We start from the raw sequence: 45754 nt of genomic DNA, 5'->3' as shown, positions 1-45754 counted from the left end.
TGACTATGCAGTGGATTTCGGTCATGGATCATACGGAAATTCACTTTTTCATTAAAGCTTTTCGGCGCATTAAAGTTAGGGTAATACCCTAATTTTTTAATAAATTTATTCGTGAGATAACTTTTGTCACTCATGATTAGCGCACGGAATTTTTTTAGAAAATATTCTGTTTTTTTTCATAAACAAACAACCATTCTTAATAAATTAAAATTTTATTAATTTTTTTATAATTGGAATTATATTAATCATTTTTTAAATGATGATTAAATGATAACGGTAATATTGCCGCTAATATTAAGAGTTCCTTAAGAATTTAACTTAATACAATGCTAGCTATTTGATATTTAATCAAAATATAACCAAAAATTAATCAATTGATTATATTTGCGTGCTGTATATAAATTGTTTAATTTACTTGGTTATTAATTTTAAATTAAATAAGCATTTCAAATGCTAGATTGCCTAGGTTAAATTAATTATAAATTAATCTGAGTCAATACCTGAAATCTTAAAAAATGAAAAATAATAAATAGATGATAGAATAGATAAACAATTAAATAGTTTATTACTAAACTATTTAGCTTAAGATGAGTAAATTGATGAGATCATCAAAATATGGATTGCCAAAATAATTTATGTGATAATCATCACACATAACTATCCTTTCAATTATTATTAATTTATGGTCATTCGCCCGCATCAACACTGGTTCTTTAGGTTGTTCGACTGGCACGGTTCCGTGCTGTCTAAAATCACCTTTAGATTATCGCTTAATATTATGATGTCCATTGTCGCTATTTTAATCTATCAATGGTACGAACAATTAGGGATCCATCTGACAATAGCCCCATTTAGCTTATTAGGGATAGCAATAGCTATCTTTTTGGGGTTCCGTAATAACGCCTGCTACAGCCGCTTAGTTGAAGCAAGAACGCTTTGGGGCGCAATATTAACCAACCAACGTAATATTTTAAGAAACATAAAAGGATTATTGCCGAATGATCCTGAAGCGCATCGCACATTTGCTAATTTGTTGATTGCGTTTAGTTGGAGCTTAAATCACGAACTTAGACGTACTAACCCAAATATAGATTTGTATCGTTTATTGCCGCGAGATGTTTTTTTAGATGTTATTAGAAGCCCTTTTCCCACCAGCCGAATTCTTATGCATATTGGTTTGAGTGTCGGGGCATTGCGAGATAACAATCTGATCAGCGATGTGCTGTTTCAGTCTATCAATAAAGATGTGAACGGGTTATCTGAAGTTTTAGGCGGCTGTGAACGTATTTCGAATACGCCGATCCCCTTCGCTTATACATTGATCCTGCAACGTACGGTCTATTTATTTTGTACATTATTACCGTTTGCGTTGGTGGGGGATTTACATTACATGACGCCTTTGGTTTCAGTATTTGTTTCCTATACGTTCTTGGCGTGGGATGCATTAGCGGAACAATTGGAAGACCCATTCGATGTGCTGGACAACAGCTTGCCACTGAATGCGTTATGTAACGGGCTTGAACGCAATGCTCTTGATATGATTGATGCTAAGCAGTTACCGCCACCACCGAAGCCAAATAAATACTTCAATTTATTATGATGTTAAGTCGCGGTCTTCATTATGTGATAGAGCATGATGAAAGCCGCGGCTGTTTATTAATGGCGCAGATACACATGAGGGGTTGCCGTTTCTGGATGCGGCTGTACCCCTAAATCCGCTTGATACCACTGGGTTAAATTCTCGGTAGTTAACACTTCTTGTGGTGTTCCAGCCACAACTAATTTCCCTTGATGAATAAGATACACTTTATCGGCATAGAGTGCGGTGAGGTTCAAATCATGCAACACACAACAAACGCCTAGCGGCCTTTCACGGGTAAGCTGATGCAATAGCCGCAAACTGTGCTGTTGATGGTATAAATCAAGGGCAGAAGTAGGCTCATCAAGGAATAAACAGGCTGGTGTTGGTTCCGGTTGCCATAATTGAGCTAACACTCGCGCAAGCTGAACACGCTGCTGTTCACCACCGGATAATTGGCGATAATCGTGATGGCGTAGTGGGGTGCAGTGGGTTTGCTCCATAGCAATATCAATGGCGCGTTGCTTATGTTCAGAACCATAAGGAGTTCTTCCCATCGCCACAACATCCTCAACACTGAACGCAAACTGTAAATGGCTATGCTGTTTCATCACGGCACGTTTTTTAGCGAGGCTTTGAGGTTCCCATTCAGGTAATGGGCGACCTTCTAGCTGGCACTCACCTTGAGAGGGGGAGGTGTAGCCTGTGAGCAATTTCAATAAACTGGATTTTCCCGCACCATTAGGACCAATAATCACCACCATTTGATTTTGCTGTATAGACAAACTGATATCATCGATTAATGTTCGATTATTAATACGATAACTGAGGTTTTTAGCATCGAGTAAATTGGGCATCGGTTAGATCCTTCCGGCAGGTTGGCGCAGTATTAGCCATAAAAAGTAAGGTCCGCCAATCAAACCCGTTAATAAGCCCACGGGGATTTCTGCGGGAACGGCTAAAGTGCGAGCAAGGGTATCGGCAACTAAGAGTAAGCAAGCACCCACAATGGCAGAACCAGGAATAAGCCAACGATGATCGGGTCCCAATGTCATACGTATTAAGTGAGGAACAACGAGCCCGATAAAGCCAATCACACCACTCATAGCAACGGCGCAGCCAATTAATAGGGCGCTTAGGAATAATAAAACAAACTTACTGCGTTCAACATTTATCCCTAAATAGTGTGCATCTTCATCCCCTAATTGCAGAATATTCAATGTATTGCCTTGCCAAAAGCAGAGTAAGCAAGTGGGGATAATCACACTGGCGGCAATCGCTAGCGATGTCCAATTCACATTGCCTAATGACCCCATCATCCACAAGCTAAATGTGCGTAACTGTTGGTCATTACTCATATAGCTCAGTACCCCAATTAGTGACATACATAGGGCATTGATGGCAATTCCTGCTAATAGCAGCCGTGCCAAATTGCCATTAGACATACGATTGAGGCTAAAAATGATCAGTGAAACCGCTAAGCTGCCAACGAATGCTGCGCCAAGATGGCCGTAATTGAGCATTAATGTGGGTAAGGAGAACGGTAAAATGATGAATGCTGCCACACACAATGCGGCACCACTGCTTACCCCTAATAAACTGGGGTCAGCGAGAGGGTTGCGAAATAACCCTTGCATCATCCCACCGGAAACCGCTAAAGCCAATCCCACTAAAATGGCGAGTAACACTCTTGGTAGACGAATGGTGAGCCAAATTTGCCAGTCAGGATCGGTGGATGGTGCAAACCAAAGCACTTTTAACGGTAAGTTAATTGCACCAGCGGTAGAGGCAGCCAAAGTGACTGCCCCCAGTAACACCAATAACATCAAAATTTTAAATAAAGGGTGCTTAAAACGGCTCATTCGCTTTTTTCTAACGCCTCTCTTAACTGCTGCATGACTTTGGGGGTGCTTAAGCTGAAGCTCAACATACCAGTATCATCCACGACTAAAAGAGCACGATTTTTTCCTGCAGGAGTGAGTGCTAACCCCGGTAATTCCCAAACTTTGTCAACGCCACCTAAGGATTTTACACCTTGCTCAGAGATCACGACGAGGTCTGGCTGGCTGTAAATAAGACCTTCTTGAGATAGCGGACGATAGCTAGAGAAGTTTTGCATGGCATTTTGTGCACCAACGGCCTTGATCATGCTATCGGCTGCCGTTTTTTGCCCAGCTGCCATCGGTTGTATTCCACCATGGCTCATTAAGAAAACCACTTTTTTATTCAGAGGGCTAGTGGGGATGGCGAGTAGCTCGGCATTAAATTGTTCGACTAACTTTTTTCCGTTCTCGGGTAATCCCACCGCATTGGCGATGGTGGTGATTTTTTCAGGAATGGCTTCTAATTTCGGTTTTCCTGTCACTTTAATCACTTTAACGCCGCTTTTTTCAATTTGGGTTAATGAAATTGAAGGTTGGGAAAGCTCACTGGCGAGCACCAACGTTGGACGCAAAGAGAGCACGCCTTCTGGGTTCAGTGTTCGCATATAGCCGACATCGGGTAACTTAGTTGCTTGCTCGGGATGTAAACTGCTACTGTCGCGCCCAACCAGACTATCTTGTGCGCCGAGCGCATAGACAATTTCAGTTACATCGCCACCGAGTGTCACTAAACGGTCAGCGCCATGGGCAACCAATGAGGTTGCCAGTGTGATTACCATTAGAAGCCATTGTTTCATCGTCAAATACCTGTGTTAGATTCTTGGCAGGGACATGACTTGCTGGCGCCAGTGTTCTTGCTCTGGCGTCCCTTCAGTGCGTTGTCCGTACATTTGTGCGATTTGATTGCCTTGGTCATCAAACACTTCCAGGCTTGTCACAAAACCATCTTCCGTTGGTTTACGAGTGACCCAACACTCTGCAACACCATTTTCAATCATATGCAGCGTGAAATCAGGGTTGAAAATATTCAGCCATTTGATGTCAGAACCTTCAGTTTGGTGTGGCATCAAGCGTTTGATTTTGCCTGTGAAAATTTGTACACATCCACGGTTACCTACGAAAATCATAATTTCGTTTTGATCAGCGAAAGCTGTATTAACCAGCTGATTGAATGAATCATTTGGCACCTGCCAAGCTAAATCATCACTGACAGCGCGGAACACTTGTTGACGGCTTAAGTTATTTTTCTTCAATAAGATGAAAAATTGGTGAACATCCGTCATATTGCGCCACTCTTGGTCAAGCTGTTGTTTTAGCTCATCGCTAATTGGCTGAGCGTGGTGTGGCTGCACTTTTTCAACGGATAATAGTGGGTTTTCGGTGGTTACGTATTTTTCGATAAGCGCATTCCATGCATCCATATCGGTTTCATCGGTGGTATACACTTTGTGCAGTGCATCGCCATGTTTATCAAAGAATTGGATACTATGACGTTCACCTCGTTTAGCCTCTTCAGAGAGCGTAAAAATGCTGTCCCAATGAGAGAAAAACATACGCAAATCCAGTGCGCGTGGATTAAGAATTAAACCGCCGTGAGGGCTAAATTTAGCATTCTCATAGCGCCCGACTTGCTCATGGACCACATACTCATTACGGGTAATAGCCTTGACTGGACCGACAGCCTCCAAAGCAGTTAATAACGTTGGCGCATCAATGCTCAGGCGTTTAGCCTTATCGCGCCCAACGCGGCTATGCAGTAATTCCCCTTCAGAAACATTCAGATAAGCAGCGAGGTCTCTCGCATACCTAGCTTTATTATCTGCTTTGGCTTGTTGATAACGTTCGAAAAGTGCTGAATTCACAGGTTTCTCCTTTATGTAGTGTGAATTACCAATATAGTGTGAATTACCATTGGAAGCTGACGAGCAGCTTAGCATTACGACCATCTTGGGGAATCCCCTGAGAGGAGTAATACTCTTTGTCAAAAGCATTTCCTAAAACAACACTGGTATCTAACCCTTTAAGACTTCCATCTCCTTGATAATTTAGATAGAAATCATGAACGGCGTAGCCCGGTTGTTGCTTCAATTTGGATGTTTTATCGAAATCGGTATGAGTAGTGAACTCACCTAACCAGCCCACAGAGAAACCGCTGTCTGCAACTGGAATGGAGAGGTTACTGGTGAGTGAATCCGGTTTAATGGATTCAATGGCTTTGCCTGTATATTCATTGACGCCGACGGTGTGGTTATAAGCTAGACCCCACGCAAAGTAGTCGGTGGTGTAATCCAATGACACATCCGTTCCCCAAATTTTGGCACGCTTGGTATTGATGGATGTGGTGTAGTTATTTTTCAGGTTAAAGCGGTCAAAATTGACATGAGTATCAATATAATCTTTGGCTTTTGTATCGAAATAGCTGGCTTTGAAGCGCAGGTTATCGCGAGCCATAAGTAAGTCATCAAAACGTAAACCAAAACCATATTCTGCAGTACGCGTGGACTCAGGTTTTAAGTCTGGATTAGGGCGCCAGTAGTTAGTCATTGGGCCTTGTTGGAAATGCAGGGAATCGTTGTACATTTCCATCATTGTTGGAGCACGGAAAGCTTCAGAGTATGACGCAAACAGCATTGACCAATCGGTTGGGGTGATGCTCACTGCCGCTTTTGATGACCATTGATCTTCTTTGACATCTTTATTGCCCTTGGCGGTGGACTTGTAGTTGTCATAGCGAGTTCCCAAAATGAAGGAAACAGGCAAATCTTTTAAGGTAATCTCATCCTGAATAAAGCCAGCCGCAAAGGTGATCTCTGCATCAGGGAACTGAGTGGTTCCAGCGTAAGGGGTCTGTTTTTGACGATACGCTTCAGTACCGTAGGTAAAGTTGTGTGCAGCGAGTGGTAACTCATAGATATCGGAGCGGTTATCCAATTTGATACCATACGTTTTTTGGCTGCGCCCTTCGTAGTTAGACTCTTTCCCTTTGGAGGTGATATTCACATCAGAGTAATACGGAGTCGCTTTTAAATTGAGCCATGAATTATCGTCTGGATTTAACTGATAGGTTGCTTGCAAGTCACGCTGACGCGTTGTGCGGTTAACCTTCTTATTATCGTTGCTGGTGGCGAGCTGTTGCGGGTCTTTTGGCTCATAAGCATCATTATTGTAATAACGAATTTGTCCCGACAGGGTTTGCGCATCATCCAGTTGCCATGTGCCTTTACCGAGCATATTGGCAATGGTTTCTTTGTTATCCATTTTCTCGCCGCCGCCAAGACGAACATCACCGCTTTCTTTCGTCACAAAGCTGAATAGCCCGTCAAAGTCATCGGTTTTACCAAAAGCGGAGCCGCCAAAGCCAAAGCTGTGATCCCCGGTAGCGCCTTGAGTGAAAACGCGGAAACCTTGGCTTTGACCTTCACGCAGTAAATCTTTCGCATTCACGGTTTCCCAAGCAATCACGCCACCCATCGCGCCGCTGCCATATAAAAGCGCTGATGGACCGCGAATGATTTCCACTTGTTTGATAAGCGCGGGATCAAGAAATGTTCCGTTAATGTGCCCAGTATCCGTACCTTGGCGAACGCCATCGACTAACGTCAAAATTCCACGACGGTCAAATCCGCGCATGCTGATATCTTGACCGTTAGTACGGCTAGTTCCTGTCAGTGCAATGCCCGGCACTTTCCGCAAAATATCGTTAGCATTATTGGCTGTTTTGGTTTCTGGTGAATCATTTTTAATGACGGTAACCATCATCGGCGTATTAAAGCTATCTCGCTCATTACCCGTGGCATACACCGTCATCACATCGTGGTGACTGTTAGTTAAATGGTTATTGTTAGTTGGAGATTTTTCAGTCTGTGCGGTTGCCATTAGAGGCAGCAAGGCACTCGCCAGCACAGATAAGCGTAATACTTGAGACATACAGGTGATACTCCCTAAAAATTGTTAACTCTTTGATGAGTGCGATGCACCGTTAAAAACTGACTTATCATCAGAGCGTTATGGCGTGTTTATAGGGTGTTGAGACAAAGACGCTTTCAACGGAATAGGGGAAAAGGGGTATTTGAACCCAACAAGTGATGATAGGGTTCGAAAGTTCGCCTTGAGGTTATCCAGATTTACAGCAGCAAAGCCCGTAATAAACACCATAAGAAACTGTGTCCTGATGTATAGAGTTAAGCTGGCTGCCTAGTATGACGACTTAGGTGGCTTGCGAGATATATTGTGTTTTTAAAGCTAATTGTATTTTTGAAACAAACAGTACTTTTAAAGCAAACTGCGTTGTGAAGACTAAAAACTATTTGGTCAGAATTAATTTACCTGTGCGAGTTTGGCGCAATTGATAAATTTCACCGCGGTGTTCAATGGCAATTTTGCCTGATGCACCTAATAATTTTTGGCTTTCAATAAGCCCATTTTTAGCAGCAAAATCAGTCAGTGAGGTTGATTTTGTGGTTTCTTCAATAATGTCAGAAAGTGGCTTGGTCATGTTGTTCACCACAGAAATTTTGTTGTCAATAAGAATGATATTGATAATTATTATCTTTAAAAGCATTGGCAATATCAAGTGATTTTCACAATTGATCAACAAACACTGTTTACCAACAAAAGAGCCGTATCGCGGATACGGGCTACCTTTATGATGTAAATGGGGATTTACCTAACTTTTGGAGGGGGATTGAGCCGATCCTGAAATTACTGAGATTTGTTAGTACATATTTGTTTTTAAAAGCTCGATACACTCTTGGGCGCCGCGTTTGAGTACTTGACCTTTTAAACAGACCACATGGACAGGAAGTACTAAGCCATTCGGGGTGTTTTTAAATTCTAAACGCTTGAGTAAACCTGCCTCTAAATCAGTTTTGATTAATGAAGCCGGTAAATTTCCCCAACCCATCCCTTTTTTAACTAATTCTAACGCCATCGTGAAGCTATCCGTACGCCAATAATGGCTAGAAACAATAGAGCGGAAATCACTGATAGGGTGGTGAGGGCTAGCGACAATAATCTGGCGTGTTTGAACAAGATCTTCGATATACAGCGCATTATTCGGTTTATTAGAGGGATAATCGGCGCTGATGGTCGCTGTTAATGATTCATAACCAATACATTCGAACTGTTCCTGAGCATTGACATATAACCCACCAAAAGCGATAGCCAATTGAACGCGCTCACTGTGCAATAGTGGCAAAATATCATCTTGAGGAGCGGTGATCAGCTCCACATGCATCAACGGATAACGTTGGCTCAGGGCGTGCAATGTATCAACTAACACATTGGGATTAACCCCTTCAGCGACCCCGATTGTGAGTGTACTCTCCACCCCCTGAGTGAGTTCTCGTGAGAAAACATTCAACTGACGTAAGTTATCCACAATATTTCGTGCATAGGGGGCGAGGGAAAGCGCTTGTTCCGTAGGTTTGGGTTCTCGCGTATGGCGCTCAAACAGCGAAAAACCAAGCTCTGCTTCAAGGTTGGCAATTGCCATGCTAATCGCGGAAGGGACTCGATGAAGTGCTCTTGCCGCTGCGGAAAAAGAGCCTTTATCGAGCACAGTTAAGAAAATCATCAGGTTTTCACTATTAAATGGCATCTTAGACCTTTCAGTTTTGTTGATAGTAGCTGACTTTTATTATCATTAATATTGATTTAATTTACCAGCCTTCGGCAAACAGAATATGAGATAAAAAATGCAAGGTATTAAACGTAAAGTGGTTTTTATTACGAGCTACGAAGTTATTGGCTGGATGATTTCATCGTTGGCACTGGCTTTTCTTTCGGGGAATTCCGCGGGAACCACAGGACCTTTAGCACTGGTGATCACCACGATTGCGGTGACATGGAATTTTATTTTCAATGTGGTATTTGAATATTGGGAATCAAAGCAGAAATCAAGAATTAGAACGTTTAGACGTCGTTTTGCTCATGCGGTGTTATTCCAGCTAACGCTGGTGGTATTTTTGATCCCATTGATTGCATGGTGGTTATCAATATCGCTCTGGCAGGCACTTATTTTAGATTTTGCCCTGATTATCTTTATCCCGATTTATACTTTTTTCTTTAACTGGGCATTTGACAAAATTTTTGGGTTACCAAAATCTGCATTGGCGCAAGAAAAAACCACTGCGTAGCGTGAAGGAGATGGCAATGAGGCCATCTCCTTGGTAACTAAGCTTATTTCACGCTAAAAATCTGGTGATACTTTTTAGGATTTAAACGCAAAAATAGCAGTAATGTCATCATAACTAGGACACAATGCAGCAACCAAACAGGGGTAAAACTGTGACTAAATTGCTGTAATGCTGCCGCAACCAAAGGTCCAAAAGCGGCGATGATAAAACCGCCTGCTTGCATTAAGGCAGTCAGGATCCCCGCGCTAGCAGGATGAGGGATATGATCTAAAGAGGTAATAATGGTTAAGGCGAAGCAGCCACCCAGTCCGCAGCCCAGCAGACCTACCCACAGCAACGGTAGTGTATTAGGAAACAGGATTAACCCGGCAAATCCCAATGCTTGGCTCACCAGCGTGACAGTGAGCCAAAAGCGACGGTCAATATTATGGGATGCTAATACCGGGATCATCAGTGCCGCAGCAGCTTGAAAAACGGTTAAAATCGCCACCAGAGAACCGCTTTCTGTAGCACTAAATCCTTGTTGTTGAAAGAAAGGTGCCAGCCATGTCACGGCAGTTGCATAACCCGCATTCACTAAACCAAATCCCGCCATTAATAGCCATGCTCTGGGCAGCTTAAGATAAGTTAATACACTCAGCTGAGCTGGCGTATTTTTCGTGTTCGAAGAGCGAATATTCATGAAGACGGCAATCAGGGCGATCAGTGCTGGAAATGCAAGCCATGCTAGCCCACTTTGCCAATTCCCTGAAAGGTGGGTAATTAGCGGTGTTAATTGCGCTCCCAGCGCGCCACCGACCATTAAGGTAGCTGAATATAATCCCGTCATGGCGGCCATTTTTTGTGGAAACGAAAATTTTATCAAACCGGGGAAAACCGCTTGAATATAAGCCGCTCCCATTCCACACAAAAATGCGGTCATTAACAGTGCGTTCGCATCAGAAACAAATAATCGGCAGAAAGAGCCTATCAGCAGCAGTAGCATCGCGAGGCTGATACCCCACTTATCACCTAATTTTTGATTTAATGCGGGGACGACCAAAGCTCCAAAACCCATGAGTAACATGGGGATCAGCGTTAACAGTGAAACGCTCTGGTAGCTCATTCCGGTGGTTTGAATGATATTTTCGATGACTGGCCCAGGTCCTGTCATAAAGGGGCGTAAATTAATACCGACAAGGGCAATCGTCAGAATCAAGCCAAAAGAGGCAGAAAGTGGTTTTTTCATGTTTACGCGTGATGCTGTTGCCACCAAGTTTGATACAGCATGGATTGCGTCTCATCCTTCGGTTTTAATTGGATAAATTGCAAACCACTTTGTTGGTCAGGAGAGACTCTTAATGCCTCAGCTATCGCCTCTGTTGATAATCCAAAAGGTTCAGCATCTTGGTTCGAATAGGCATAAACAACACGTTTAATGCCAGACATGCGGATCGCAGCAAGGCACATAGGGCAAGGCTGACCGCTAGCATAAACGGTGCAATCATCGAGTCTGACGCTATTTAGCACCTCTCCTGCTTGGCGTAATGCGAGTAATTCAGCGTGTGCGGTAGGGTCGTGTCGCTCCAACATTTGATTCACGCCAGTGGCAATAATTTGCTCATTTTTGACGACCACTGCACCAAATGGACGCCCACCTGCGGCAACATTGTCAGCGGCGAGGGTGATTGCATGTTGTAAAAATTGTTTATCGAGCATGGTTTGTGCTCCTGATTTATCGAGTATTCTAATAAGATTACTGATGAGTTGACATGGTGTCATTTCAGTAATGTCCATCAAATGCGTTGTTCCCTTCAATCTAATCAAAAACTGTGATATTTAAAAATTAAATAATTAAATCTCAGGTATTAAAAAAATGAATTCGTTGCTTAATTTTGTATTATTGAAAACATTCGTTACCGTCGCAGAAACGGGAAATTTTACGGTGGCTTCACAACAATTAAATTCAACGCAATCGACGTTAAGTCAGCAAGTTCAGCGATTAGAAAGTCTTATTGGACAGCCGTTGTTTGTAAGGGGGCATCGGATGTTAACCCTGACAGAAACAGGGGAAGTGTTGCTTGGATACGCGAAAAATATTCTGGCACTTAACGATACGTTTTTTATGAAAATAACAGGCAATGCGATTATTCAAACTCTGCGATTAGGGTTTCCTGAAGATTTGACGTCGGGATTAGTGACACCGACGTTGGCGGCATTTATGCAAGCGCATCCGAATGTCCGATTAGAGGTGACTAGCGGGTTGAGTCGCCAACTACAGCAACGCTATCAACATGGTGAGTTGGATTTGATCATTGTGAAACAACGAAAAGGGGAGTTTCATAGTGATTATCATTGGTCAGAGCCTCTTTGCTGGCTAGCGAGTCGCCAGCAACATGTTCTTCCCACAGATTCTGTTCCTCTGATTGTTTTTCCAGAGAATGGGCTGTATCGGAATGATATGTTTAGGTTACTAGATAATGAACAACGCCCTTGGCACATTACATACACTTGCACTAGCCTAGCGGGTATCCAAAGTGCGATTACCGACGGATTAGGCGTTAGCCTGTTACCCGTACGTGCGAAATTATCCCAGCATCGAATCTTGACAGTAGAAGAGGGTTTCCCTCCTGCCCAAGAGATGGAACTGGCGATGCATTTTCACAAAGAATCATCGGAGATGGTTTCGGTATTGGCGGAGCAGTTAGCTCATCAATTAGAACCGCGTTAATTGGCAATGGGCTTGAGCAAATCACTGTAAAGTTCCGTTAAGATCCCATTTGCCATAAACTCTTTTCTGATCCATTGGGTGACTAGCCCTGTCGCAGAGTGTTGAGTGGCTAATAACATGTGAGAATCCTGCCTTGGGTTTTGTATTTGCTTCGTGACTAACACACCGGTTTTTACATGTTCTTTAACCATATAGTCGGGTAGGAATCCGATCCCTTCACCTAAAATTTGGCACTGACATTTGGTGTTGAAATCAGGCACTTGAATCGCCTCTTGCCCGTGCAGTAGCCATCCAACACGTTTATTGATGGTATGCGCCGTATCTTCCACCATGATATTTGGGTAGAGGCGAAGCTGGCTTTCGGCAATTGGCTCAGGCATTAAGGCTAAAGGGTGGCTAGACGCTATGGCAAACTGCCAGTGTATGGCACCAATTTCTGTGTAATCAATCCCGCCGCCATCCATGAGTGTACCCGGCGCCCCAATCGCAATATCCGCATGGTTATTGATAATGGCATCCCAAACACCGTTATACACTTCTGTGGTCACAGTGATCTGGCAAGTACCAAATTGCTTTTTCAAGATTTGTAGCAACTTCGCCGTATGGTAAGGGGTGTAGATCAACTGATTGATACAGATGCGAACACGGGCTTCAATCCCTTGTTCAATGGAGTCGATACTTTTTTTGATGAGATGAAAATTATTCAGAAGGTCTGTAGCTTTGCGATAAAAATAGTATCCCGCTTCGGTCAGTTCAATATTACGGGTATCGCGAATAAACAGTGCGACATCTAAATAAGTTTCGATACGTTTTATGGTGTAGCTCACCGCGGAGGTGGTAATCCCAAGTTCTTCGGCTGCTTTACTGAAACTGGCAAATTTAGCCGCGGTGGTATAGGTCAATAAATTTTCTTCAGTAAAAATAGAGTTCATGTGTCGTGTCCCAAAGTGCGTGAAAATTAGCCTAAATAACGTTTTCTGTGAATACAATTCAATAGCTTAAAAAACAGGCTTTTTATCGATTGTTTTTAATAGCCCTCCTCGGGGATATTTATCTATTCTGTACAATAAATAGTATTTAATTTATGTCACTCAAAAAAGCAACTAATGAAACGCATGTTTACATTCAAACTAATTAATATTATTGAATTAAATGAAAAAATAGCCATTAGGGGATATCGAGTTCATAAACAAAAAAATCACAATATTAACAATTCCAAAACCTTTGATTTGATGGCTGTCACAAAATTGAAGAAAGAAAAAATTGGCAAAAAGATTAACAAAATTATTTGGTCAAATTGCATAGAAAATAGACAAAAAAACATCGGTAAAGGTCAGTGAAGGATGCTTTCACGCACAAAAATGCTCGATTGTTGAATTTAAATCAATAATAAGGTGGCAGATTGATGAATTAAATTTAAATGGATTCTATTTATTAATGGCAATTGTTATGCTCTAACCATGCTAAATAATCTTTAATTCATATTTAATTTGGCTATCAGGAAATTTAAATAGCTAAATGTGGAGAGCGTTATGACAGAAAACACACTCGTTCAAGATTTTCTTAAAGCAGCAGAACAAGGTCAATTAGCTATTTTAAAAAATTGCCTTGAAAAAGGTGTTGATATTAATAGTACCAATCGACAAGGTCGCACTGCTATTGTGAATGCCAGTTTAAATCAGCACTATGAGTGCGTTGATTTTCTTATTCATGCGGGTGCTGATATTAATAAACAAGACCAAACGTGTTTTAACCCATTTTTATTAAGTTGCCTAAATAATGATTTAACATTATTACGTTTAGTATTACCTGCTAATCCTAATTTAGATTTACTAACCCGTTTTGGTGGTGTTGGGATCACGCCAGCGAGTGAAAAAGGGCATGTGGAAATTGTGCGTGAATTACTGGAAAACACGGACATTAATGTTAATCACACCAACTTTGTCGGTTGGACTCCGTTGCTAGAAGCGATTGTGCTGAATGATGGTGGCGTAAAACAGCAGCAAATCGTAAAAATGCTGTTAGATCACGGTGCCAACCCACATATGACAGATAAATACGGTAAAAAGCCGTTAGAGCTGGCACAGGAAAAAGGCTATCACGAAATTGCTGAGTTACTGATTGCAGCGGGTGCGTAACCACCCATAAGGGGGATTGTGAACAGACACCAATCTCAGCGGCAAAGCATTTATGGGTTAACGGCTGATGCACATTTCTTGCATCTTTTGCATCAGCCATCATTAACAGGGAATATAGAGCAGGTTTTTAATAAAGCCATTAATTTTTCAATTGATAATCAACTTTATACCTTGCTTGGCTCGCAAACGGATAATGCTCCTAATAGCTGCCGAATTATTAATAAGGATTTTTCACCGTTAAATATCACTACGGGGGATTCTGTTTATATTTTAAATAATGAAATCCATATTGGTGAGAAATATACTATTTCATTTTTATTATGTAAGAAATGGAACCCACCAACGGTTTATTTTATTAATGAAAAATTAACAGAAGAAAAGTACCGTTATTTTCTTCAGTCTAAAATTAACGAAATTGATTCTATTTTAAATGATAAAACACACTCTCTGTTTAACTACCAAGGGGATAATTGTTTTTATCTTGAATCATCAAAAAAATTAAATGAATTACGCTCTAGCTTAATTAATTTATTAATCAATAAACGGTACCAAGCATTAACTCATATTGTGAGCCAGTTTGTTGGGTTAGGAATTGGGTTAACGCCTTCGGGAGATGATTATTTAGTGGGACTAATGGCTTTTTTGTTGTTGAAACATCACCCTGCGAATTCCTGCTATCCGAGCTTTTATCAAGGGATTTCGCAAAGCAAGGCGAATACAACACCCATCAGTGCCATCACGTTAGAAAAAGCATTAAACCAAGAGTATCGCGAAAATATGCATCAACTGATCCAATGTTTAGTTGATGGGCGAGAAACAAATATTTATCCACAAATTTTAGAGATTTTAAATATCGGGTCTAGTTCAGGTTGCGACATGCTATTTGGCATTCGTGATGCGCTGTTTCTGACTCATTATTTCGGAGAAACACATGTCGACTAAAGTGGTCATAAAAAAGAATACCTATTTTGATTCCGTGTCATTGATGTCTATTTCCACCAAAGCCAACCAACTTGAAAATGTTGAGCAAGCCTTTGTGGCAATGGCAACAGAAATGAATAAAGGCGTATTAAGAAACTTAGGTTTATTAACACCAGAATTAGAAGAAGCCAAAAACGGCGATTTAATGATAGTGATTAAAGGATCTAGCGATGAAGCCAATGATGCGACATTGATTGCTATCGAAGAGCTGTTTAATAAGAAAAATCAAGGCGGTGGGCAGCATGAAGCCAAATACGCCACAATCAACTCTGCAAAAACGCACATTCCTGATGCCAACTTAGCGGTTATTTCGGTTAATGGGCAATTTGCGGCTCGTGAAGCGCGTATTGCACTGGAAAATGATCTCAACGTGATGCTGTTCTCTGATAACGTCTCGATAGACGATGAGCTGGCACTGAAACAGTTGGCGAGCCAAAAAGGGTTATTGATGATGGGACCAGACTGCGGGACAGCGATCATCAATGGGACAGCCTTGTGTTTTGGTAACAATGTTCGTCGCGGTAGCATCGGAATTATTGGGGCATCCGGTACGGGGAGCCAAGAACTGAGCGTGCGAATCCATGAATTTGGTGCTGGAGTTTCTCAGCTAATCGGTACGGGTGGTCGTGACCTAAGTGAAAAAATTGGCGGCATCATGATGATTGATGCACTCAAAATGCTGGATGCGGATGATGAAACCCAAGTCATTGCACTCATTTCTAAGCCACCAGCACCAATGGTTGCCAAAAAAGTGTTAGAACAAGCTGAAAAATGCCATAAGCCAGTGGTGGTTTGTTTCTTAGGAAGTCAACCGTTACCGGATGATAAACCAGGCTTAACCTTTGCCCAAGGCACCAAAGAAGCTGCTCTGAAAGCGGTTTTACTGACAGGTATTCGTAAAGAAGATTTAGACCTTCATCCTCTCAACTTACCTTTAATTGATGAAGTTAGAGCGTTACTTAAACCGGAACAAAAATACATTCGTGGTCTTTTCTGTGGCGGGACATTGTGTGATGAAGCCATGTTTGCAGCGCTGGAAAAATACGATGACGTCTACAGCAATATTCAACCTAACCCTGACTACCGTCTGAAAGATATCAATAAAAGTGTCGCCCATACCTTCCTTGACTTTGGTGATGATGATTTTACCAATGGTAAGCCACACCCAATGATTGATCCAACAAACCGAATAGAGCGTTTACTGCAAGAAGCTCGTGACCCGGAAGTTGGTGTGATCATGATGGATTTCGTGCTTGGCTTTGGCTCTCATGAAGATCCGGTCGGCGTGATGATTGACGCTATCAAAACAGCAAAAGCGATAGCGAAACAAGAAGGACGTGAACTGGTGATCCTTGGCTATGTGCTGGGTACTGACCAAGATACGCCATCGATGGATGCACAGGTCAAGATGCTCACTGACGCAGGTGTGATTTGGGCGAGTAGCAGTACCAATACAGGTTTATTAGGACGTGAGTTTGTCTGGAAAGGGGAGAAAGCGTAATGACTTCATTATTTAAACAACCATTGAACGTTATCAATATCGGCATTGAGATGTTCAGTGATGATCTGAAAAAACAGCACGTTCCGGTGACTCAACTGAATTGGACTCCACCGGGGCAAGGTAACGTAGCCGTGATCCGTGCGCTTGACCAAATTGAAGGCAACGCAGCGTTACAAGAAAAAATCGCAGCGGCGAACGCACAAGCGCTTGAGCGCATTATTCAGTCCCAGCCAGTACTCGTGGGTTATGACCAAGCCATTAATGTGGTACCGGGCATGACGAAAAACACCATTCTACATGCCGGCCCGCCAGTGGCATGGAAAGATATGTGTGGTGCAATGAAAGGCGCAGTGACAGGTGCTTTAGTTTTTGAAGGATTGGCAAAAGACTTAGCGGATGCGGAACGTGTTGCAGCTTCGGGGGAAATTATCTTTTCCCCATGCCATGAACATGATTGCGTAGGGTCAATGGCGGGCGTGACATCGGCATCGATGTTTATGCACATTGTCGAAAACAAAACTTACGGCAACCGCGCATTCACTAACTTGAGTGAGCAGATGGCAAAAATCTTGCGCATGGGTGCCAATGACCAAAGCGTTATTGACCGCTTGAATTGGATGCGTGATGTGCTGGGTCCAATGCTGCGTGACGCCATGAAAATCGTCGGTGAAATCGACCTGCGCTTAATGTTGGCACAAGCGTTACATATGGGTGATGAATGCCATAACCGTAACAATGCGGGAACAACATTGCTGATCCAAGCGCTGACCACGGGAATTATTCAAACCAATTTTACGGTTGCACAGCAAAAAGAAGTGTTTGATTTCGTGGCAAGTAGTGACTATTTCTCGGGTCCTACATGGATGGCAATGTGTAAAGCCTCAATGGATGCGGCGCACGGCATTGAATACAGTACTGTCGTGACTACCATGGCACGTAATGGTTATGAGTTTGGTTTACGCATTAGCGGGTTACCGGGGCAGTGGTTTACAGGTCCTTCTCAGCAAGTTATTGGTCCAATGTTCGCGGGTTATAAACCGGAAGATTCAGGTTTAGATATTGGTGACTCGGCTATCACAGAAACTTACGGGATTGGTGGATTTGCGATGGCAACAGCACCGGCTATCGTGGCGCTCGTTGGGGGAACCGTTGAAGAAGCGGTGGATTTCTCTCGCCAAATGCGTGAAATCACCCTTGGTGAGAACCCGAACGTCACCATTCCATTGCTAGGTTTCATGGGAATTCCGACAGCGATTGATATCACGAAAGTTGCAGCTAGTGGCATTCTTCCGGTGATTAACACGGCGATTGCGCATAAAGATGCAGGTATTGGAATGATTGGGGCAGGGATTGTACATCCTCCGTTTGATTGCTTCGAAAAAGCGATGCTTTCTTACGCGAAACACTATGCATAGTGGTATTGAGCCCAAAACTCACTAAGCAAAAAATAATGCCCGGCTTCGGCCGGGCGATAAAAATAAAGCAACGCATTCCCTGAATTGTTCAGTGGCATAAGAGATAGACCGTCAACAACGTGCTGCTAAGGTGTGAGGGGAATGGGAGTAAGAATATGAGTCTATTAAATATTAAATGGAAACGTGGTGATTTGGCGGCCTATTTTGGTTTGATGACCAATAACCTCACGAACCTACTCACCATGATGGGCTTACTGATCTTTGTTGTCGGCATCCCAGCGGAAATTGTTTATGGTCGTATCGCGCCAGCGTTTGGTTTTGCTGTATTGCTTGCCAGTGTAAGTTACGCTTACTTTGGTCAGCAGATGATCAAGCAAACAGGACGAAATGACGTTACGGCACTACCATCAGGTCCAAGTGCGCCTTCTATCTTCACCGTGACCTTCTTAGTGATCATGCCGGTTTACCAAACCACCAAAGATCCTGAATTTGCTCTGCAAATTGCGTTGGTCTGGTGTTTTGTGGAATCAATGATTTTAGTGGGGGGCTCTTTCCTTGGTGAAACCATCCGTAAGATGATCCCGCGTACCGTATTATTATCGTGTTTATCGGGTCTCGGATTATTGTTACTGGCAATGAACCCGATGCTGCAAGCATTTGAAGCACCAACGGTATCGTTTATTGTCCTACTGTTAATTTTCATCAACTGGTTTGGTAAAAAGCCTATCTTTGCACGTATTCCTACAGGGTTGCTGCTGCTTATCGCGGGTTCTGCCTTAGCATGGATTTCGGGTTTACAAAGCCCAGAAGCGATTACGGCATCCATGGCGTCATTTGGTTTTAACCCGCCAAGCATCCATGTGGATAGCTTCTTCCAAGGTTTACCTCATGCACTGCCGTACTTAGCCTCAGCGGTACCTTTAGGTTTAGCGAACTACATCTTTGACCTTGAAAATATTGAAAGTGCTCACGCAGCGGGTGATGAATACAACACACGTAAAGTGATGCTGGCAAACGGTTTATCTTCAACCGTGGGTGTTGTGCTGGGTAATCCATTCCCTGTGACAGTGTATGTGGGTCATGCGGGTTGGAAAGCGATGGGCGCGAGTGTGGGTTATACCTTAGCATCCGGTATCACCATGTTTATCGTCCCGTTATTTGGTATTGGCGCATTTATGCTCGCAGTGATCCCAATGACGGCCATTGTCCCTATCTTAGTGTTTATCGGTGTAGTGACCGCTAACCAAGTGGTGCGAGAAACACCGAAAGTCGAAGTACCTGTGATTTTCATCTGTCTATTCCCATGGATTGCGAACTGGGCATTGACGATGGTTAACAGTGTCATGGGAGCGGCAGGTACGTCTGCAAGCGCGATTGGTACGGAAGTTCTGTTACATAAAGGCGTTTACTATCAAGGTCTGGTTCACTTAGGTAACGGTGCACCGTTGGCAAGTATGTTATGGGGCTGTATCGCTATCTTCGCTATCTTAAACAAGCCGTTACGTGGCGCGATTGCGGCGGCAGTGGGTGCAGTATTGGTCTTCTTTGGCATCATCCATTCTCCGGCTGTGGGTATTGCAACAGGTTCGGCATTGATGTTTGTCTACGCATACCTCATGATGGCGGCTTTGTTTGTTATCAAACACTTTTTAGATGGTCGCCAATCAGTGGAGCAGCAACAAGCTGAAAAAGCTGAAAAGCTTAGTAAATCAGCGTAATAAGCCAATCTTTATAGTGGGTGTACGCGATACACCCACTATCTGCTAAATATTCGGTATCAGGATCCTTAATCATGAAAGAACTCGTGGTTGTTGCCATCGGGGGCAACAGTATTATTAAAGATAACAGCAGCCAATCCATTGAAGCTCAAGAAAAAGCGGTTCAGGAAGTGGCTCAGCACATCAGCGATATGCTTAAAGGTAATTACAATATTGTGCTGACTCACGGCAATGGACCGCAGGTGGGGTTGGATTTACGTCGCGCTGAAATTGCTCATGTGACGGAAGGATTACCACTGACACCGCTGGCTAACTGTGTGGCGGATACTCAAGGGGGGATTGGCTATTTAGTCCAGCAAGCACTTACTAACGTATTAGCGAAACAGCAACATCGCCAAGCGGTAACGGTAGTGACACAAGTGGAAGTTGATAAAAATGACCCGAACTTTGCGGCTCCGACTAAGCCGATTGGCGCATTTTTCAGTAAAGAACAAGCTGATGTATTGCAGCAGGAAAACCCTGATTGGCACTTTGTTGAAGATTCAGGACGCGGATATCGCCGCGTGGTGGCATCCCCTGAACCTAAACGAGTCATTGAGTCAGCAGCAATTCGTACATTGACCGAACATGATTATGTGGTTGTTGCGGCTGGCGGCGGTGGGATCCCTGTTGTGAATAATGGGCAGGGCGGTTATCAAAGTGTGGATGCTGTTATTGATAAAGATTTATCGACTACGCTACTGGCGAAAGAGCTCAATGCGGACATTTTAATCATCACCACGGGCGTTGAAAAGGTGTGTATTCACTTTGGCAAACCGGAACAAAAAGCCCTTGGTGAAACTTCAACGACGGATATGAAACGCTATATGGCAGAGGGGCACTTCCCAGCAGGAAGCATGCTACCGAAAATCGAAGCCAGTTTATCGTTTATCGCTAATGGCGGTAAGCGCGTGATTATCACGACGCCTGAAGCTCTGCCAGCAGCATTACGTGGCGAGACGGGAACCCATATTATTCAAGGCTAAACCTCACTCGTTCGGCCTTATACGATAAGGTCGAACTCTCGATGATAAGGAGTTGCTATGAATACAGAACAGTTATCTGGTCGCAGAGAGTTTCTGACGACAAGCGCAAAAGTGGTGGCGGCTTGTACATTATTAGGTTCAGTATCTGCGGGGGCGGCGGTGCAAAGCGTACCGCAGTCTGGTGTTTCTCGTATCACAGATAAACATTATTATCTTGATGATGCGTTACTCGAAACAGGTTTTAATTTCCGTGATAGTACGGTAATGGGGACACAAACTGAGCTAAAAATTATCGAAATTAATGATGGTAAAATCGTGGCGGTGTTACCCAATAAACAGCATCCAAATACCGTTCTGAATGCGTACAGTGCGCAAGGCAAATTGATGCTTCCTGCATTTCGAGATATGCATATTCATCTGGATAAAACCTTTTACGGAGGAGCATGGCAAGCGCCACAGTCCCGTGAAGGTAAAACCATTATGGATATGATAGCCCTTGAACAGAAAATGTTGCCTGAATTGCAGCCTTTCACGCAAGAAAGAGCGCATGCGCTGATTGATTTGATTCAATCTCACGGGTCGACTATCGCGCGCAGCCATTGCAACATTGAGCCTGTTTCTGGATTAAAAAACCTTGAAGCACTGCAAAAAGTGTTGGATAAACGTCAGCAAGATCTCACGTGTGAAATTGTGGCATTCCCTCAACATGGCTTGTTGCTGTCAAAATCAGTCCCTTTGATGCGAGAAGCGATGCAAGCGGGTGCACACTATGTGGGAGGGTTAGATCCGACCAATGTGGATGGTGCGATGGAAAAATCCCTTGATGCGATGTTCCAGATTGCGCTGGATTACAACAAAGGGGTTGATATCCATCTGCATGAGACAAGCCCGGCTGGACTTGCTGCTATCAACTATATGATAAAAACGGTGGATGAAAACCGCAGCTTGCGTGGCAAGGTGACGATTAGCCATGCATTTGCGTTAGCTATGTTAAATCCTGAAGATGCCGATGTGATGGCAAAACGGTTGGCTGAGCAGCAGATTACGATAGCGTCGACAGTGCCTATCGGTACATTACATATGCCATTAAAAACGCTGAATAAAAATGGTGTGTTTGTGATGACAGGGACTGACAGTGTGATTGATCACTGGTCGCCATTTGGTCTCGGGGACATGTTAGAAAAAGCCAATCTATATGCGCAGTTGTACACGCGCCCTGATGAGTTGGCATTATCTCGCTCCCTTGCTATCGCCACGGGCAATGTATTGCCACTGGATGAAAAGGGCAAGCAAGTGTGGCCAGCAAAAGGGGATGATGCCAGTTTTGTACTGGTGGATGCCTCTTGCTCAGCAGAGGCGGTTGCGCGTATCTCTCCAAGGCAAGCTGCGTTCCATAAAGGGTATTTGGCCAGTGGCGCAGTTGAAAAGTCATTAGGCTGAAAGCTGTTGTCTATATAGGCATGGTTTATAGAGACGAGCTTATAGAGATATCGTTTATAAAGCCCACATTGGTGGGCTTTTGTATTTTTATGGTGTAGCAAATTTAAATACTAGGAACTTAATCGTTTTTATAAATCGCGACTTGCGGTTTACCATCATTACCGATTGTTCCGCGGTACATCCCTTCTGAATTAAACTCCATCGCGTAGTTACCGGTTTTATCCAACACAATCACACCGCCACTTCCGTTTAGCTCTTTGACTTCATCCAGTGCATTACGGGCTGCTTGGTCGATAGGCGTTTTGTTGTATTTGACTTGAGCAGCGATATTGTGGGCGGTTGCGGTACGGATGAACATTTCGCCAGAGCCTGTGGCTGAAACGGCGACGGTATTGTTGTCAGCGTAGTTCCCTGCACCAATGATAGGGGAGTCACCGACGCGACCGAAGCGTTTGTTGGTCATGCCACCTGTGGATGTCCCTGCGGCGATATTACCGTTTTTATCGAGAGCGACCGCGCCAACAGTGCCATATTTGTAGTCATACATCATTGGATCAATAAAGAGAGCGGCAGTTTTACCGTCATGGTCGAGTACCACTTTCTCTTTTTCTTTGGCTTTTTGAAGTTGCTGCCAACGGAAGTCAGTGCGGAAATAGGATGGGTCAACGATTTCAAGACCTTGTTCTGCGGCGAATTGCTCAGCACCTTTAGAAACCATCATGACATGAGGGCTTTTGGTCATGACGGCATAAGCGGCATTAATCGGGTTTTTAATGTTGGTGACACCTGCCACAGCCCCTGCTTTACGGTTGCTGCCATCCATAATCGACGCATCCATTTCATTTTTGCCTTCGTGGGTAAAAACGGCGCCTTTTCCTGCGTTAAATAGCGGGGAATCTTCCATCACATTAATAGAGGCTTGTACCGCATCAAGGCTACTACCGCCTTTATTGAGTACCGCATAGCCTGCTTCTAAGGCTTCGGTCAGTTTTTCTTGATACTCTTTTTCTTGTGCTGGAGTAATGGTGTCTTTGGTAATAGTACCGGCTCCCCCGTGGATCACTAATCGGATTGGTGGCTCGCTTGCGGCATAAGCGTGCAAAGAAAATGAAGCTGCCAATAAACATCCTAGTAGAGATAATTTCATGATTATTTCCTTCCAGTTATTTTGTTATTAGTCACTTTTTGAGCAAAAAAAGTATAGGAGGGAAAATGTCTAGACAGCAACATTGATAGAGGGTTTCTGTGATAATGGCTGAAAGAATTTCAGAGATTTTCAGTAAATACGAATAAAGGGTGTGAGTGGCGATGAAGGGTTTAAAAATGATGAGATTTGGCGATGGATGAGATCGCCAAATCTGGGGTAATTTATTTTGCGCCAAGTTCTTTTCGGATGATCTCTGCGCCTGCGCTTAACGCGTTGAGTTTCCCTCTGGCAACATCGCGAGATAATGGCGCCATGCCACAGTTAGTTGATGGGTAAAGTTTGTCTGCATCAACAAATTGTAGGGCTTTTCGCAATGTATTGGCGACTTCTTCCGGAGTTTCGACAGTGTTGGTTGCCACGTCAATTGCACCGACCATCACTTTTTTACCACGGATAAGCTCAATCAAGTCCATCGGGACATTGGAGTTGTGGCATTCCAGTGAAACGATATCGATATTTGAGCTTTGCAGTTTCGGGAAAGCTTCTTCGTATTGTCGCCACTCAGAACCTAATGTTTTCTTCCAATCGGTGTTGGCTTTAATGCCATAACCATAACAGATATGTACTGCAGTTTCGCATTTCAGTCCTTCAATGGCTCTTTCGAGGGCAGCGATCCCCCAGTCATTGACTTCATCAAAAAATACGTTAAATGCGGGTTCATCAAATTGGATAATATCGACACCTGCGGCTTCTAACTCTCTGGCTTCTTGGTTAAGAATTTTAGCAAACTCCCACGCCAATTTTTCACGACTTTTATAGTGGTTATCATAGAGCGTGTCGATCATGGTCATTGGACCCGGTAATGCCCATTTAATCGGTTTGTCAGTGAGTTGACGAAGATACTTAGCATCATCCACAAATACTGGCTTTTGGCGAGCAACAGCGCCCACAACGGTTGGTACGCTGGCATCGTAACGGTCACGAATTTTTACCACTTGGCGCTTTTCAAAATCCACACCACTCAAGTGTTCAATAAAGGTGGTCACAAAGTGTTGGCGAGTTTGTTCGCCATCGCTCACGATGTCGATACCCGCACGTAATTGATCGTCCAGTGATAAACGCAGGGCATCTTGTTTGCCGGTGATAAGTTCTTCGTTGTTCAGTTTCCATGGGGACCAAAGCTTTTCTGGTTCAGCTAACCAAGATGGTTTCGGTAAGCTACCGGCTGTGGAAGTAGGTAATAATATTTTCATTGCAGGTGACCTTTTATTTTATTTTTTATAAATACGCGATTTTATTAAATTGACCGATTTTTATTAAACGGAATAGCTTGCAGACCATTTTTCAAGGATCGTTTGGTAAGGCTTAATGAAGTGCTCTTCAGTAAATTTACCTTGTTCAATGGCAAGTTGGCTGCGCTCTTCACGGTCATAAACAATTTTTGTTAATGAGTAATCCTGCTGATTTAAGCTCGGTTGATAACATTCACCCGCTACCGTGTTGGCATTATAAATTTCAGGACGATAAATTTTTTGGAACGTTTCCATGGTGCTAATAGTGCTGATTAACTCAAGGTTGCTGTAGTCGCTCAGCAAGTCTCCCGTAAAATAAAAGGCCAAAGGGGCAACGCTATTTTTTGGCATAAAGTAACGAACCTGTAAGCCCATTTTTGCGAAGTATTGCTCCGTTAAAGAAGCGTTACTTGGCTGATATTCAATACCTAATATAGGGTGTTGATTCCCAGTGCGATGGTAGGTATCTCTATTTGAGACACTTAAACAGATCACCGGTGATTTATTAAAGTTCGCTTTGTACTCTTTGGAATTAATAAACGATTTAAAAATATTGCCATGCAGGCAGCCAAATTTAGTAGGAATACTAAACTCTGCTTGGTCTTTGTTATGTTCCAAAAGTAAAACGCTAAAATCATAGTCCCGCACGTAGGAAGAAAAATTATTCCCTACAATCCCTTCAATACGTTGCTGCGTTTTTTTATCGATGATGCTGGTTTTTAATATTTCAATGACAGGGAAGGCGCTATCTTTTTCTTCGATATTCATCTCGACAGAGATAATTTCCAACTCAACAGCATAGCGATCGTTTTTAGGGTTATCCCAATACGCCAATGAATTGAAGCGGTTGTTGATCATCGACAATGCGTTACGCAGATTTTCTTGGCGGCTTTTGCCTCTGGCTAAATTTGCAAAGTTGGTAGTAATCCGCGTGTTTTCCGATGGGTTGTAATTTTCATCAAAAATGCTGCGCGTAATATTAAAGGTAAATTCTGTATTCATGATTTTTGCATCCTAGCTCTAATAGGAAAACGGCGTTTATTTCTTGATTACAGAGATGTTGCACGTTTTCTCATTCATCAATTTTATGTAGCCAGTAAGTTAATATGTTTAATTTATGCCAGAGCGAGACAGGGAGTTAAAGCGACTTAATTTCACTTCGAACATGAAGAAATTTCATGATGAGGGGAGGTAAATAGATGGGTTTCACTTTGACTCTATGTGCTTGTTGACGATTTAATGCAATTCATTTTTTGAGCTGATCAGATGGCAAAAATATTAGTTTTATATTTAAATAATATTGAATTCTTAATGTTCTAGTCTGCTACTTTGAATCTTTTACTAGTAAAATATGATTGTAATATGAAGTTTTTTATTTTGATAATTAATTAAGCTATTGTATTTACTATGGTACGAAAATAGTGAAGGAATCTTTCGCACTTTTTGTCAAAATGGTTTTTTTACCTAGCTATGCTTTTATGGTGTGATATGTAAATTTTATTTATTAAATTCATATAAAAGTCTTTTTTGGAACACCATCAGCTTTATCTCTTGATTTAGTTTATATTTTAATGCTTAAAGCTATACCGGTGTATTTTTAGTCTAAAGTTCAGCGTTGTAAGCGTAAGAATAATACTTATCATCACTCTTTATTAGTGTTTGATTGAGTGACTTATTTTATTTATGTATATAAAAGTGATTTTTTATATACAAGCAAGCAGGGTTTTTAATTAAAAAAAACAGAATATTATTTTTTATGATATGTTGTTGTACTTAACGAATATTTAAATAAAATATAGTGTTGTATGAAAGATTGAAACTTTTCATTAATATTCGCCTTACGTATTTACTATACTTTATAAGTAAAGGGTGAACTGTGCTTTTGTAATGATATTGTTTAATTGATTAATATAAAATTCTTAGTTTTCAATTCATTATCTTTGTCGACCATCAAATAAGGAATACCTTATATTATCGGGATTCTAACCTAGTATAATTTGGCGCTAGGCAGTAGATTTAATTTATGACATTAAGGTTGTTATCTATCATGAAAAAAGAAAAACTATATTATATCAGTCAACTGGTAGGAAAGTGTATGCAAAAGTATCGCATTGAAAAAGGTATTAGCGGGGAATGTGTTGCAAAAAAGTTAGGTATTAGTCAACAACAATTATCAAGATATGAGCGTGGTGAAAATGCGCTTACAGTTGATGTGTTATTCAAATATCTATTAATTATTGAAGTTAATTTTCCTGAGTTTTATAATCGGTTATTCTATATAATTGGGCGTCATCCTAAATTATCTATGTATATTTCAGGTTTAAATGGTTTTGGTTGGGAACTAGATGACTTAAAAGATTATTATACATCTGCAATTGTATAAATATTAAAGTAAAAACTTTTCTGTTTACTTGGCTTATTTTATATTATGATAGATATATTGGATTGTCCCTATCATAGCAGAGAATAGTACGATGCCAAATAAATCACCAACTGCTTTTTCTCGTATAACGCGCAGTTCTGGGCGTACTAATAGTATATTAACAGTTACTCTGCCTCTTTTATTTGTATTAATCACAACATTATTTTGGAGTGCTGATAGGATTGTTCAGCAAGAAACCAGGCGTTTAGAAGTTGAATTCAAATCTTTTATTGGTTATTTGATTGAACAAGAAACTTTTTTAAAAGCACTAAATAAACAGAATCAAGATTTATCTGAACTGCTTGAAAGTCGAACTTACTCCATCAATGATCAATTTTTACCGAAAGAATGGCCATTAAGACTATTAGAAGGTAAAGAGTCTATCGTTGCTATGCCATTCACTTTAGCTTGTGGAACCAATTTAGAGTGCTCCAGAGTTCCGAGTATTTTATTTTCATTAGGGGCTTATTTAGCAGATTTTTACTCCACATTTTGGGGGCGCTCATACTATCCAGCCGCAGCTGTATTTTTTGTTAACGAGCATGACTATATTAGCATTAGCGTTCCATCAGTTGGTACTTTAATGGGGGGAGAGGCTATTTCGCCTGAATTATTTCGCTCAGTAACCGATAGTGTTAGAAAAAATTTATCATTAATAAATAAGCAGTTTGCTGATATAAAACAAGACGAGCAAGAACCCCCAGTTATTTGGCTAAAAGCAGAAAATTTTAAAAATAATTTAATGGGCATTGTTCCAGCAGGCTTCAATGCTGATTTGTGGCAAAGTGCTCATCTTTCACCAAAAGATATTTATGCAGTTTCTCTGTTAAGTAAAGATCATCTTAGTATGCTAGAGAAAATGTTAAACCCAACATTGAGGCATGAATTCTGGCTTTTGCATGAAGATTTTGGCCTATTATTGGGAGAGTCAGCTGTTCCTGTTGAGCCATTAGAAGGTATTTTTTATACACAAAATGGCTTGGTGATGAAATTAAGTTTTGAAAATACAGATTGGGTGGGCTATTACCGAATTAGTTATGCCGCATTTTTTGAAGATAACTTATGGTTGCCAATTAGCCTTGTTATATCTCTTCTGTTTAGTATTTTCTGCGGCTGGGGTTATAAACATTGGTACCATAAAAAAATATTACAGCCTGCGGTACATTCACAACAAGTTATTTTAGAAAGTGAAGAGTTCAATCAAACATTGATTGCAACCACACCGATAGGGCTTTGTGTTATTGATAAAGAAACACTAGGACTTCGTTTTGCTAATGAACTAGCTCAGCACTGGTTAAAAATTCCAGATACTTCTCATCCTTATGATTCTATTGAATATAATGAATTACTTCGCCGTGTTATTTCTGATCAGAAGCAGGTTACGACTGTTTTAAAATCAGGGAAGCACGCTATCTATATTGTTAGCACTGCAACCCATTATCAGCAACGCCCAGTTATTTTATGTGCATTTACTGATATCACTATACAAGCAGAAACAGAAGCACAGCTTAATCATGCTAAGCGTTTAGCTGAAGAAGCTAACCAAGCTAAATCAACCTTTTTAGCCACGATGAGCCATGAAATACGAACTCCGCTTTATGGTATTATTGGGACATTAGAATTATTAGAAAATACAGCATTAACTCCTAAGCAAAAACATTTTCTTGATAGAATGTCTACAACATCGCATTTATTAATGCATCTTATCGGGGATATTCTTGATATCAGTAAAATAGAAGCCAATCAAATTCATATTCAACACCAGTCATTTGACCTACTCGATTTAATACAGCAAACCGTTCAGTTATATCAAGGCCTAGCTCAACAGAAGAAACTTCAGTTATTTGCCATTATTGATCCTAATATCTATGCCATTAGAATTGGTGACTCAGCACGATTACAACAAATATTTGGTAACCTAGTCAGTAACGCTATTAAGTTTACACATCATGGTAAAGTGACGATTGAATTAAAAAATGGTGACAATAACAATATCATATTGTTTGTAAACGATACTGGCGTTGGAATTAGTAAAGAAGAACAAGAAAAGTTATTTGAACCTTTCTATCAAGCACACTCTGGAGACCATACCTACGGAGGAACAGGCTTAGGTTTATTTATCTGCTCAAAATTAGTCAAGCTGATGGGGGGCGAAATCAGCGTAGCAAGCGAGCTGATGCATGGTAGCTCTTTTAAAGTGACATTGCCGTTAGAACTAGATCACAACAATATACATTGGAAGAGTTTAACGGGTTCACATATTTGGCTGCGGACAATAGATCCTCTACTAACCAACAATGTGTATGATTGGCTAACTCGTTGGGGAGCAAAAGTCTATTTCACAGAGGCTGAGTTGCCTGAAGACTCATCATTGGTCATTGCCGTAAGTATTTTAATCGAGAACTTTTCATTGCCTAAAAATTGGCAAGGGAAAATATGGATAAGTGATGAAGCAAGCTTCCGTTTATCTGAATTAAATCAACAGCTTTTTTTACTGCAAAATGATGAAAATTCAATATTGCCTTTAAGCTGTCCAATTCAACAGACACCATCTTATGCGAATGAATACTCATTGCGTGTTTTAGTTGCAGAAGATAACCCAATAAATCAGGTTATACTGCAAGAGCAGTTAGAATTACTTGGTTGCGAAGTCTTTATGGCTAGCGATGGCGAAGAGGCCTTAGTTATTTGGGATAATGAAGTCATTGATATTGTTTTAACTGACGTCAATATGCCTTACCGTAATGGGTATGAGTTAACTAAACAGCTGCGGAGTGAAGGTGAAACTTGCCCGATTGTTGGTGTTACGGCAAATGGTTTGAAGGATGAAGAAGAACGCTGTTTAGCCGCAGGGATGGATACCTGGTTAGTTAAGCCAATTGAACTAGATACTTTAGCGCAATTATTCAACCGTTTCTTCCCTACCTATTCTTCTACGCTTCTCTCTGATTCTGCCACTATGGTATTTATTAACCCACTTGATAGCAATGACCGAGATAATATTATTCAACATTTTACTGTTGATATTCATGATCTTTGCGAAGCGGTGAAAAATAATAACATAGAGGCAGTAAAACAGCTGTCACATCGTATTCGGGGCGCATTAGTGAGCGTGGAACAGCGTGAACTTGCTAGTAGACTTCACGTGCTTGAAGAGTTGTTGAATATGGAAAAACCAAACTTAAACATAGCCGATACCTATAAAGTGATTTGCGATGAATTAACGTTTTGGCTAAATAAGCTTAGTCAAACAAATGGTGTGTAATGCAATAACTGATTAGAGCTTGGTTATTTTCAACACCTAATTTACGCATGGCTGCATTTTTTTGCAGACTAATGGTTTTATCACTTCTATTGAGCAATTTGGCGATTTCAACAATCGGTTTTCCCTGAACAAATAAGCGCAATACTTCTAACTCTCGAGGCGAGAGTGTTTTCACTCTTTCATCAAGGGTCGAAGCTTTACGGCTTTTTATTGTTGTCGTTAAATCTGCAATAGGTTGACGGTATTGTTTTCCTTGACCCGCTAAGGTAATGGCTTTGATTAGCTCTGGTAGTGGCGCTTCCTTCGAGACAACCGCATTGACATTGTTATCGTATAACGTTTGAATAATCATGGGGTTAGATATCATCGTTAATACCACTAACGCTGTATTTGGGTATTTACGCTGTAGAAATTGGATATAATTTTGCCCATCACTTGATTGCGTGTTATTGGGCATCATATAGTCAGTAACAATGACATCAACAGTATGGTGATTTAAAAAAGAAAACAACTCAGCATCGCTGGTAAATGCACCTTCGATGGATAAGTTGTGTGATTGGGATAGTGTTTCTTTTAAGCCTGATAAGACAATCGGGTGGTCATCAACTAAGGCTAAGGTTAACTTTTTCATCTAAGTTACTCCTTATTATGTGTACTTGTACTTAGTACAGCAACACCCAAAAAATGTCAAATAACGATCGTCTATTTAGGGCTATTTTTAAAGAAAGGCATTAATGATAAAAACGCAGTTATCACAGATGCCTCGAATTACTAATAAGAAACTACGACACGTATTGTTTTAGAAAATGGACCAGACGTAATTGAGCGCCCGCTAATTTGACTTAAGGTTGCAGTGTATGGCACATTTACAGGTGATTGCGGTTTAATTTCGCCAATAGCATAATTTTGGTTAAATTCGAGTTCGGTTGAATTACTTTTAATTACGGTCTGTAATCCATTTCCCATATCAAGGTATTTATTTCCCAATATAGAATTATTATTTGGTTCAAATCGAACAGATACATTTAACCCTGTTTCACAATTTTGTGGAACTGACATGCCTATATTAAATGTACGGCTGACAACTTCCCCAGCATTCATTTGTTTTGGCGAAATAGTACCAAAGCCAACAGTTCCTCCATTTGATGTAGTCACACTGACTTCAGGAGTAGGGCAGAGTAACGTTAAATTACCAATGATATGTGCATATACAGGAGCACCAATATATTTACCTTGATAATCTTCATGATAACCTAATAAAAAATTACCTGTATCAAATGGTTTTAATGCATTACTACCTTTTAGGACGGCAAAATTATACATGATACCAATATTTACAGCAGTGCCTACTGAAGGTTGGCTCCAATATCCTAAGTCAATATTAGGTACGCTGGCGTTGGTAATTGTTGCAATTGTACCCCCACCAATTGCGCTTTGCTGAGTAACGGTAACGCCGCTATTTATTAATAGTGTTTTAGTTTGTTGAGGAACAACATTTTTAAAATAAACGTGATTAGGTGTAGCTACGCTTCCTGTAAAATCACATTGTAAAGACATAAAAGAAGATAATGCAGTCGCTAATTGTGTTCCGGTTGTTATAGCGCTACTATTGCTTGTAATATCAAATTTAATATCTTGTTGTATCGATGTTCCACCAGCCGCGGGTTTGCAGTTTGCTACGGCTCCAAGTGCATTAAAGCTTAAAAACGAAAGCGAAATTATAATAATTGATACTACTTTATTAAAATAGGGTGTCATGATCTCTTCCTATTTTTCATTAACTAATGAACATGTTGCACTTTGGCAGGTGTAATTTAATAGTTTTGGTGTTCCATAATCATCAATATACGTTAATACCATGTTGGATGACTTTATTTTTTTATCATTCAAGGAGTAGCTGGCATTACTATTTGGTTTAATAACTATTTCTTGGAAATTTTCAACTTTACTCGCATTATCATTAATGTTAATAATCACAACATGGTAAGGAGTTGGATTTGTTAACTTTAATGAATTACCACTTTTTTCAATTTTTAATTCTTTTTGCCAGTTATTATCAGGGTATTTTTTCAATCCTGTTGGTCGATAAAAAAGTTTAAATCTAGATTGAATAACAATTTCAACCGCATTCTCTAGTTCACTTTTTGGCGGTATTCCTAGTACATTAAAATAGAATAATGATTCTTTATCACTTGGAGCTTTCAAATTATTTTTCGTAGTGCTGATCCTGACTTGCTTCTTTTGATTGGGCTCAATACGCTGCAATAATGGCAATGCTATTAATGGATCAGAAATTTTATGGCTATTTTCATCTTCAATCCAAGATTGAACTAAAAAAGGGTCTTTACTGTCAGTATTTTCTACAACAATGCTAACGCCTTTGCTGGCTTCATTATAAATGACTCGTGTACGGTCTGCTGAAATTGATGCATGTGTATATGCACTAACTAGTAATAAGCTACTGATAATTAATTTAAATTTTTTCATAATATTTTATTCTTTATTACAAATCACATTATTGATATTTTGAATGATCTGGCTATCCGTCACTAACTGACATGATTGCCCACCATTCCATTTAACGATTAATTTTTGGTTCGGTTGAATTCCGGTTAAATAAACTTGACCATTCTCAGCAACCATACCTAATACGGTATCTTTTGCTGAGTCATAAACTAAAGCTCCAAACGGTGGTGTTTTTCCATCAGGAAACTTGATGGTAATTAATGCTTTTTCGCCAATAATCGTATTGAGTTTTGCATAACCAACGGCACCATCAGTTAAAGTTGATTCAATGACGCTATCATCCACACTGACATTTTCAGGTATATTATTCAGATCAACATATTGAGTTGATTTGTAATATGTCGGCACATTACTAATTGCCGCTAAGCCAAATCTATTTGTAATTGACTCGTTTTGATTGATTGAAACATCTTTAGCATTATCGGTATCAATCACCATTCTTGCTTGATTGTCATAGACTCTTCTATGTAAAACAGGACCTTGGCTTGTAATTGTTAATGAGCCATCTAGCGTTCCGCTTAATGTACGATAATCATCACCAAATGAACCCGTTATCTGTGCTGTCCCATATTGGGTATCACGAGATGCAGATGCGTTTATCGTTGTATTTTCAAAAAAGTCTCTTGTCGAAAGTCCCAGGCTTAAATTATTGCTATCGATTTTTGTATGGTAATTAACATTATTACTGTATTTTTTATCTTGGTCATTGTATGAACTAAAATATTGTAATCGCGAATTCTTTTCGCCAACAAAAGGAATACTTAATGAAAGATAAGCCTGCTTAGATTTACTTCCTCTCACATAACTACTTTCACTGACTGATAATGATAAAAGCGCATTATCAAAAAAGTCATTTTTAATTGTTTTATTAAACGATACACTTAAAGTATCGTTGTTTTTAGGTTCATTCCAATAACTTTCTCTTGAATAACTTAAGCTTACATCAGCATTGAAATCAGGTATTTGCTGAGTAAATGATGTTGTAAAAACATTTTTCTGGCGAAAATGATGGTTCGATGGATTACCTTTCGTATAAATAAAATTATTAACGGACATGAATCCTTCATTTGAGAACTGATATCCAGTTAAATCGAGTCGACTGGAGTTAGAGAATCGTTTTGCATAATTGATTCTATAGCTTTCACCTGTACTTGAATTTGTAGTATGTAAGCGATTTTTAGACTGTGTAATATCAAATGATATTGCACCTAAGCGCTCCATGTTTATACCTAGACCCGCATTATAAGCAATATATTCACTATCTGATGTTGAAAATAAACCACCAAAAACGGATAAGTTATTAAATAATCCCCAAGAAAATTCGGTTGAAATAAAATCATTATCAACATTATTTTCACCCATTGGTGCTAATCGACCGGCATTTAATTTATATTGAAACATACCTGGTCGAGTTAAAAATGGAATGTTAGTTGATGATATTTGGTACTCTCTAACAGAACCATCTTCTTCCGTAATTTTGACGTCTAAGGTACCCGATAAAGCAGAACTCAAGTTATCAATAGAAAAAGGTCCTGGAGCAACCTTTACTTGGCTTAATATACGTCCATTCTGAGAAATAACGACAGTCGCGTTACTGGTTGCTGTACCGGTTATATTTGGTGCATAACCTCTTAGAATTGATGGCAGCATATTGTCGTCAGTGAAAACACTTACGCCATTAAAGCGTACAGAATCAAAAATCTGGCTAGCTGTATAATATTTTCCTACAAAGAACTTAGCTGATAAGTCAGGTAAATCAGTAAAAAGATAGGTTTGAACCCATTTAAAACTATCATTGTTGCTATTATTAAAATCTTTTTGGAATTGATAGTTACTACGGAATCTCCAACGTCCTATATTTGTACCAATAGCACCAAATGAGCTTAAGTTATTTGTATCTTGAGCATTCTTATATTTTATGTAGTTTTCTACTATATTATAGTCAAATACTAGTGCATTAATGCCTACTTCACGTTGCATAGGCGGCACCCAGTTTTCATCTGAGTATAGGAAATAAGCTTGCGGTATTGATAATGAAAGTTCTTGCTTTTCATCATCAAAGAGTGATGAAATATTATCGTCCTGTGCTGATAAATCATAGCACTGGCCATCTGACCATGTTGGTATTTTATTGATGAACTCTTCTTTTAAGCCAATAACGTCTATTATTTTTTGTGAAATGCAGGGTTGTATAGATCCTTCTTTATTAAAGAAGTCAATTTTATCAAAAAAGTTTGTCCTTCTACCGTTAATTGATACGTTAGAAAAATAAGCGCCTTCCTGTGAGTGATTTTTTTCAAATGAACTCAAGTCAATATTTGTATCGCCAGAAATAGATAAAGCATCCTGATTAAATTGAACAGAGTCTGCATTTACATAGTTTGAATATAAAAATAAGCTAGATATTAAACTCGTCACTATGTTTTGTTTAAATTTGTTCATTTTAATTGACCGGAATATTATATAAAAAGTATTATTGTTATAGGTTTTTATTTAAATAATAACTGGATATGCTATGAATTTTAGGCGTAGCATATCCAGTAAATTAATTACTAATTAAAGTTTATTACAATGAATAGTAATATTAAAAATTATTGATAATCTAAAACGTATGCAACAGTTGATTTAACAGAACCTGAAGTTGCTTGACCTAATGCTTGCATGCGTGCAGATAAGTGAATTGTATTTGCACCTGCGTTCAGATTTTGAGTAATAGTGTCGCCAGTTTTGATGCTTTGACCAGCATCATTTTGGAATAAGACACCTACGTTTTGTGCCGTACCTGTACTCGCCCATAAGTTACCAGCGGTATCCATTTGGCCAGTAAAGCTTACTTTAACTTTAGAATAATCTGTCTCACTTTCAGTTGGATCTAATACGCAGTCAGATAATTCTAATGTGAAGTCAACGTTTGGACCTTGTGCTCCGGCTGTTTTCAATGATGCTACTGGTACAGAACCTAATTGAACTTCTTTATTTACTGAAGAAGGTGCAATAGTACAAGCACCGGTATTCACTGTGCCATTAAATTCAATTGTGCCGCTTCCTACATCAGCTGCAAATGCAGTCGACGCCGCACCTAAAGTTAATGCGATAATTGAAGTGGTTAATAATGTCTTTTTCATTTTTAAATCCTTTATGTAATACTAATTTTAATAGGCTAAGACTGTGCCTTAGCAGGTTAATAACGTGATATCAATATATTGATACCACAGTAATTTAATGGAAGCGTAATGTTCATTAACTCTAATGAATTATAGTGCCCGAAAATGTGAGCATAGATTATTCGTTAAATGATAGGATAAATATAAGGAGATCCTTAAAATTTAGAGCGTAACTTCGAATGCAGGTATTCATTATTAATATATTTCTGCTTGCACCGCTCTGTTATTTACTTGTGCGATGGAGATGTCTTCAAAGAAGTAATGTATACTTATTTTGAAGAAGTCAGCTATTATAACGAGCGAATCTATATCAATTCTATTGATACCACGCTCATAACGAGAATACTGTTGTTGACTCACATTGAGATACGCTGCTACTTCTGTTCCTGTTAATCCGTATTCTTTTCTAAGTTTCTTTATTCTGCTCCCCACTATTTTGGCAATAGGATATTTTCCTGTCATTTTCATTTCCTTCATGACATATAAGTTTGAGTAGTGCTTAACATCAATAGGCAAAAATTCTAATTAAATAAGTATAAAACCTCAAATGCGTAGACGAGTAAGATATAAAAATAATCATTAGTTTTTTTTATTAAAATTGTTTAGTTCAGACTAAATTAGGTTATTTCTTTATTCTTATATTAAATTTAATGAAACAATCATAGAGCAGGGCGTCATTTTTCAGGTAAACGATACGATAAAATACGGATGTTTATCCTTACCAATTCAAAAATACAGTTGTTTTATCTAAATAGTAACTTAATAGTAGTTATGTCGGATTAAATACTGTCAAGTTGGAGCCCTTGATGAGAGATATATAGTTAACATGATGTTTTGAACGGTGAATTTTCTATGGGTAGGGCGATAGCGGAGTATTAATTGTTATCAAAATCGAGAGTTTAGAATTGCTTCTACCTTAATTCTCTTCTTATAAAAATGAATTGCTATTGATCATTAAACGCTTTCATTACTCATCATTGACTGCAATTTTTACCATCAACTTTGGATTTGTTTCATCGTCCTCGTTTGGCTTTCCGATCGTACTGTTTGGTATTTTTAATCATCAGCCAACAATAAACTGAATAAACCATATAAATATTAAGGCTAAAAAAGAGTAGTCAACGATGAAAAAAAATATTATTGTTATATTATAACATAACAATTGGAGGGACTATGAAGCCGAATATTCATCCGGATTATCGGACAGTGATTTTTCACGATACCGCTGCTGATGTGTATTTCAAAGTTGGGTCGACGATAAAAACAGAGAGAACTGTTGAGTTTGAAGGGCAAAGTTATCCATATGTTCTTCTCGATGTGTCCTCTCATTCACACCCGTTTTATACAGGGAAACAGAAAACCCATTCACAGGAAGGGAATGTTGCTCGCTTTAATAAGCGTTTTGGGAATTTTGTTCAAACGAGAGAAGAAAAATGATGGTAAAAAATATTCTTTCATTGCTTGTGCTTACTAGTTTATTCAGTTACACAGCGATGGCGCATGAACATCATCATGATAAGCCGCAAACGGAAGCACAACGCAATGCTGCAAAAGGTATTTTTGATAATAGTGATGTTAAAGACCGTCAATTGAGTGATTGGGACGGTGTTTGGCAATCTGTGGAGCCTTATCTTGCTAATGGAACGTTAGATCCCGTAATGCAGAATAAGGCTGCAAAGAATAAGGATAAAACAGCGCAAGAATATCGAGATTATTATGCCAAAGGGTATAAAACTGATGTGGATATGATTGGCATTGAGAATAATATTATTGAATTTCACCGAGGGGATAAAGTCTCTCAGTGCCAATATGATTACGCGGGTTACCGAGTTTTAAATTATTCTTCAGGTAAGAAGGGCGTCCGTTATTTATTTGAGTGTAAGGATAAAGATAGCCAAGCCCCTAAATTTATTCAATTTAGTGATCATATTATTGCGCCAGAAAAAGCTGGGCATTTTCATCTCTATATGGGAAATGAATCTCAAGAGGCTTTATTGACTCAATTAGATAATTGGCCAACATATTATCCATATTCTATGAGCGGTAAGGATATTGTGCATGAAATGATGCATCATTGATGGGTTGTTGGAGGCAGTCTAAAGTGGTTGTGGTAGTTAGGTTATATTAGGCTGCGTAGGATATAAAAAAAGCCCGCTAATGATGAATTGGCGGGCTTTTCAGTGCTGGCGGGAGTTGAACCGGCATCCGTAATTTTTTAATTGTTTGAATATTAAAGGGGATTTTTACTAAGCTTCCATCATGTGCACTAGATGTGCATATGGAGGTCTAGGTGTAGTCTTAAAAGTGTTGCATCGATTGAATAAATAGATGCTCGATACATAGTTGCTAAGTATCAACTTAGCAGTTTAACCAAACTGCATACCAAAAAGCCACGATTTAGGATCTTTATCAGAAAGCTCGAGTATTACAGATTTTTTAATCTCTGTAATATCTTCCGATGATAATATTCCTTCATTACTTTTATCACAAACTTGTTCAAGGGTGTCTGTACTCAAATTAACATAATATTGAAGGTCATATTTACGTACAAATTCTAGAACTACTTTAAATATTGTTGCTTTTTGCCTAACATCCATCTCTGAAAAGATACAACCATCATGAGCTATAAATCCTAGTAAATTTTTATTTAAGAGGAATAATAAAAAATCATAGCAAAATATTTTTACTTCATTTATTCCTTGGGATTTATCACGGGGAACATATATTTCAATATCGAAGAGATACTTGGCATCATCGGCCAATTTTATTTTAAGCGAGCCACCATGATTGTCATAGAATGTCTTAACTAAATCTCTAAATTGTAGTTCGATAAAGTCTAGCTTATCTCTATTAACATCTAAATAATCAATACTTTGATTGATTATTTTTTGCTTTTCAAGTTCAAGCCTATGTTTATCTTTAGATAGTGAGCTTACCATCTCATCATATTTGTTAATATCAAAAATTTCTTTTTCTAGACGTCTTATTCGATCAATAATTGAATTATATTCTTCTAAAGCTCCTGTTGAGTTGAGATCTTTTAGAATGTTATCTCTTTTCTCTTCGATTAATAGAAGCTCATTATTTATTTCGTCGTACTTACGGCTTAATTGATCAATCTCGTAGGTCATTCGATCAATTCTACTATTTATTAGTTTTTTGTGAAATTCCTGAGCTTGAGCAAGTGTCTTATTTACAGCTTGAGGGAAATGGAGATTCGCCTGTTCATACAATGATTGAATCTTTTGTAAGTCTATATCTATATCTGAAGATTTAGATTGATTTATACTGCGTACTTTTCTCGTACGAGTTTTTTTTATAGCATATAGCTCGTTTCGATAGTTATTTATTTCTGAAGTTAATGTATCAGCTTCAAGCTTAAATTTATCATAATTTGGAGCTACTATGAAAGCATCCCGATCTTGGATTAGTTGTGCAAGGTTGTCTTGTAAATCTAAGACATTGTCATTACTAACCAATTTTTTCTGTTCATTGAGGACTGATTGAGTCTGTTTCAATGATGTTATCTGTTCGTTTATTGAGCACTTTTGGGCTACTAGTTCAGTATCTATTCCCAACAATGATAAGTTGACGACTTTCTGGTAATAGTCATATGGAGGTCGACCTTGTTGTGTTAAAGCGTCTGAATAATAAATAGAACCTGAATCATAGCGTCGAGCAAAGGCATTTAAAACTTGTTTGAAAGAAATCTCTTTTGGAGAATTAGTTCCTAAAATTAAATTTGTCAAATATTTTGGTAAGTTAGTTTTTTTAATTTTTTGGTCATTAATGTAAGTTTCACTTTCCGCAAAATTTCTAGTTAAAACATAAGTAATTCCATTTACTTCAAACGTTAATGAAAATCTACCATAACCCGCCAAGAACTCTTGGAATTTTTTATCACTTTTAGATTTAGGATCAAACGAACCTCCCATCAAAAGATGAATAAGATTTAAAGATGTGCTTTTGCCTATCCCATTGATGGTTTTTTTATCATCTTCAGATAACTTAAGCCCAACAACGATGTTCAAGCCAGAATTGAAATTTAGCGTTTTAAATTTAGTGTTATCACAAGTCAGTTGCAAAAATTTCATCATTTTTAATATCAATCCGGCCGAGGATATAAAGAAAATTAATTGTTAGGTTAAGTTGCTCTGAATTGAGCTTTTTAGGATAAACACTATTCAGGCTTGATAAAATATCATCGAAAGTTAAACGCCTTGCATTTAATATGATATCCATCACATATGCACCGCTACAAATTATGGAATCTGCAGGTTTTATATTTTTTGATGGTAGTATCATTTCCTTCCAACCTCACAAATTTCAAAGTAATACGCTATTATGATCCATGGTATGTTCATCGTGTTAAAGTCATCAACTAGCGCAGCCGCAGCTATGCGTTCTGCTAGCTTACCCAGTATTTTACTAAAATCGACCTCAAATTCCAAGGCGATATTGTGTAGCTCTTCGATAGTTAAAGATTCTGATAGTTTGGCTTTAGATTTTAGTTCTTGTCTTAAAATGTTCTTATAGAAATCATCAACAACGACTGTTTGTAATTCAGAGGCGGTTTCGCCATTATCTATATTTTGAACTATTGTACTATAGTCTAAACCAGTATTGATTGAAGATTGTACCCTAGGATTAATTTTGTTTATTATAAGTTTTTCAGTTACTTCAAGTGTACCAAATGAGTCATCATAGCTAATAATGACTTTCTTATGATCTCTGATTAGTTTTCTAAAGACAAGATCTAGAACTTCTTCATCAGTATACTTTTTTTCTATATAACTAAAACAATCGTTATACAATTTAGTTAGATTAGTGTCATCTAAGCTTTTTATATCGGATAAAAGGTCACTATGGTCTTTTAGTCTTGGTTTAATATCAATTCCATAGCTATTGAAAATTTCTTTCACTGATTCACTATTTAGGGATGGCTTATTAAGAAGATAAATAAACTCTAGGTAATAGCTTTTATATTTTGGATTGCTATAAACTTTCAGGGTGTTTAGTATTTTTTCTTTTGTTCTAGTTGTTGTGACTTGTATTATTCTTTTGTTTTTTTTGTCTACTAAATCTATATATGGTTCATTTTTTCCACCAATATTAGCATTAATATATTCCGCTCCTGAATAAATTCCATTTAAAATATTTTTAAAAAGGTCTTCGCCATGTATATTTAAGCTGAAATCATTTATTGATTGATGTTGTTCAATATCATATCTAAGAATAGCTAGAGCTTTACTTATATTATCGAACATTTCTTTTCTACTATACATAGTTTCCTCCATTTTAATATTTGATTAGTTATAGCTTAATAACATCCCATAAGCAATAATAAGCCCACATAACTAAAACTATATAGTAGGAAGAATTTATAACAAAGTTGGTTTTGTTTCATAAGGTATAATCCCCCCATCATACTCCTTAAGATATCCTCCATAGTGCCTAAACAACATCTCTGGCCCCTTATGCCCCATTTGTCCAGCTAGCCAAAACAGATTAGCTCCTTGGCTTATATGTCTTGTGGCAAAGGTATGTCTCGTTTGATAAGGATTGCGATATCGAATACCCGCTTTTTTCAATGTTGGTACCCATGCTTTCTTTCTGATCGCATCAGCGCCAGCCCAAGCTTTATTTGTTTTCGGATCTTCAAAAATTACACAGTCTTTCATAAACGTGAATTGCTTTTGTTCATTTAGGGCATTCATGGCCTCACTATTTAATTCAACTTTTCTGGTACCAGCTTTAGTTTTGGTTTTCTTAATGACACCTACCACGCTGGCGGATTGCACGTGTGCAGTGTTTTCTATGAAATCTATATCACTCCATCTCAATGCACATAATTCAGAGCTTCTTAACCCTGTATTAATGGCAAACTGGAATAAGTTTTTCCATTGCTCATATCTTGCCGCAGCGAGTAGGGCAGAGACCTCTTTAGGTGACAATGGGTCGACAATATAACTGCTTTCATTGTCACTGTTATTTGATTGGTATCTTGAAGCGGATACAAGGCTTACTGGGTTGATTGATACTATCCCATCAGTAATGGCTTCATCTAGCGAGCTACGCAAAAACGAAAGCTGATTTCGGATGGTTTTTAGTACTGTCGTTTGTTTTTGTATCCAGTTTTTAAGAATAGCTGGCGTTAGTGATGAAACATGTAATTGGTGCAAATCAGACAAGGCGCTTTTGCATTTTTTATAACCGCCAATCGTTGAGGGCGATAAATTTCGAGTTTCGCAAATAACTAAATATTCCTCCAAATAATCAATCACTCTTTTTTCACGATTATTAACACCAAAAAGCATTAATTTTTTAGAGTTAGGAAAATATTTAGCGTAGTTAAAAGTGCCTTTTTCAATGTTATTTTGAATTTCAGCGAGTAGCCTTTCTGCGTATTTAATATTTTTATTATCTACGGTTAGCCGGGATAGGGGTTCCCTACACAGAACCCCTTTATAAGTGAATGTAATAACCAATGTATTTTTGGTTTTATTTTGACGGATGGTTACGCCTCTTGGTAGTAGGTATCCTGCTTGTTTTTTCTGACCCATTTGTTGACTTCCTTTATATCAATCCAACGCTCTTTTGAACCATCGACCTTTAATACATGTACTCCCTCTTGCCAGAAGTGCCTTTGAACTCGTTTATTGATTGCATCAGTGCTCTCACCAAACAATTCGCAGTATTTAGATATTGGTAAGCACTCAACAGAAAGGTTTGTATTCATAATAGTCTCCATATTTTGCTATAGATGGATTTAATTATTGATTCTCTCTTAAAAACCCCACTACAGCTCTCGCATTAGTCTGTATGTATATTGGCTCAGATACAGGCACAGAAGAACCTATGCATTAGCAAGAGTAATGCATATCAGATTATTTGCATGAATTGTCACTCTGAATTTTAGGTATAAAAAACCCTGCTAGTGCAGGGTGATTTCATTTGTTTATTTTGTTATTTATTTCTTCTAATCTTTCTATTAATCTTTCTCCAAATCGTTTGTGATTAATAAGTTTATCTTTTCTTGGCGATGAAGTGTTTTTTTCTAAAAATAATGCCTCGAGGTTTCTGACAAAAATATCATACCTCTTTATCCATACTTTGGATTTTCTATATAATTTGGTGTCTAGGTCTATTAATTGGTTACTGATACTTAAAAGCGTCATCCTGTAGCTTTCGTATATTATTATTGATTTGGGTTCCTCTTCTTTTTCAAAAATAAAAGTGAAAGACATTGCTCTAAGCCTTACGTATACACAGCCTTTATCATATGAATTTAGTATGTTAGCTATGGCGATGGCATCACTATATAATTTTTTTATCTTCTCTTTTTCGTCCAGTAACGCCTCTTTGCATAATTTTATTTTTATGTTGATTTCATTCTCTCGTTCTTTTTTTTGCCATAAATAAACACACATTGTTGCAACAATGCTTAATGATGATATTGCAGTGAATAACGCTGAGAATTTAGAGATTGAATCAGGATCGTTAGTGATAGATAGATATTGAATGATTAAGAAAAAAATAACCATAATTAAAACTATAATTAAAGATATCCTCATTGACTGAATAAAGATATTCTCTTTTTTATTAGACATAACCCCTCCTTATTTTAAAGTAGGAATCATACTCACATCCATGTGACTAATCCACTGTCAAAAGACTCACTTCAACGTATAAGATTAAAATCATTCGTCATTATTTCTAATCTATAGTCTATAGTTAAAAGGATGTCCTTCTACATTAGTGTTACTCGTTCGCTTGCCGGCTTAGCCATAGGTCGGCTTTTTTTATTTTGCTTCATTGCACCTTACACTGAGTACTTTGTTAAATCACGTAAATAGCGTGGCGAGGATAGGGGAGTCCTATAGGGGCAAAGGGAATTTCGTCATCCCAATCCATAGGCGGGTCATTCTGTGGAGATTGTTGCTGTGGCTGTTGAGGTTGTCGTGCTGTCTGCTGGATTCCTGCCTGATTGCTGTTACCACTAAAATCTAACTGGTTAACGATAATGACTGGTGTTGATTTCTTCTCTCCATTCTGGCTTGTCCATTCTTCCATGACGAACTCACCAGTGACCGTAACTTTTGTTCCTTTTGTTAAGTATTGGGGAAGTTTTTCAGCTTTAACTCCAAACATCTTGCAGATAACCCATGATACTTTTTCGTGTTCTCCATAACCTTGTTTTACTGGTAAGCTAAAAGATGCAACTGCCTTTTCGTTTGGCGTCCATCGTTGCTCACAGTCTTTCCCTAAGTGAGCTGTCACGATGAATAGGTTAATTGCCATGGCTATTCACCTCTTCAAATTCAGCTTCAAAAATTGCAGAGTTATCTTGTTCAATATTTGCCTCTGCCTTTTCGTCAAGTATGACGGCTTTTTGCATTTCGATGGAAACAGGTAAGTATTTAAAAAGTCGGCGAATGACTGTTTTCTTTGCCATTTCTTCCCAGTGGGTTGCCCATGGACCATTTTTACCCGCTTTACTTGAATTACGAACTTTTTCTATCTGGTTATAGGTCATAACTTCGAATTGAACACCTCCATCTTTTAGCCTAGCAACAGCATAAACATGGGTAATTGGTGAATCTTCATTTCCTTCGGGTATATGAGTTAAGTTTTCATTTAACCCATATTCAAAATGAAAGTTATCGCCTTGGCGTACTGTTCTTGCGGATATACTAATGATTTGACCTGAGCGCCTTGCTAAATCAATCATTCCTCGGTAGCCAATGATGAGTTGAACATTTTGTTGTCCGTTATCTGACTTACCATTACCGAAAGGCAGAAGGTAGGCGTGACCTAATGCATTACCCGGCTCTAATCCTAATTGTGAGCATTGAACTACAGCACCAATAAAACTTTGAATATCACAATTTGCAAGAGAGGGGGTTTTACGAATCTCGGTACTGACAATTCTAATCATGCGGTCAGATGTGATATGTTTAGGTAACGCAGCGGATAATTGGGCTTTCATTCCGGGCTGATTAATAAACTCTACAAGTTTTTGCTCATTAGTTTTTATTTTTACTTCTGTTCCTTGAGTCTTTTGTAGATCAGATTTAGCTAGCGGTGGCGTGCTCATGTTTTAATTCCTTAGCCCAGCGAGGCAGTGACAGCGTGCGAATGCCTGCCCATTCGTTAGTTTTAAGGCATTCCGCATAGGTGAATAAGTTTTGTTTATAAGAGGTGCGACCAACTGATTTGGCTTGTTCGTCTAAAACAAATACCCTGACAGGATAACGTCCGCAATCAATGGTTGTACTTACGGCAAGAAAAACAAAAACAGGTATTTCATCCGTTAGTGACTTATATCCATCCGAATAGAAAGAGTCCTGTACGTGATATCGGTACTCATACATAGAGCGTTCAAATTTCTGTATGTCGGCAGTACTTTTT

The 45754-nt window shown here is 39.3% G+C and carries 43 protein-coding genes (1 of these 43 running past the window's edge); 15 read left to right on the top strand and 28 right to left on the bottom strand.

Going from position 1 to position 45754, the window contains the following annotated elements:
• Window positions 1-682: 682 nt before the first annotated feature.
• Window positions 683-1600: a bestrophin family protein gene (locus tag GKR71_RS18215; protein ID WP_036951111.1), complete on the top strand. Its 918-nt coding sequence runs from the start codon at window positions 683-685 to the stop codon at window positions 1598-1600.
• A gap of 56 nt (window positions 1601-1656) precedes the next feature.
• Here the strand turns inward: GKR71_RS18215 and GKR71_RS18210 are convergent, their stop codons facing one another.
• The 7 genes from GKR71_RS18210 to GKR71_RS18180 form a co-directional block, all read right to left on the bottom strand.
• Entirely contained in the window at window positions 1657-2436 is a 780-nt protein-coding gene (locus GKR71_RS18210; protein WP_036951109.1) for a heme ABC transporter ATP-binding protein, read from the bottom strand.
• 3 nt (window positions 2437-2439) lie between these two features.
• Window positions 2440-3441, bottom strand: coding sequence for a FecCD family ABC transporter permease (locus GKR71_RS18205; RefSeq protein WP_036951108.1), 1002 nt, complete (start codon window positions 3439-3441; stop codon window positions 2440-2442).
• On the bottom strand, window positions 3438-4259 hold the full coding sequence (locus GKR71_RS18200) for a heme/hemin ABC transporter substrate-binding protein (RefSeq protein ID WP_154600029.1): 822 nt from the start codon (window positions 4257-4259) through the stop codon (window positions 3438-3440). The genes GKR71_RS18205 and GKR71_RS18200 overlap by 4 nt, the downstream gene beginning before the upstream one ends.
• A gap of 15 nt (window positions 4260-4274) precedes the next feature.
• Entirely contained in the window at window positions 4275-5324 is a 1050-nt protein-coding gene (locus GKR71_RS18195) for a hemin-degrading factor (RefSeq protein WP_036951104.1), read from the bottom strand.
• A gap of 43 nt (window positions 5325-5367) precedes the next feature.
• On the bottom strand, window positions 5368-7389 hold the full coding sequence (locus tag GKR71_RS18190; protein WP_154600028.1) for a TonB-dependent hemoglobin/transferrin/lactoferrin family receptor: 2022 nt from the start codon (window positions 7387-7389) through the stop codon (window positions 5368-5370).
• A gap of 376 nt (window positions 7390-7765) precedes the next feature.
• Complete coding sequence (hemP, locus tag GKR71_RS18185; protein ID WP_036951101.1) at window positions 7766-7957, bottom strand: hemin uptake protein HemP; 192 nt, start codon at window positions 7955-7957, stop codon at window positions 7766-7768.
• Window positions 7958-8176: 219 nt separating this feature from the next.
• Window positions 8177-9061, bottom strand: coding sequence for a LysR family transcriptional regulator (locus tag GKR71_RS18180; protein WP_036951099.1), 885 nt, complete (start codon window positions 9059-9061; stop codon window positions 8177-8179).
• A 97-nt stretch (window positions 9062-9158) separates the two neighbouring features.
• Here GKR71_RS18180 and GKR71_RS18175 point away from each other — a divergent pair, with 97 nt between their 5' ends.
• Window positions 9159-9599 (top strand): PACE efflux transporter, encoded by a 441-nt coding sequence (locus GKR71_RS18175; RefSeq protein ID WP_036951098.1) that lies wholly within the window; start codon window positions 9159-9161, stop codon window positions 9597-9599.
• A 43-nt stretch (window positions 9600-9642) separates the two neighbouring features.
• Here GKR71_RS18175 and GKR71_RS18170 read toward each other — a convergent pair whose 3' ends face one another.
• Together GKR71_RS18170 and GKR71_RS18165 are read right to left on the bottom strand one after the other, a co-directional pair.
• Complete coding sequence (locus GKR71_RS18170) at window positions 9643-10827, bottom strand: cyanate transporter (protein WP_154634666.1); 1185 nt, start codon at window positions 10825-10827, stop codon at window positions 9643-9645.
• 2 nt (window positions 10828-10829) lie between these two features.
• Complete coding sequence (locus GKR71_RS18165; protein WP_036951092.1) at window positions 10830-11297, bottom strand: nucleoside deaminase; 468 nt, start codon at window positions 11295-11297, stop codon at window positions 10830-10832.
• Window positions 11298-11454: 157 nt separating this feature from the next.
• On the opposite strand from GKR71_RS18165, the gene GKR71_RS18160 reads away from it, so the two are divergent.
• Window positions 11455-12309 carry a LysR family transcriptional regulator gene (locus tag GKR71_RS18160; RefSeq protein WP_154634665.1) on the top strand — a complete coding sequence of 285 codons (855 nt, stop codon included), beginning with the start codon at window positions 11455-11457 and terminating at the stop codon, window positions 12307-12309.
• Here the strand turns inward: GKR71_RS18160 and GKR71_RS18155 are convergent.
• Window positions 12306-13241, bottom strand: coding sequence for a LysR substrate-binding domain-containing protein (locus GKR71_RS18155; RefSeq protein ID WP_036951088.1), 936 nt, complete (start codon window positions 13239-13241; stop codon window positions 12306-12308). The genes GKR71_RS18160 and GKR71_RS18155 overlap by 4 nt on opposite strands.
• Window positions 13242-13415: 174 nt before the next feature.
• Here GKR71_RS18155 and GKR71_RS20465 point away from each other — a divergent pair, with 174 nt between their 5' ends.
• The 8 genes from GKR71_RS20465 to GKR71_RS18115 all read left to right on the top strand — a co-directional run bounded on the left by GKR71_RS20465 (window position 13416) and on the right by GKR71_RS18115 (window position 22527).
• Window positions 13416-13649, top strand: coding sequence for a hypothetical protein (locus tag GKR71_RS20465; protein WP_154634664.1), 234 nt, complete (start codon window positions 13416-13418; stop codon window positions 13647-13649).
• 192 nt (window positions 13650-13841) lie between these two features.
• The gene (locus GKR71_RS18145; protein ID WP_132495718.1) at window positions 13842-14447 is read left to right on the top strand and encodes an ankyrin repeat domain-containing protein; all 606 of its coding nucleotides are present in this window, start codon (window positions 13842-13844) and stop codon (window positions 14445-14447) included.
• 18 nt (window positions 14448-14465) lie between these two features.
• Complete coding sequence (locus tag GKR71_RS18140; RefSeq protein WP_230085114.1) at window positions 14466-15389, top strand: DUF2877 domain-containing protein; 924 nt, start codon at window positions 14466-14468, stop codon at window positions 15387-15389.
• A complete protein-coding gene (gene fdrA / locus GKR71_RS18135; RefSeq protein ID WP_036951081.1) occupies window positions 15379-16929 on the top strand; it encodes an acyl-CoA synthetase FdrA in 1551 nt (516 codons plus the stop codon). The genes GKR71_RS18140 and fdrA overlap by 11 nt, the downstream gene beginning before the upstream one ends.
• Window positions 16929-18344, top strand: coding sequence for a DUF1116 domain-containing protein (locus tag GKR71_RS18130; RefSeq protein WP_154600024.1), 1416 nt, complete (start codon window positions 16929-16931; stop codon window positions 18342-18344). The genes fdrA and GKR71_RS18130 overlap by 1 nt, the downstream gene beginning before the upstream one ends.
• A 155-nt stretch (window positions 18345-18499) precedes the next feature.
• Entirely contained in the window at window positions 18500-20062 is a 1563-nt protein-coding gene (locus GKR71_RS18125; RefSeq protein ID WP_108478250.1) for a xanthine permease, read from the top strand.
• 74 nt (window positions 20063-20136) lie between these two features.
• The gene (locus tag GKR71_RS18120; RefSeq protein ID WP_036951077.1) at window positions 20137-21087 is read left to right on the top strand and encodes a carbamate kinase family protein; all 951 of its coding nucleotides are present in this window, start codon (window positions 20137-20139) and stop codon (window positions 21085-21087) included.
• Window positions 21088-21144: 57 nt separating this feature from the next.
• On the top strand, window positions 21145-22527 hold the full coding sequence (locus GKR71_RS18115; protein ID WP_154634663.1) for an amidohydrolase family protein: 1383 nt from the start codon (window positions 21145-21147) through the stop codon (window positions 22525-22527).
• 118 nt (window positions 22528-22645) lie between these two features.
• On the opposite strand, the gene GKR71_RS18110 is transcribed toward GKR71_RS18115, so the two are convergent.
• The 3 genes from GKR71_RS18110 to GKR71_RS18100 all read right to left on the bottom strand — a co-directional run bounded on the left by GKR71_RS18110 (window position 22646) and on the right by GKR71_RS18100 (window position 25968).
• Window positions 22646-23674: an isoaspartyl peptidase/L-asparaginase family protein gene (locus GKR71_RS18110; RefSeq protein WP_036951074.1), complete on the bottom strand. Its 1029-nt coding sequence runs from the start codon at window positions 23672-23674 to the stop codon at window positions 22646-22648.
• A 221-nt stretch (window positions 23675-23895) separates the two neighbouring features.
• Window positions 23896-24927, bottom strand: coding sequence for a methionine synthase (locus GKR71_RS18105; RefSeq protein WP_036951072.1), 1032 nt, complete (start codon window positions 24925-24927; stop codon window positions 23896-23898).
• A 63-nt stretch (window positions 24928-24990) separates the two neighbouring features.
• Entirely contained in the window at window positions 24991-25968 is a 978-nt protein-coding gene (locus GKR71_RS18100; RefSeq protein WP_036951071.1) for a DUF1852 domain-containing protein, read from the bottom strand.
• Window positions 25969-27013: 1045 nt separating this feature from the next.
• On the opposite strand from GKR71_RS18100, the gene GKR71_RS18095 reads away from it, so the two are divergent.
• A complete protein-coding gene (locus GKR71_RS18095; protein ID WP_036951070.1) occupies window positions 27014-27349 on the top strand; it encodes a helix-turn-helix domain-containing protein in 336 nt (111 codons plus the stop codon).
• 91 nt (window positions 27350-27440) lie between these two features.
• Window positions 27441-30653, top strand: a complete 3213-nt coding sequence (locus tag GKR71_RS18090) for an ATP-binding protein (protein WP_036951068.1) — start codon at window positions 27441-27443, stop codon at window positions 30651-30653.
• On the opposite strand, the gene GKR71_RS18085 is transcribed toward GKR71_RS18090, so the two are convergent.
• The 6 genes from GKR71_RS18085 to GKR71_RS18060 form a co-directional block, all read right to left on the bottom strand.
• Window positions 30631-31284, bottom strand: a complete 654-nt coding sequence (locus GKR71_RS18085) for a response regulator transcription factor (protein ID WP_036951066.1) — start codon at window positions 31282-31284, stop codon at window positions 30631-30633. The two genes, GKR71_RS18090 and GKR71_RS18085, sit on opposite strands and share 23 nt — an antisense overlap.
• Before the next feature lie 140 nt (window positions 31285-31424).
• Window positions 31425-32411, bottom strand: a complete 987-nt coding sequence (locus GKR71_RS18080; RefSeq protein ID WP_154600022.1) for a fimbrial protein — start codon at window positions 32409-32411, stop codon at window positions 31425-31427.
• Window positions 32412-32420: 9 nt separating this feature from the next.
• Window positions 32421-33140, bottom strand: a complete 720-nt coding sequence (locus GKR71_RS18075; RefSeq protein WP_036951062.1) for a fimbrial biogenesis chaperone — start codon at window positions 33138-33140, stop codon at window positions 32421-32423.
• A 6-nt stretch (window positions 33141-33146) separates the two neighbouring features.
• Window positions 33147-35621 (bottom strand): fimbria/pilus outer membrane usher protein, encoded by a 2475-nt coding sequence (locus GKR71_RS18070; protein ID WP_154634662.1) that lies wholly within the window; start codon window positions 35619-35621, stop codon window positions 33147-33149.
• A gap of 149 nt (window positions 35622-35770) precedes the next feature.
• Window positions 35771-36304 carry a fimbrial protein gene (locus GKR71_RS18065; RefSeq protein ID WP_036951059.1) on the bottom strand — a complete coding sequence of 178 codons (534 nt, stop codon included), beginning with the start codon at window positions 36302-36304 and terminating at the stop codon, window positions 35771-35773.
• Between the two features lie 234 nt (window positions 36305-36538).
• On the bottom strand, window positions 36539-36805 hold the full coding sequence (locus GKR71_RS18060; RefSeq protein ID WP_036951058.1) for a helix-turn-helix domain-containing protein: 267 nt from the start codon (window positions 36803-36805) through the stop codon (window positions 36539-36541).
• 711 nt (window positions 36806-37516) lie between these two features.
• Here GKR71_RS18060 and GKR71_RS18055 point away from each other — a divergent pair.
• A complete protein-coding gene (locus GKR71_RS18055) occupies window positions 37517-37780 on the top strand; it encodes a type B 50S ribosomal protein L31 (protein WP_036951056.1) in 264 nt (87 codons plus the stop codon).
• Window positions 37780-38421, top strand: a complete 642-nt coding sequence (gene zinT, locus GKR71_RS18050) for a metal-binding protein ZinT (protein WP_410431442.1) — start codon at window positions 37780-37782, stop codon at window positions 38419-38421. The genes GKR71_RS18055 and zinT overlap by 1 nt, the downstream gene beginning before the upstream one ends.
• Before the next feature lie 288 nt (window positions 38422-38709).
• Here the strand turns inward: zinT and GKR71_RS18045 are convergent, their stop codons facing one another.
• From GKR71_RS18045 to GKR71_RS18005, 9 genes are all read right to left on the bottom strand, one after another.
• On the bottom strand, window positions 38710-40440 hold the full coding sequence (locus tag GKR71_RS18045) for a DUF2326 domain-containing protein (protein ID WP_154631302.1): 1731 nt from the start codon (window positions 40438-40440) through the stop codon (window positions 38710-38712).
• Window positions 40412-40648 carry an ABC-three component system middle component 6 gene (locus GKR71_RS20460; RefSeq protein WP_154634661.1) on the bottom strand — a complete coding sequence of 79 codons (237 nt, stop codon included), beginning with the start codon at window positions 40646-40648 and terminating at the stop codon, window positions 40412-40414. The genes GKR71_RS18045 and GKR71_RS20460 overlap by 29 nt, the downstream gene beginning before the upstream one ends.
• Window positions 40645-41628 (bottom strand): SMEK domain-containing protein, encoded by a 984-nt coding sequence (locus GKR71_RS18035; RefSeq protein ID WP_195848105.1) that lies wholly within the window; start codon window positions 41626-41628, stop codon window positions 40645-40647. Before GKR71_RS18035 ends, GKR71_RS20460 begins: the two co-directional genes overlap by 4 nt.
• Before the next feature lie 96 nt (window positions 41629-41724).
• On the bottom strand, window positions 41725-42906 hold the full coding sequence (locus GKR71_RS18030) for a site-specific integrase (protein WP_154634660.1): 1182 nt from the start codon (window positions 42904-42906) through the stop codon (window positions 41725-41727).
• Window positions 42861-43082 (bottom strand): excisionase, encoded by a 222-nt coding sequence (locus tag GKR71_RS18025; protein ID WP_230085113.1) that lies wholly within the window; start codon window positions 43080-43082, stop codon window positions 42861-42863. Before GKR71_RS18025 ends, GKR71_RS18030 begins: the two co-directional genes overlap by 46 nt.
• A gap of 211 nt (window positions 43083-43293) precedes the next feature.
• A complete protein-coding gene (locus GKR71_RS18020; protein WP_154634659.1) occupies window positions 43294-43953 on the bottom strand; it encodes a hypothetical protein in 660 nt (219 codons plus the stop codon).
• A gap of 229 nt (window positions 43954-44182) precedes the next feature.
• Window positions 44183-44644, bottom strand: coding sequence for a single-stranded DNA-binding protein (locus GKR71_RS18015; protein ID WP_154634658.1), 462 nt, complete (start codon window positions 44642-44644; stop codon window positions 44183-44185).
• A complete protein-coding gene (recT, locus tag GKR71_RS18010; protein WP_154634657.1) occupies window positions 44634-45440 on the bottom strand; it encodes a recombination protein RecT in 807 nt (268 codons plus the stop codon). Before recT ends, GKR71_RS18015 begins: the two co-directional genes overlap by 11 nt.
• Window positions 45418-45754 carry the 3' portion of a PD-(D/E)XK nuclease-like domain-containing protein gene (locus tag GKR71_RS18005; protein ID WP_154634656.1) on the bottom strand. The gene runs 497 nt beyond the window's last position, so 337 of the gene's 834 nt are visible here — the last part of the coding sequence; its start codon lies beyond the right edge, outside the window — the gene reads right to left on this strand; it ends in the stop codon at window positions 45418-45420. Before GKR71_RS18005 ends, recT begins: the two co-directional genes overlap by 23 nt.

This window comes from Providencia sp. wls1922 (genome assembly GCF_009706505.1).
In the GTDB taxonomy this organism is placed as follows: Bacteria; Pseudomonadota; Gammaproteobacteria; order Enterobacterales; family Enterobacteriaceae; genus Providencia; species Providencia lanzhouensis.
The sequence above is the reverse complement of the archived record's forward strand: the minus strand, read 5'-3'. Positions and strand labels throughout refer to the sequence as shown.

Bases quoted from the DNA above. Each gene is read 5' to 3' on its own strand.
- GKR71_RS18215 (WP_036951111.1), top strand. From the start codon at position 683: ATGGTCATTCGCCCGCATCAACACTGGTTCTTTAGGTTGTTCGACTGG.
- GKR71_RS18210 (WP_036951109.1), bottom strand. From the start codon at position 2,436: ATGCCCAATTTACTCGATGCTAAAAACCTCAGTTATCGTATTAATAAT.
- GKR71_RS18205 (WP_036951108.1), bottom strand. From the start codon at position 3,441: ATGAGCCGTTTTAAGCACCCTTTATTTAAAATTTTGATGTTATTGGTG.
- GKR71_RS18200 (WP_154600029.1), bottom strand. From the start codon at position 4,259: ATGAAACAATGGCTTCTAATGGTAATCACACTGGCAACCTCATTGGTT.
- GKR71_RS18190 (WP_154600028.1), bottom strand. From the start codon at position 7,389: ATGTCTCAAGTATTACGCTTATCTGTGCTGGCGAGTGCCTTGCTGCCT.
- hemP (WP_036951101.1), bottom strand. From the start codon at position 7,957: ATGACCAAGCCACTTTCTGACATTATTGAAGAAACCACAAAATCAACC.
- GKR71_RS18180 (WP_036951099.1), bottom strand. From the start codon at position 9,061: ATGCCATTTAATAGTGAAAACCTGATGATTTTCTTAACTGTGCTCGAT.
- GKR71_RS18175 (WP_036951098.1), top strand. From the start codon at position 9,159: ATGCAAGGTATTAAACGTAAAGTGGTTTTTATTACGAGCTACGAAGTT.
- GKR71_RS18170 (WP_154634666.1), bottom strand. From the start codon at position 10,827: ATGAAAAAACCACTTTCTGCCTCTTTTGGCTTGATTCTGACGATTGCC.
- GKR71_RS18165 (WP_036951092.1), bottom strand. From the start codon at position 11,297: ATGCTCGATAAACAATTTTTACAACATGCAATCACCCTCGCCGCTGAC.
- GKR71_RS18160 (WP_154634665.1), top strand. From the start codon at position 11,455: ATGAATTCGTTGCTTAATTTTGTATTATTGAAAACATTCGTTACCGTC.
- GKR71_RS18155 (WP_036951088.1), bottom strand. From the start codon at position 13,241: ATGAACTCTATTTTTACTGAAGAAAATTTATTGACCTATACCACCGCG.
- GKR71_RS20465 (WP_154634664.1), top strand. From the start codon at position 13,416: ATGAAACGCATGTTTACATTCAAACTAATTAATATTATTGAATTAAAT.
- GKR71_RS18145 (WP_132495718.1), top strand. From the start codon at position 13,842: ATGACAGAAAACACACTCGTTCAAGATTTTCTTAAAGCAGCAGAACAA.
- fdrA (WP_036951081.1), top strand. From the start codon at position 15,379: ATGTCGACTAAAGTGGTCATAAAAAAGAATACCTATTTTGATTCCGTG.
- GKR71_RS18130 (WP_154600024.1), top strand. From the start codon at position 16,929: ATGACTTCATTATTTAAACAACCATTGAACGTTATCAATATCGGCATT.
- GKR71_RS18125 (WP_108478250.1), top strand. From the start codon at position 18,500: ATGAGTCTATTAAATATTAAATGGAAACGTGGTGATTTGGCGGCCTAT.
- GKR71_RS18120 (WP_036951077.1), top strand. From the start codon at position 20,137: ATGAAAGAACTCGTGGTTGTTGCCATCGGGGGCAACAGTATTATTAAA.
- GKR71_RS18115 (WP_154634663.1), top strand. From the start codon at position 21,145: ATGAATACAGAACAGTTATCTGGTCGCAGAGAGTTTCTGACGACAAGC.
- GKR71_RS18110 (WP_036951074.1), bottom strand. From the start codon at position 23,674: ATGAAATTATCTCTACTAGGATGTTTATTGGCAGCTTCATTTTCTTTG.
- GKR71_RS18105 (WP_036951072.1), bottom strand. From the start codon at position 24,927: ATGAAAATATTATTACCTACTTCCACAGCCGGTAGCTTACCGAAACCA.
- GKR71_RS18100 (WP_036951071.1), bottom strand. From the start codon at position 25,968: ATGAATACAGAATTTACCTTTAATATTACGCGCAGCATTTTTGATGAA.
- GKR71_RS18095 (WP_036951070.1), top strand. From the start codon at position 27,014: ATGAAAAAAGAAAAACTATATTATATCAGTCAACTGGTAGGAAAGTGT.
- GKR71_RS18090 (WP_036951068.1), top strand. From the start codon at position 27,441: ATGCCAAATAAATCACCAACTGCTTTTTCTCGTATAACGCGCAGTTCT.
- GKR71_RS18085 (WP_036951066.1), bottom strand. From the start codon at position 31,284: ATGAAAAAGTTAACCTTAGCCTTAGTTGATGACCACCCGATTGTCTTA.
- GKR71_RS18080 (WP_154600022.1), bottom strand. From the start codon at position 32,411: ATGACACCCTATTTTAATAAAGTAGTATCAATTATTATAATTTCGCTT.
- GKR71_RS18075 (WP_036951062.1), bottom strand. From the start codon at position 33,140: ATGAAAAAATTTAAATTAATTATCAGTAGCTTATTACTAGTTAGTGCA.
- GKR71_RS18070 (WP_154634662.1), bottom strand. From the start codon at position 35,621: ATGAACAAATTTAAACAAAACATAGTGACGAGTTTAATATCTAGCTTA.
- GKR71_RS18065 (WP_036951059.1), bottom strand. From the start codon at position 36,304: ATGAAAAAGACATTATTAACCACTTCAATTATCGCATTAACTTTAGGT.
- GKR71_RS18060 (WP_036951058.1), bottom strand. From the start codon at position 36,805: ATGACAGGAAAATATCCTATTGCCAAAATAGTGGGGAGCAGAATAAAG.
- GKR71_RS18055 (WP_036951056.1), top strand. From the start codon at position 37,517: ATGAAGCCGAATATTCATCCGGATTATCGGACAGTGATTTTTCACGAT.
- zinT (WP_410431442.1), top strand. From the start codon at position 37,780: ATGGTAAAAAATATTCTTTCATTGCTTGTGCTTACTAGTTTATTCAGT.
- GKR71_RS18045 (WP_154631302.1), bottom strand. From the start codon at position 40,440: ATGATGAAATTTTTGCAACTGACTTGTGATAACACTAAATTTAAAACG.
- GKR71_RS20460 (WP_154634661.1), bottom strand. From the start codon at position 40,648: ATGATACTACCATCAAAAAATATAAAACCTGCAGATTCCATAATTTGT.
- GKR71_RS18035 (WP_195848105.1), bottom strand. From the start codon at position 41,628: ATGTATAGTAGAAAAGAAATGTTCGATAATATAAGTAAAGCTCTAGCT.
- GKR71_RS18030 (WP_154634660.1), bottom strand. From the start codon at position 42,906: ATGGGTCAGAAAAAACAAGCAGGATACCTACTACCAAGAGGCGTAACC.
- GKR71_RS18025 (WP_230085113.1), bottom strand. From the start codon at position 43,082: ATGAATACAAACCTTTCTGTTGAGTGCTTACCAATATCTAAATACTGC.
- GKR71_RS18020 (WP_154634659.1), bottom strand. From the start codon at position 43,953: ATGTCTAATAAAAAAGAGAATATCTTTATTCAGTCAATGAGGATATCT.
- GKR71_RS18015 (WP_154634658.1), bottom strand. From the start codon at position 44,644: ATGGCAATTAACCTATTCATCGTGACAGCTCACTTAGGGAAAGACTGT.
- recT (WP_154634657.1), bottom strand. From the start codon at position 45,440: ATGAGCACGCCACCGCTAGCTAAATCTGATCTACAAAAGACTCAAGGA.